Below are 56,709 nucleotides of genomic sequence, written 5' to 3' on the forward strand. Positions count from 1 at the left end.
CACCCAGAACCAGAAGATCAACCTGCATGACGGCTCGTTCTCCGACGTTGGCGGCATGGTGGGTAATATCTCCATTGCCCAGGGTGTCACGATCGAGAACGCCGTCGGCGGTTCGGGCAACGACCTGCTGATCGGCAACGATGCGGCCAACGAACTGCGTGGCGGTGCCGGCAACGATATCCTCTACGGGGCTGGCGGTGCCGACAAGCTCTGGGGTGGTTCGGGCAACGATACCTTCGTGTTCGCCGCCGTTTCCGACTCGGCGCCGAAAGCGGCCGACCGGATCATGGACTTCACCAGTGGCCAGGACAAGATCGATCTGTCCGGGATCACCCATGGTTCGGGCCTGACCTTCGTCAACGCGTTCACCGGCCATGCCGGCGATGCGGTACTGACGTATGCCTCGGGCACCAACCTGGGTACCCTGGCGGTGGACTTCTCCGGGCACGGCGTCGCCGATTTCCTGGTGACCACCGTGGGTCAGGCAGCGGTCACGGATATCGTGGCTTGAGTTGATGCGGTAGGGGCAGCGCTGCAGCGCTGCCCTCTGGCCAGGTAGTCCATGCCCATGATCAAGAGCTTTGTTCGCAGTACCTATTCGACGTGGCTGATGGCTGCGTTTCTGGCGTTTTCTGGAGAAGTCACCATGGCGAGCAGCCTGCTCATGACCAGCCCCGAGGCCCTTGTCGGCCAGTGGCGGATGTACCCTGAAGGTGAGAACCCCCAGGCCTGCAAGCTTGACCTGGCGTTGCAGTCACCGCGCCTGAGTGGCGACCTGGAGTGCATCGCCGGCTGGTTGGGCGAACGCCCGGCCAACTGGGAACCGACCCCCGATGGCCTGTGGCTGTATGGCGCCGAAGGGACTGGCATCGTCCATCTCAATCGGCAGAAGGCGGATCGTTATGAAGTGCGTTTGAAGAATGGAAGCGTTCTGGTACTGGTGCGCGATAAGCCCTGAGCATCCAGGTGCAAATCGATTAAACGGCAACTTGATGCCTTGTGCCTGTTAGTTGTTTTCTCGTTCAGTCTTTATGCGTCGCTAAAGAACGACTCCTATTGAAAGTACCTATATTCCCGAGCGGCTCGCCGGCCATCGAATAAAGGTGCGTATCCGGCTGTGCGTAAACTTCAAGGAAGAGAGATGAACCCGCCGAAAATGATGTCCGGGACACCTTTGATCCGTGTGCTCGGCGATTATAAAAGTGTGTTGCTCAGCGTCGGTTGTTTCACCGCGTTGATCAATCTGCTGATGCTGGTGCCTTCGATTTACATGCTCCAGGTCTATGACCGGGTATTGACCTCCCAGAACGAAACCACCCTGGTCATGCTGACCCTGATGGTGGTGGGGTTCTTTGCCTTTATCGGGCTGCTGGAAGTGGTCCGCAGTTTTATCGTGATCCGCATCGGCAGCGCCCTGGAGCGGCGCTTGAACCTGCGGGTCTACCAGGCGGCCTTCGAGCGCAACCTGTTGCGCGGCGAAGGGCATGCCGGCCAGTCCCTCGGCGACCTGACGCAGATTCGCCAGTTTCTCACCGGCCCGGCCCTGTTCGCCTTTTTCGACGCACCGTGGTTTCCCATCTACCTGCTGGTGATCTTCCTGTTCAATCCCTGGCTGGGGGTGTTCGCCAGTGTCGGGGCCTTGTTGCTGATCGCCCTGGCCTGCCTCAACGAGTCCATGACCAAAAAGCCCTTGAGCGAAGCCAGCGGTTATTCGCAACGCTCGACTCAGTTGGCCACCAGTCATCTGCACAACGCCGAGACGATCCAGGCCATGGGCATGCTCGGGGCCTTGCGCAGGCGCTGGTTCCAGGTGCACTCGCGATTTCTGGCACGGCAGAACCGCGCCAGCGATACCGGGGCGGTGATTACTTCCCTGAGCAAGATGTTGCGCCTGTGCCTGCAATCGCTGGTGCTGGGCCTGGGGGCGCTGCTGGTGATCAAGGGTGAGATGACCGCCGGGATGATGATCGCCGGCTCGATCCTTATGGGCCGGGTGCTCAGCCCCATCGACCAGTTGATTGCGGTGTGGAAACAGTGGAGCACGGCCAAGCTCGCCTATCAGCGCCTGGACGGCCTGTTGCGTGAGTTCCCCGAGACAGAAGGCCAGATGAGCCTGCCTGCTCCCCAGGGCCAGGTGGCCTTTGAACAGGTCAGCGCCGGACCGCCGGGCAAGCGTGTCGCGACCCTGCACCAGGTGAGTTTCAGCCTGGCTCCCGGCGAGGTGCTGGGGGTGCTCGGTGCCTCGGGCTCGGGCAAGTCTACCCTGGCCCGGGTGCTGGTGGGCGTCTGGCCGACCCTGGGCGGCACCGTGCGCCTGGACGGTGCCGACCTGCACCGCTGGGACCGCGACGACCTCGGTCCGCATATTGGTTATTTGCCCCAGGACATCGAGTTGTTCAGCGGCACCATTGCCGAAAATATCGCGCGGTTTGCCGAGGTCGACTCGGCGAAAGTGGTCGAGGCGGCACGTCAGGCCGGTGTGCACGAGCTGATCCTGCGCCTGCCCCAGGGCTACGACACACTGCTGGGAGAAGACGGCAGCGGCCTGTCCGGCGGGCAGAAGCAGCGGGTGGCGCTGGCCCGCGCGTTGTATGGCGGCCCGCGCCTGGTGGTGCTGGATGAGCCCAATTCCAACCTCGATGTGGTCGGGGAAACCGCCCTGACCCAGGCGATTGCCCTGCTCAAGGCGGGGGGCAGCACAGTGGTCCTGGTGACCCACCGTTCCACCTCCCTGACCCAGGCGGACAAGTTGCTGGTGCTCAACGAAGGCCGCCTGCAAGCCTTCGGCAGCAGTGCCGATGTGCTCAAGGCACTGTCGGCCGGCGCCCAACCCGCGCCGCAACCGGCCCGCGAGGCAGCCACCCCGGCGGGCGTCAGCCTGAGCCGACAGTATCCCGCGCCGACGCGCAGTAGCGGCGCATGAGCAAGGACAGCACAATGCAGATCAGTACCCCTGTTGAATACCGGGAACGTGATGCCCGGTTCTTTGCCCGTATGGGCTGGTTGTTGGCCCTCCTGGGTGCCGGCGGCTTCTTTCTCTGGGCGGCCCTGGCGCCGCTGGACCAGGGCATTGCCGTGCAGGGCACCGTGGTGGTATCCGGCAAGCGCAAGGCCGTGCAATCCCTCGGCGGCGGCGTGGTCAGCCGGATCCTGGTGCGCGAAGGGCAAGTGGTGCATCAGGGCCAGCCGCTGTTTCGCCTCGACCAGACGCAATTGTCGGCCGATGTGCAATCGTTGCGGGCCCAGTACCGCATGGCCTGGGCCAGCCAGGCGCGTTGGCAGAGCGAGCGCGACAACCTGCCCCGGGTGGTGTTTCCGCCCGAGTTGAGCGCGGAGGCCGACCCGCCCCTGGCGCTGGTGCTCGAAGGCCAGCGGCAACTGTTCAGCAGCCGTCGCGAAGCCTTTTCCCGGGAGCAGGCCGGTATTCGCGCCAGTATCGACGGCGCCGGCTCGCAACTGGCCGGTATGCGTCGCGCGCGCAACGACATGCTGGCCCGCGCCGACTCCCTGCGCAGCCAGTTGGACAACCTCAAGCCCCTGGCGGACAACGGCTATATCCCGCGCAACCGCCTGCTGGACTACCAGCGCCAGCTGTCCCAGGTGCAACAGGACCTGGCGCAGAACAGCGGCGAAAGCGGGCGGGTCGAGCAGGGCATTGTCGAGTCGCGTCTCAAGCTCTCCCAGCACAGCGAGGAGTACCAGAAGGAAGTGCGCGGCCAACTGGCAGAGGCCCAGCTCAAGAGCCTGACCCTGGAGCAGCAGCTGCGCTCGGCGGATTTCAATTTGCAGCACAGCGAGATCGTCGCGCCGGCGGAGGGCATCGCGGTCAACCTCAGCGTGCACACCGAAGGCGCGGTGATCCGTGCCGGGGAAACCCTGCTGGAGATCGTGCCCCAGGGCGAACGCCTGGAAGTCGAGGGGCACCTGCCGGTCAACCTGGTGGACAAGGTCGGCAGCCATCTGCCGGTGGACATCCTGTTCACCGCCTTCAACCAGAGCCGCACGCCACGGGTGCCCGGCGAAGTCAGCCTGATCTCCGCCGACCAGTTGCTCGATGAGAAGACCGGCGCGCCGTATTACGTGCTGCGCACGTCGGTGAGCGACATGGCCCTGGAAAAACTCCACGGGCTGGTGATCAAGCCGGGCATGCCCGCCGAGATGTTCGTGCGGACCGGCGAGCGCTCGCTGCTCAACTATCTGTTCAAACCCCTGCTGGACCGCGCGGGTTCCGCGCTGACCGAGCAATAGGATGTTTCACCGAATGAAGACACTGTCGATGATCGTGGCAACGCTGTCCCTGTTGGTCAGCACCGGCAGCCAGGCCATGGGGCCGTTCCAGGTGTATGAGCAGGCGCTGCGCAATGACCCGGTATTCCTCGGCGCGCTCAAGGAGCGCGATGCCGGCCAGGAAAACCGCGCCATTGGCCGGGCCGGCCTGCTGCCGAAGATTTCCTATAACTACAACCAGGGTCGTAACGATTCGCGGGCCACCTACCTCAGCGAACGGGGCAACTCCCACGAGGACCGTCACTACACCAGCTCGGGCTCGACGCTGATGCTGCAACAACCGCTGATCGACTACGAGGCCTACGCCAATTACCGCAAGGGCGTGGCCCAGGCGTTGTTCGCCGATGAAACCTTTCGCGGCAAGAGCCAGGAACTGCTGGTGCGGGTCCTGACCTATTACACCAAGGCGTTGTTTGCCCAGGACCAGATCGAGATCGCCCAGGCCCGCAAGAAAGCTTATGGGGAGCAGTTCCAGCAGAACGAGCATCTGTTCCGCCAGGGCGAGGGCACACGCACCGATATTCTCGAAGCCGAGTCGCGTTTCGAGCTGGCCACCGCCGAGGAAATCGAAGCCCGCAACGAACAGGATGCCGCCCTGCGTGAACTGGGGGCGCTGATCGGCGTAGCGTCGGTGGATGTTTCCGAACTGGCGCCACTGGCCCGGACCTTCCAGTCGTTTCCCCTGGAGCCGGCCAACTTCGACACCTGGCACGCCATGGCCCTGGAGAACAACCCGACCCTGGCGTCCCAGCGCCAGGCCCTGGAAGTGGCCCATTATGAAGTGGAGCGCAACCGCGCCGGGCACTTGCCCAAGCTCAATGCCTACGCCAGCGTGCGCAAGAGCGAGTCCGACAGCGGCAACACCTACAACCAGCGCTACGACACCAACACCATCGGTTTCGAGGTGAACGTGCCGTTGTTCGCCGGTGGCGGCGTCTCGGCGTCGGTGCGCCAGGCCAGCGCCAATCTGGAACAGGCCGAATACGAACTGGACGGCAAGACCCGCGAAACCCTGATCGAGCTGCGTCGTCAGTTCAGTGCCTGCCTGTCGGGGGTGAGCAAGTTGCGCGCCTATCAGAAGGCCTTGAGTTCGGCCGAAGCCCTGGTGGTCTCGACCAAGCAGAGCATCCTCGGTGGCGAGCGGGTCAACCTCGATGCGCTGAACGCCGAGCAGCAGCTCTACAGCACCCGGCGCGACCTGGCCCAGGCGCGCTACGACTACCTGATGGCCTGGACCAAATTGCATTACTACGCGGGCACTTTGCGCGAAACCGACCTGGCCAGGGTCGATGAGGCCTTCATACGACAATGATTCCAACCAGCAAGGAGGCAATACCATGGGTGTGTTTGACTATAAAAACCTAGGGGCCGAGGCTTCGAAAACACTGTATTCCGATGCAATGGCGATCACCTTGTACTCCTACCACAACCTCGATAACGGCTTTGCCGTGGGCTACCAGCAGAACGGCTTCGGTCTCGGCCTGCCGGCGACCCTGGTCAAGGCCCTGATCGGCGGCACGGATGCCCAGGGGGTCATCCCCGGGATCCCCTGGAACCCGGACTCGGAGAAAGCCGCGCTGGCGGCGGTGAAGGCCGCCGGCTGGACACCCATCAGTGCCGCGCAACTGGGCTACGGCGGCAAGACCGATGCCCGCGGCACCTTCTATGGCGAGAAGGCCGGCTACACCACGGCGCAGGCGGAAATCCTCGGCAAGTACGACGCCAGCGGGCACCTGACCGAGATCGGTGTGTCCTTCCGTGGCACCAGCGGGCCGCGGGAAAGCCAGATCAGCGACACCATCGGCGATGCGATCAACGACTTGCTGGCGGCCATCGGACCCAAGGATTACGCGAAGAACTACAGCGCCAATGCCTTCGAAGGCCTGCTCAAGAGCGTGGCGACCTTTGCCGCGGCCAACGGTCTTTCCGGCAAGGATGTGCTGGTCAGCGGCCACAGCCTCGGCGGGCTGGCGGTCAACAGCGTGGCCGACCTGAGCAAGGACCACTGGGGTGGTTTCTACAAGGATGCCAACTACATCGCCTTTGCTTCACCGACCCAGAGCGGCCCGGGCACCCAGGTGCTGAATATCGGTTATGAAAACGACCCGGTGTTCCGCGCCCTCGACGGCTCCAACCTGACCCTGGCAACCCTGGGTGTGCACGATGCCAACAAGGCCTCTGCGACCAATAATATCGTCAGCTTCAACGACCATTACGCGTCCGATGCCTGGAATGTGCTGCCGTTTTCCATCGGTAACGTCGCCACCTGGATTTCCCATCTGCCGACGGCCTATGGCGATGGCTTGAATCGGGTGCTGGGGTCGCAGTTCTACAACCTGACCAGCAAGGACTCGACCATCATCGTCGCCAACCTGTCGGATCCGGCGCGGGACAAGACCTGGGTGCAGGATCTCAATCGCAATGCCGAAACCCATAGTGGCAGCACCTTTATCATCGGTAGCGACGCCAACGATCTGCTCAAGGGAGGGCGTGGCAACGATTACATCGAGGGACGCGGCGGTAACGATACCTTCCGCGATGACGGTGGCTACAACATCATTCTCGGCGGCAAGGGCAACAACACCTTCGATCTGCAGAAATCCCTGGCCAGCTTCGATATCGCCAATGACGGCCACGGCACCTTGTATATCCGTGATGCCAGCGGCGGGATCACCATTGCCCAGAATATCGGCACCCTGGTCAGCAAGGAGTCGAGCCTGGTGTTCTTCAACAAGGACGTGGCCCATGTGGTGGGCAACCAGAGCTTGTCCGAGGGGAGTTACGTCAACTCGCAGGTCGGCAGCGATGGGGCCGATACCCTGACGGCGAAGTCTTCGGGGGAGTGGCTGTTGGGTAATGGCGGCGACGATCATCTGATTGGCGCGATCAAGGGGGGGAACGTGTTTATCGGTGGTGCCGGCAATGACCTGATGGATGCGAAGGGCGGGGGCAATACCTTCCTGTTCAACGGCTTCAACGGATCGTTCGGCCAGGACAAGATCACCGGCTTCCAGGCTTCCGACAAACTGGTGTTCATGGGGTATGCCGATTCCCAGGGACACACTATCCAGGACCACGCCAAGGTGGTGGGACACGACACTGTGCTGACCTTCGGGTCGGATTCGGTGACGTTGGTGGGGGTAGGGCTGGATGTGCTGAAGGGGGCGAGTGTAGTTATCGCCTGATGCTGTAATACAGGAAACGATAGCAGCCTCCAGGCCGCCAAAAGCTTCGCGGGCAAGCCCTGCTCCTACAGTGAGTCGTCGTTTGCTGATCTTGTGTACGACACCGAACTGTAGGAGCAGGGCTTGCCCGCGAAAAGGCCCTTAAGATCGCTCAAAGCCTTTCTGGCAAGCCAGGCTCCCACAGGTTCTACGGTAGCTTCAACAACACATAATCGTTCTTGTCGAACCGCTGGCTGAGTACTGGCGTCAGATCGCCGATAGCCGTGCCTTTCAGTGCGTCATACTGATCCTTGCCCATCATCACCCACGCCGGTCGCGCCACGCCCTGAAGCTGCTCAGGCGTTTCGGTGAAGATCGGCTGCAGATCGCCCTCGGCATTGACCATGAACTTGATCGCCCGTCCATCCTTGCCCACCGCGTGCATGACCAGCGGCGCAGGATCCTTTTGCATCAACTGCTGGGTCGCCTGGGTAAAGGCGCGGGTATCGTAGGCGACGCGTTCGGTCGGCTCGACAATCAGGATATAGCTGCTCCACAGCGCCAGCACCGCACAACCGGCCAGCCCGAGCGCGCGCCAGCGGGCGTTGAACAACGCCACCACGGCGATCAGTTGCAAGGCCCCGACCAGATAGGGCGCGACGCCCAGGGTTGGCAGTTCTTCAGGGAAGCGCCGGTGCAACATGAACATCCCGACAATCAGCAGGCCCGGCAGGATCAACCAGAGACCCTGGATCAGCCCACGCAGCCAGGCAAACAGACGGCCTTTCCCGACCTGGAACGGATAGGCGGCAATGATCGCCGCCATCGGTACCATCGGCAGGATATAGCGGGCTTTTTTCGCCTGGGGCACCGACAGGCCGAGCATCACGATCAAGCCGGCCGCGACCGCGTAGAGGGTCAGTTGCAAGGCCGGCCCACGATGCTGGCGACCGGTTGCCAGAATGGCAACCAGAACCAGCACGGCCAATGGATAAGCCAGGGCGTAGTTGCCAAAAGCGCTGCTGAAGTAATACAGCGTACCGCTGGAGCCCGCCGAGCCGTCCATGCGGCCGGTGAACTGCATACGGATCACTTCCTGGAGGAAGGCCGGGCCGCCATCGAGCGAAGCCAGCCACAACAGCAGGCCGATGCAGGCTGCCAGCAGGAACAGGGCCTGGAAGCCAAACACGAACAACCGGCGCCATTGACCGCTGAGCAGGTAGAAGCTGCACAGCATGCCGGTGGGGATCACCAGGCCCATGGGGCCGCGAATGGCAAAGCCGAGCACCAGCAGTGCCAGGAGCAGCACGCTGCGTTTCGGCGCGCCGTAGTATTTGGCGGCATAACCCAGGTAGAACACCGCCAGGGACACGGCGGCGAGCATCTGGTCGAGGGACACCGCGCGGGTTTCGATCAGGAAATTATTGGTCAGCAACAGCAAGGCAATGCTCAGCAGCGCCCAACGGGGCGAATGCGGGGCCACCAGCCGGTACATCAGCACCACGATCCAGGCCGAGGCCAGGGCGCTCGGCAGCCAGGCGGCGAGGGCGTTGACCGAGCCGAACGGCAGCGACAGCAACCAGATCAACAGGGTGGAAAATGCCGAATAGTCCGGATACGGCTCGCCATAGGTGGTCGGGAAGAAACTCGGACCATGGCGCAGCATTTCCTCGGCGAACAGCACGAAGCGCGAGTCGAAACCGATGGCGGCTTGCTGATAGACGCCGGCGATAAACAGCAGCAGGGCGATCAGGCCCAGGCCGAGGGATTGGCGATTCAGGGTGTTACGGGATGAGGACGTCAATGTCACGGCCGTGGACCTAAAACAACGGGCAAGCCCGTTAGGAACGAAAACGCGGTCATTTTTTCGAAATGACCGCGTCGTTTGTTTGCTCAGTAACCCTATGCAAGGGTCAGGGCATCATTCCAGACCGTGACGGGTCACCGGCAGGTCCAGCGACGCACCGCGACCGATCGCAAAGTAGGTGAAACCTTTGCGCTGCATGCGGTTGGCGTCGAACAGGTTACGGCCGTCGAAGATCACCGGCGCTTTCAGGCGCTGCTTGATCAGTTCGAAGTCCGGCGCCTTGAACTGCTGCCATTCGGTGCAGATGATCAGCGCATCGGCGCCGACCAGTGCCGATTCCGGCGTGCCCATCAGCGACAGGCCCGGCTCATCCGGATAGATGCGCTGGGTTTCCTGCATGGCTTCCGGGTCGAACGCGCGAACCTGGGCGCCGGCCGCCCACAGGGCTTCCATCAGCACGCGGCTCGGTGCGTCGCGCATATCGTCGGTGTTCGGCTTGAACGCCAGGCCCCAGAGGGCGAAGGTCTTGCCTTTCAGGTCACCCTTGTAGAACGCGTTCAGGCGGTCGAACAGCTTGTGCTTCTGACGCTCGTTGATCGCTTCGACCGCTTGCAGCAGGTCGCTCGAGCAGTTGGCCGCCTGGGCGCTGTGGATCAGGGCGCGCATGTCTTTCGGGAAGCACGAACCGCCGTAGCCGCAGCCCGGGTAGATGAAGTGGTAACCGATGCGCTGGTCGGCGCCGATGCCCATACGCACGGCTTCGATGTCCGCGCCCAGGTGTTCGGCCAGTTCGGCGATCTGGTTGATAAAGCTGATCTTGGTCGCCAGCATGCAGTTGGCGGCGTACTTGGTCAGCTCGGCGCTGCGCAGGTCCATGAACATGATGCGGTCATGGTTGCGGTTGAACGGGGCGTAGAGGTCGCGCATCACTTCGCGGACTTCTTCACGCTCGCAGCCGATGACGATCCGGTCCGGACGACGGCAGTCTTCCACCGCCGAACCTTCCTTGAGGAATTCCGGGTTGGAGACGATATCGAATTCCAGGGTCCGGCCGACTTTGTCCAGGGCGGCTTGAATGTGCGCGCGCAGGGTGTCGCCGGTGCCTACCGGAACGGTGGATTTTTCCACCAGGATCAGCGGATCGACGCGGTGACGGACCACGGCATCGCCCACCGAGAGGACGTACTTGAGGTCAGCCGAACCGTCTTCGTCCGACGGCGTGCCGACGGCGATAAACAGCACCTGGCCATGCTCGATCGCCAGCTTTTCGTCGCTGGTGAAGTGCAGGCGGCCGCTTTCCAGGTTGCTCTTGACCATGGTCTCCAGCCCTGGTTCGAAGATGGGGATGTGGCCTTTACGCAGCAAGTCGATCTTGTTCTGGTCGACGTCCATGCAGACGACATCATGACCGACTTCGGCCAGCACAGTCGCCTGCACCAGACCGACATAACCGCTACCAATTACGCTGATTTTCATACGGAGTCCCTAGGACGGGGTATACGTGGAGAGTTGATCGTTAGCACGCCGAGAATGACCAGGGCCACTCCCAGCGATTTCGAAAGACTGAAGCTTTCATTGAAAAACGGCAGGCCGGCGGCCAGCAGGTAGACCAGCGCGTAACTGACGCTGAGCAACGAGTAGGCACGGCCTAATGGCAGGTCGCGCAAGGCGGCCAGCCAGCAAAGCATGGACAGGGCGTAGGCGAGGATCGATGCCGCCACTACACCCAAGGCGAGTAACGATACGTCCTGAGTCATCAGGGCGTCCAGCCACTGTGTCGGTTCCGGCAGGCGGGTCATGCTCCAACGCATGCCCAACTGGGCACCGCTGACCAGCAGGACGCTGCCGGTGGCCAGGGTAAAACCGCGAGCCTGGCTCATACGTGACGCCCCAACAGGACCACACCGGCGATGATCAACGCCACGCCCAACCAATGGCGGGTGTCGATCGACTCCTTGAACAGGTAGTGCGCCACCAGGGTGATCAGGACAAAGTTCAGGCTGAGCATCGGATAGGCAATCCCGACCTCCAGCCGTTGCAGGACCAGCAGCCAGACCAGCAGGCCGAAACCGAGGCTGGCCAGGGCCAGCCACAGCCAGGGCGAACGCAGTTTGTGCAGGATGCCCAGGTCCGGGCCGCGCCAGCTTTCGACGGCGAACTTCTGCGCGACCTGGCCCAGGCACGTCAGCAAGCAAGCGCTGAGCAACAAGATCAGGGTCATGGGGTGGTCTTCGAAAAAATCAGGATAACCATGTTGCCTTCTTCATAGCGAACATGATCCTTGGGCAGCAGGTCGATCTCGTGCAGTTCGTCCTCATCCTTGACGCGCATCACCACACCGACCTGGCCTTCACGCCGGGCGTTGTCCATCCAGGCCTGGATCTGGCTCAGATCCTGAGCGCGACCGGCGGTCTCGGGATAACCCAGGCCGTACTGCAATTCACCCTGGGTGTTGTAGAGGGTGATATCGCTGCGTTTCATGCGCCAGGCCAGCGCCGAAGCGGCACCCAGGTCATTGCTCAGGAAGTGGCGGCTCTGGCTCAACTCTTCGGCATGGTGGGCGATGAACTGGTCGGGCATCTTGTTGTGCACGATGACGTTCGGCATCGCCGCCGGCAGCAGCAATACCAGCATGCCCATGCCCAGCGCCGGGGTGGCCCAGAAGGTCAGCGGCTTGAGCAGGGGCAGGAGATTGACCAGGATCCAGCTGCCGATGAACACGCAGAGCAGGGTCAGGTGCAACGGCTCGTTATCGTAGAACGGCTGCTTGATCTGGAAATACACCAGTGCCGCCAGTCCCGCCAGGCCCAACACCAGGTTGAGCAGGCCGTTGAGACGAGGAACCTGGCCTTGGGCAAGCTTGATGCGATCCATCAGCGAATGCCCCATCAGCAACGCCAGGGGCATCAGGCACGGCATGATGTAGGTCGGCAGCTTGCCGCGGCTGAGGCTGAAGAACGCCAGTGGCAGCAACAGCCAGAGCAGCAGGAACACGGTGATGCGCTGACCCTTGGTACGCCAGGCGTCCTTCAGGGTCACCGGGAACAGCACTGCCCATGGCAGGCTGGAAGCCACGATCATCGGCAGGTAGAACCACCAAGGCCGGGTGTGTTGCGCGTCTTCGGCGGCAAAACGACGGATATGCTCGTGCCAGAAGAAGAAACGCCAGTAGTCCGGTTCCTGGAGGTGAACCGCCAGGACCCAGGGCAGGCTGATCAGCGTGGCCACGACCACGGCCACCAGGCCATAAACCACCAGTTCGCGAAAACGCTTCTGCCAGATCATGTAGGGCAGGGCGATCAGCACCGGCAACAGCAGGGCGAGGAAACCCTTGGTCATGAAACCCATGCCGCAGGCCAGGCCCAGGCCCACCCAAGACCACAGGCGTGCCCGTGGGGTACTGCCGTCGATGGCGAACCACAGGGCGACGAAGCTCAGGTTGACCCAGAAGGTGAACTGCGGATCGAGGTTGGCATACCCGGCTTGCCCGGCGATCAGGCCGAAGCTCATGTACAACGCGGCGCAGGCAAACTGCTTGCGTTCGTCGTTCCACAGGCGTCCGGCAATCAGATAGACCAGCAGCACGCTCAGCCCGGTGCTCAGGGCCGAAGCGAAACGCACGCCGAAAAAGTTCTCACCGAAAATGGCCTGACCGATGGCGATCATCCAGTAGCCGGCGATGGGTTTTTCGAAGTAGCGCAGGTCCATGAAATGCGGCGACGCCCAGTGGCCGTGCCGGAGCATTTCCTGGCCGATCTGGGCGTAGCGGGTTTCGTCGGGAATCCACATGCCATGGGTGACCAGTGGCAGGAGGTAGAACAGCAGAAAAGCGAGAAACAGCAACGGCAAAGCCCAGCGCCTGGTCATCCCTGCTGTACCCCAAGCCAGCCTTCACGGCCGCCGAGGGTGCCACGGACCAATTGCCCTGCGGGCAGGCGGTCCAGTTGGGCCGGCAATAGATTGACCAGGGGTTGGAACTCGATATCGCGCGCCTTGGCCTGGGCCAGGAGCTGGCGAAACTCGTTTGCCATCAGAATCCCTTCTACTTCTGCGTGAATCGTGTAGACATTCAGGCGCGCCGGACTGAACCGGTCGAGAATGAACGCATTGAAATCTTTCGCGGCCAGATCCGCACCCACGACTTCGTCGAAGGTAGGCAGGTCCACGGGAATTTGCGGGGTCCCCAGGCTGCCATCCGCCAACCGTGGCAGAAACAGACCGTGCCCGCGGCAGTCGCTGTTATAGCGAAAACCGAAATGCTCCTTGGCTTGCACGACACGCTCGTCCGCCCGCCAACCGGCGGTGGCCGAACATTCGACGGCTTGCCCGGTGATATCGCTCAGGCAATCGACGCCGCGACGGATCTGTTCGATCAGTTCGGCTTCGCTCCAGCGCCCGGCGTTGGCCTGCCAGCCGTGGTGATCCCAGGCGTGCAGGCCGACCTCATGGCCGGCGGCCAGGGTCTGGCGCATCAGATGCCCCAGATCCCGACCGATCGGCTTGCCTGGCCAGGCAGTGCCGGCCAGCAAGATGTCCCAGCCATAAAGACTGGCAGCCTTGGAACGCAGCATCTTCAGGAGGAACTGGGGTTTGATGAGGCGCCACAAGTGGCGCCCCATGTTGTCCGGTCCAACGCTGAAGAAGAACGTCGCCTTGACCTGGGCCTCGTCGAGCAGTTCCAGCAACCGCGGTACCCCTTCACGGGTGCCGCGATAGGTGTCCACATCGATGCGAAGTCCAGCCTGCATCAGCGCTTGTCCGCGATTTCGAGCATGGCTTCTTTCAGGAAGAAGTCCAGGGTGTTACCGATGGTTTCGCTCATCTCGACGGTCGGCTCCCAGTTCAGCAGGCGCTTGGCGTTTTCGACGCTTGGTTTGCGGTGCGACACGTCCTGGTAGCCAGTACCGTAGAACGCCTTGCTTTCCACGTCGCGGAAACCGGCGAACGGAGGGAAGTTGCTGCGCAGCGGGTGAGCTTCGAACTGACGCAGCAGTTCTTCGCCCAGCTGACGGATGCTGGCTTCGTTGTCCGGGCTACCGATGTTGATGACCTGGCCGTTGCAGCAGTCGTTCTCGTTGTCGACGATACGGGCCAGGGCCTCGATGCCGTCGGCGATGTCGGTGAAGCAGCGCTTCTGCTCGCCGCCGTCGAACAGACGGATCGGAGTACCTTCCACCAGGTTCAGGATCAGCTGGGTGATGGCACGGGAGCTGCCGATACGCGCCGAATCCAGACGGTCCAGACGTGGACCCATCCAGTTGAACGGACGGAACAGGGTGAAGTTCAGGCCCTTGGCGCCGTAAGCCCAGATCACGCGGTCCAGCAGTTGCTTGGAGACCGAGTAGATCCAGCGCTGCTTGTTGATCGGGCCAACGATCAGGTTCGAGGTGTCTTCGTCGAAGTTCTCGTCCTGGCACATGCCGTAGACTTCGGAAGTCGACGGGAAGATCACGCGCTTGTTGTACTTGACGCAGTAGCGAACCAGCTTCAGGTTTTCTTCGAAGTCCAGTTCGAATACGCGCAGCGGGTTGCGGGTGTATTCGATCGGGGTGGCGATGGCCACCAGCGGCAGGACCACGTCGCACTTCTTGATGTGATACTCGATCCACTCGGAGTGGATGCTGATATCGCCTTCGACGAAGTGGAAGTTCGGGTGGCTGCGCAGGCGCTCGATGGCGTCGGAGCCGATGTCCAGACCGTAGACGTCGTACTTGTCGTCACGCAGCAGGCGCTCGGACAGGTGGTTACCGATGAAGCCGTTGACGCCCAGGATCAGTACGCGGGTACGACGTGGCTTGCGGCCCGACTCGGCGCCACGCAGGAAGGAACCGTCCACCAGGCCCAGTTCGTTGGCCAGTTGCGGGCCGCTGAGGAAGAGGCCGGCGTCGTTGCGCTGACCGGCCTTGATCACCAGGGAGTCTTCACCGCAAGCGATGCGCAATGGGTCGACGCTGATCACACGGCCAGGGGCCTGACCTTCGTTGCCCTTGACGACTTCGGCGCTCCAGACGATCAGCTTGTGCTCGCCCACGGCGCAGAAGGCACCCGGGTAAGGTTGGGTCACGGCGCGGACCAGGTTGAACAGCTCTTCGGCAGGCTTTTTCCAGACCAGCTTGCCGTCAGCCGGGGTACGGCGACCGAAGTAGGTGGCCTTGGACTCGTCCTGGGCGGTTTCGCTCAGTTTGCCGGCAGCCAGTTGTGGCAGGGCTTCACCCAGCAGGGCTGCAGCGCTGTCACGCAGCTTGGTGTGCAGGGTCAGGGCGGTGTCGGCACGGTCGATGGCGACGCGGTTCTGCGCCAGGATGCCACCGGCATCGGCACGCTTGACCATGCGGTGCAGGGTCACGCCGGTTTCGGTTTCGCCGTTGACCAGCACCCAGTTGGCCGGTGCGCGACCGCGGTAGCGCGGCAGCAGGGAGCCGTGCAGGTTGAACGCGCCGTTCTTGGCGGTGGCCAGCAGCTCTTCGCTCAACAGGTTGCGGTAGTAGAACGAGAAGATGTAGTCCGGGCTCAGCTTGGCAATGCGCTCGATCCACAGAGGATGGTTGGCATCTTCCGGGGCGTGCACGGTAATGCCCTTGCGAGCACAGAGTTGCGCTACGGAACCGTAGAAGGCGTTCTCCTTCGGGTCGTCGGCATGGGTGAACACTGCGGCGATGTCGTAACCTGCGGCGAGCAGGGACTCGATGCCGGTGCAACCAATATCGTGATAGGCGAAGACGACAACTTTCGGATTCATGGTGCGACCTGATTGGAGGTAGTAGTAGAAGGGGTATCACCAGCAGCGCTGGCAGGAGACGGCTGGCTACGCAGCACTTTCTCGATGAAGAAGCGCGGACGTGCGCGCACGTCACTGTACATGCGGCCCAGGTATTCACCCAGGAGCCCCATGCCGATGAACTGGCCGCCGGTAAAGACGAACAGGATAGCAAACAGCACGAACGAACCGTCACCGGCCCAGGCGGCGCCGAAGATCAGGCGCAGCACCACCAGCAGGATGGCGAACAGGGCGCCGAGACCGGCCATGGTGAAACCGATGATGCTCAACAGCCGCAGGGGCGTGGTGGTCATGCAGGTGACCAGGTCGAACATCAGGTTGATCAGGCGCATCGGGCTGTATTTCGAGTCACCGTGCTCGCGCTCGGCGTGCTGCACCAGTACTTCGGTGGTGTGCCGGGCAAAACTGTTGGCCAGGATCGGGATAAAGGTGCTGCGCTCGCGGCAGGCCAGCATCGCATCGACGATGGTCCGGCGATAGGCGCGCAACATGCAGCCGTAGTCGCTCATGGCGACGCCGGTGGAACGTTGCACGGCCATGTTGATCAGGCGCGACGGCCAGCGGCGCAGGGCCGAGTCCTGGCGATTGTTGCGCACGGTGCCGACCACGTCGAAGCCCAGGGCACACTGTTCCACCAGACGCGGAATTTCTTCCGGCGGGTTCTGCAGGTCGGCGTCCAGGGTGATGACCACATCACCGGTGGATTGCTCGAAGCCGGCCATGATCGCGGCGTGCTGACCGTAGTTGCGGTTCAGGATCACGGCGATGACCTGGCTGCCTTCACGCTCGGCGGCTTCCTGGAGAATGTCGGCGGAGCGATCACGGCTGCCGTCGTCGACCAGGATGATTTCGACATCCTGGGTCAACTGCGAACAGGCCGCCTCGGTGCGGCGCAACAGTTCTGGCAGGCTCTGTTCTTCGTTATAGACCGGGATAACGATCGACACGCGCTGAATTGGATAAGGTTTCAAAGGCTTCTTTCCAGAATGGTTTCAATGGTGCGGCGATGCTTCAAGCCAGCCGATAGCATGCCGGACTCAACGCTCGGGCACAATGAACGATACCTTTTATGCGGACAAGCATAGAGGCATGACCGTGGGATGATACAGGGGTAATAAAAGACATGCGGCGATTTAAGCCTAAAAAAATGAAATGTCAAAGCTGCATTGCAGCGTTATGTTCATGATTTTTATCAATTCCCTGGCCCGAAGCGCGGGCAGGATTCTACGGTAAACGCCCAAATGTGAAAAGCCTATGAAGAAGAGATGAACGACCTGTTGTTTTTGCTCAATAGACAGCGGCGATTCAGGTAATCTGTGTGGCCGCGCAAATAAGAGTCGCCTTCCGGTGTTTGGAGCAAGGCCCCGATGAACCAATACGCGCCGCACGACTGGCAGCCCCACGAGCGCCCCAGCCTGCCCGGATCGCCGTCGACGCCGTTGCATTCCACGCCCAGGCGCTGGGCCTATGCCATGGTCGGACTGCTGGTGGCCTTGACCGGCGGCCTCGGCAATTCGCTGGTGATCGCCAATTTGCCGTACCTGCAAGGCGCCCTGGGCTCGACCACGGCGGAGATCGCCTGGTTGCCGGCGGCCTATGTCATGACCAATGTCTCGATGAACCTGTTGCTGGTGAAATTTCGCCAGCAATTCGGCTTGCGAGCCTTCACCGAGGTGTTCCTGGTGCTCTATGCGCTGGTGACCTTCGGCCATCTGTTCGTCAATGACCTGAGTTCGGCGATTGCCGTGCGTGCGGCCCACGGCATGGTCGGCGCGGCCCTGAGTTCCCTGGGCCTGTATTACATGATCCAGGCTTTTCCGGCGAAATGGCGGCTCAAGGCCCTGGTGCTGGGGCTGGGCACCTCGCAGTTGGCGCTGCCCCTGGCCCGGCTGTTTTCCGAGGACCTGCTGCAGATCGCCGAGTGGCGTGGGCTGTATCTGTTCGAGTTGGGACTGGCCCTGGCGGCCTTGGGCTGCGTGTTCCTGCTCAAGCTGCCGCCGGGCGATCGCTTCAAGACCTTTGAAAAACTCGATTTCCTGACCTTTGCCATCCTCGCTACCGGCGTGGCGCTGCTCTGCGCGGTGCTGTCCCTGGGGCGGATCGATTGGTGGCTGGAAGCACCCTGGATCGGCATCGCCTCGGCGGCCTCGATCGTGCTGATCCTCGCCGGGCTGGCAATTGAACACAACCGCAGCAACCCGATGCTGATGACCCGCTGGCTGGGCAGCGGGGCGATGATCCGCCTGGGGCTGGCGGTGATCCTGATCCGCATGGTGCTCTCGGAGCAGTCCACCGGCGCGGTGGGCTTTCTCCAGGCCTTGAACATGGGCAGCGAACAGATGCGCAGCCTCTATGGGGTGATGCTGCTGGGCAGCATCGCCGGATTGGCGGCCAGTGCCCTGACCATTCACCCTGACCATCTGCTCAAGCCGCTGATCATTTCCCTGGCGCTGATGGCGGTCGGCTCGTCAATGGACAGCTTTTCCAACAACCTGACGCGTCCGGCCAATATGTACGCCAGTCAGTTCCTGCTGGCCTTCGGCGGGACCTTTTTCCTCGGCCCGACCATGGCCCTGGGCACCCGCAACGTGGTGACCAACCCGCGCAACCTGGTGAGCTTTTCGGTGTTGTTCGGGATCTGCAACAATCTCGGCGGCTTGATCGGCTCCGCGTTGCTGGGGACCTTCCAGGTGGCGAGGGAGAAATTCCACTCCAGCAGCATCGTCGAACACCTGACCCTGATCGATCCGCAGGTCGCCGCACGCCTGCAAAGCAGCAGCGCGGCCTATGCCGGGGTGATTTTCGACCCGTCGGCGCGCACCACCCAGGGCATGCAGGCGCTGGCCGCGTCGGCGACCCGCGAAGCGAATATCCTGGCCTATAACGATGTGTTCATGCTGATTGCGGTGATCGCGGTCCTGACCATGCTGTGGATCTTCGCCCGCAGCCTGTGGTTGCTCAGCATGAACAGGAAGATTGCCCGCAACGCCCCGTCTCCCACTCTCACCAGCGGTGCCCCTTCACGATGAGCGAACCTGCGACCACGACCAATGCCATTGCCGCCACCCCCGAAGGGGTCACCCCGGCCGGCGCTTCGTCCACCGAACCAAGGTCCCTGGGGGTGCGGATCGTCTCGTCCCTGGGCTTTGCCGCGATTGCCCTCACCGGTGTGCTGATCGTGTTGTATGCCTGGCAGCTGCCGCCGTTCGGCAGCGCTATCGAAAGCACCGAGAATGCCCTGGTGCGCGGACAGGTGACGTTGATCGGTCCGCAGCTCAGCGGCTATGTGTACGAAGTGCCGGTGCAGGACTTCCAGTTCGTCAAGGCCGGCGACCTGCTGGTGCGCCTCGACGACCGTATCTATAAGCAGCGACTGGACCAGGCCCTGGCCCAACTGGACGTGCAGAAGGCCGCCCTGGCCAACAACCTGCAGCAGCGCCGTAGCGCCGAGGCAACCATTGCCCAGCGCCAGGCGGCCCTCGACAACAGCCGGGCCCAGGTGCTCAAGAGCAGCGCCGACCTCAAGCGCAACGAAGCGCTGATCGCCGATGGCTCGGTGTCCCGGCGTGAACTCGACGTGACCCGTGCCGACCATGCCCAGACGGACGCGGCGGTGACCCAGGCGAAGGCGGCGCTGGATATTTCCCGCCAGGACCTGCAAACCGTGTTGGTCAATCGCGGTTCACTGGAGGCGGCGGTGACCAACGCCGAGGCCGCGGTGGAGCTGGCGCGGATCGATTTGTCGAATACCCGGATCACCGCTCCCCGGGACGGCCAACTGGGGCAGATCGGCGTGCGCCTGGGGGCGTATGTGAACTCCGGCGCGCAGTTGATGGCCCTGGTGCCGGATCGGCACTGGGTGATCGCCAATATGAAGGAAACCCAGATGGCGGATGTGCGGGTGGGGCAGGCGGCGAGTTTTACCGTCGATGCCCTCAACCATCGTCGTTTCTCTGGCCGGGTACAGCGTATTGCCCCGGCGACCGGCTCGGAGTTCAGCCTGCTGCAGGCCGATAACGCCACCGGCAACTTCGTCAAGATCGCCCAGCGGGTGCCGGTACGGATCATCGTCGACCCGGGGCAGGAGGAGATCGACCGGCTGCGCCCGGGGCTGTCGGTGGTGGTGAGTATCGATACCGCCAGTCAGGTCCAGCCTGTGGAGCCTGACTGACAGGCTATCAGGGGCGCTGCTTATCCATCGCCTCGACCAGGGCATCGATGCGTTGCAGATGCTCGCGGTTGTCATGGTCCCAGGGATGGAAGCCGGGCTTGAAGTAATCCAGCCAGGGCAGGGCGATACGCGGGAACACACCGTGGCGGCCGAACAGGTACTTGAGCATGGACCAGCAACCTTTGAGCGGATGACCGGCCTTGCGGTCGGCGATCAGCAGGCGCACATGAAAGTCGAACACCACCAGCCAGAACATCAGCGTGGTGCTGAGCATACTGCCGACACGGATCAGGTAGCGCCCCGGTCCCGGCTTGAGCGCGGCATTCCACACATCGAAGGCCACTGACTTGTGCTCGGTCTCCTCCAGCGCATGCCACATCCACATCTGCCGATAACCCTCGACCGAGTCGCCGAAGCGGCTCGGGTCGCGCAACATCAGATCAGCGAGCATTGCGGTGTAATGCTCCAGGGCAATGGTGATGCCCAGGTTGAAGGCGGGCGGGAAGTGCTTTTTCTGGAAGTCGAGGATTATCCGCAACCGTCGATCGAGCTTGTGCGCCGGCAGGCCGGCGGCTTGCAGCATGTCGTTGTAGCGCAAGTGCTCGCGGCTGTGCATGGCTTCCTGGCCGATGAAACCCTGGATCTGGCGCTTGAGCTCGGGGTCGTGCACCCGATCCCGGTAATGGCGCACGCTGTCCATGAAGAACAGTTCGCCGGAGGGAAACAGCAAGGACAGGGCATTGAAGAAATGCGTGACCCACGGGCCCTGGGCATGCCAGTCCTTGGCACGCTCGGCGGGCAGGTCGACACGGACATCACGGCGTACAGGCAGCATGGCTGGCACTCCTTTCAATTGAGACCGCCGGCGTCACTGGCGTCGGGCCGGGTCTTGCGTTTGCCCGAGGGCGACATGCGTCGGGTGACGAACACCACCAGGGCCTGATAGGCGCTGGGCAGCAGGCGCACCAGCAGGTCCAGGGCATGGGCGTCGCGGCCGATCAGCACCCGTCGACGGTTTCTTCGCACGCCGTGCAGGATCGTCCGGGCCGCCTGGTCGGCATCGGTGATAAAGAGTTTCTCGAAATCAGCCCGGGCCTGTTCCTCGTTGTCGATCAGCAGGCCCTTGACGTTGTCACTGATCCGGCTGGAACGGGCGATATCGGTCTTGATGCCGCCAGGGTGCACGCAGGTGGCCGAGACACCGATGTCCATCAGGTCGAGTTCCTGGCGCAAGGACTCGGTAAAGCCGCGCACGGCGAACTTGCTGGCGTTGTAGGCGCTCATCCCCGGTTGGGCGAACAAGCCGAACACGCTGGAGGTGTTGATGATATGGCCGTGGCCGGTCTGCCTGAGGTAAGGCAGGAAGGCCTGGGTGCCATGGACCACGCCCCAGAAGTTGATCCCGATGATCCAGTCGAGGTCTTCCTGGCTCATGCCTTCGATGGTACTCGACAGGGCCACCCCGGCATTATTGAACACCAGGTTGACGCCGCCATGCTCGGCCGCCGTGGCGGCCGCCCAGTCGAACAGAGCCTGGCGTTCGGCGACATCGAGGACCCGGGTGGTGATGCGCAGCGGTAGTAGCGCGGCGGCCCGGGCCAGTTCCAGGGTCTGTGCCAGGCCCTGGGGATTCTTGTCCGCCAGGGCCAGGTGGCAACCTTCGCGGGCCAGGGCAATGGCCAGGGCGCGGCCCATGCCGGCACCGGCCCCGGTAATGGCGGCGACTTTACCGTCGAAGGTCTTCATGGGTGGCCTCCGGGGGATCGGGCTTGAACGGGAGCCGGTTCCGGGCTTGGGGATATCCGGGCAGAAACCTTGTAATCGCCGAGCTGGAAATGACGCGTGACCTGACGGAAACGCCAGGTCGAGCCGGGCCAGAGGGTGGTGTTCTTGCCGGTGCGCGGGTCCAGGTACCAACTGCGACAGCCGCCGGTTGACCAGATCGCGCGTTGGAGCTGCTGCTGAAGCCGCTCGTTGTAGCGACTTTCCACTTCGGGCCTGATCTCCAGAGTCTCGATCCACTGGCTGCGCATTTGCGCAAGGGCCTGAAGGATATAGGTGACCTGGGCCTCGATCATCAGGATCATCGAGTTGTGCCCCAACCCGGTGTTCGGGCCGATGATCATGAAGAAGTTCGGGTAGCCCGGCAGGCAGCTACCCAGGTAGGCATGGGCGCCGTCGGCCCAGGCATCGAGCACATCGAGGCCGTTGCGTCCGATGATCAGGCCCCGGGGCAGGGGTTCGGTGGCCTGGAAGCCGGTACCGAAGATCAGGCAGTCGACGGGGTGGCGGACACCGTCGGCGGTGACCACGGCATCGGCCTCGACCCGCGTGACGGCCTGGCTGACCACTTTCACGTGGCTGCGCGCCAGCGCCGGATAGTAGTCGTTGGAAATCAGGATGCGCTTGCAACCGATGGTGTAGTCGGGCGTCAGGGTCTTGCGCAATGTCGGCGCGGCCACCTGGCGGTGCAGGTGGCGTACGGCAATTTTCTGTACCAGCTTCATCAGCTTCGGATAGCGGGCGAAGGCAATCACCCGGCTTTCCAGGGCCCAGTAAATGGCCGAGCGGGCCAGCCGTTGGGTAAAGGGCAGGTGTCGGAACAACCAGCGTTCGGCCGTCGACAATTCTCGATCCGGCTTGGGCAGGATCCAGGGTGGCGTGCGCTGGAACAGGCTCAGGTGCGCCACCCTCGGGGCGATCCGCGGCACGAACTGGATGGCACTGGCCCCGGTGCCGATCACCGCGACCCGTTTGCCTTCCAGTGCATAAGCATGATCCCAGTGCTGGGAATGGAAGCTTTTGCCCTGGAAGTCCGCCAGCCCCGGAATATCCGGCAGCGCGGGACGCGAGAGCCCACCCATGCCGGAAATCAGCACCCGTGCCGACAGCTGGCGTCCGTTGGCAAAGCTCAGGGCCCAGCGCTGTCGGCTTTCGTCGAACACTGCGCGGCTCAGGGCCATGTCGAAATGCAGGTGGGGAGTGACACCGAAATCCTTCGCGCAACGCTCAAGATAGGCACGGATTTCCGCCTGGGGTGCAAATTGCCGGCTCCAGTGCGGATTGGGCGCGAAAGAGAAGGAGTAGACATGCGACTGCACATCACAGGCGCAGCCCGGGTAGTGGTTGTCGCGCCAGGTGCCGCCCAGGCTGTCGGCCCGTTCGGCGACGAAGAAGTCGCTGATGCCGGCCTGTTTCAAGCGAATGGCCATGCACAATCCGGCAAAACCGGCGCCGATGATCGCAATATCAACGGCTTCGCCATCTGGCGGGGGTGACGAGTACGCATTCATGGTGTGTACCTCGATTGTGGCAACGCCTGCCGATGATTGGCGGCGCTGGATGAGTCCTCAGCATTGCATATTTAAATTAAATGTTTTAAAAAATAATTTAAATAACTTACCTGAAAATATCGCCTACGCTAGTGTTCTGCCGAACCCTGGCGACTCATCCGACCGATGGGCTTGTTTATCAGGTGTAGGCGATTCTCGAGGTGGCAGCCAATCCCGGCGCCGCGCCTTGGGCAGGGATGCAAGGGGCGAGCAATGGGATGGGGCGTTGGGGTTGCACTTTTTGCGGCGGCAAATGCCGCGCTATGGGTCATCAGCTCACGGATCAACCGGAGCATCGAAGCCGCGGTGCCCGCCGAGGGGCGTTTTATCGAGGTGGGCGGCGAATGGATTCATTATGTGGATGAGGGCAGCGGCCCGGCCCTGGTGATGATCCATGGACTGTCCGGCTGTGGACGCAACCTCACCTATACCTTGTCGCCGCGTCTGCGCGAAGAGTTCCGGGTGATTACCCTGGACCGTCCCGGCTCCGGCTATTCTTCCCGTCACCCGGGTGCCGAGGTTGATATCCCGGCGCAGGCCAGGCTGATCGCCGAATTCATCGGCAAATTGGACCTCGATCGCCCACTGGTACTCGGACATTCCCTCGGTGGCGCCCTGGCGCTGTCCCTGGCGCTGGATCATCCGCAGTCGGTTAGCGGCCTGGTGCTGGTAGCCCCCTTGACCCATCCCCAACCCCTCCTGCCTCCGGTGTTTCTGTCATTGGGGGTGAGGCCGGCATTCTTGCGCCGCTGGTTTGCGCGGGTCCTGGCCACACCCATCGGGATGCTCGGGCGCAAGGCCCTGATCAGGGCAGTGTTCGCTCCCGAGCCGCCGCCCGATGACTTTGCCGAGCGCGGCGGCGGGTTGCTGGGCATGCGCAGCGATAACTTCTATTGCGCCTCCAGTGAGATCGCCACGGTGAACAACGACCTCCCGGATATGGTCAGGCGCTATCCCTCCCTCAAGCTGCCGGTGGGCCTGATCTATGGCTCCAAGGACCGCGTACTGAATTACCGCAAGCACGGCGAATCGATGCTCGGCAAGCTGCCAGGCCTGTCCCTGGAGATTGTCGAAGGGGCCGGACATATGTTGCCGGTCACCGCCGTGGCGCCGGTGGTCGAGCTGGTCCGTAGCATCGCCCTGCGGGCAAAACCGCAAGCCGGGCTCGCCGTGGATCAGGCAACCCCGGTGCTGGGGGCTTCCTGAGCGAGCGGCTGGCAGGTTGATCCAGCGCGACGTGACGACATTCAACATTCGATAAAAAAATAGTTGACGAGCTAACGAAATCGGGCTAAATATTTAAAAAAATGTTTTGAATGTTTTTTTTAAAAGTGCAATTGAGCGATTAAAATAATGAAAATAACGCTTTCTGACGCATTTGCTTTCTTCCTGCCTGCCCATCAGTCGGATGCGCGGCCGTGTGCTGTTGTGACCCTGCGGAGGCTGCCATGAGCGCTTCCCTGGCGGCACCCGGGATCTGGACCGACGGCAAGCGGCATCTGTGGTGGCTTGGTGCTTTGCCAATGGCCACGCCACTCTTGTCCGGCCTGTTCGCCCTTGCCACCGGCATCCAGTCCTTGTGGTGGAGCGGGGTGCTGGTGATCTTCGGGCTGATCCCGATGATCGACGGCCTGTTTGGCGAAGACCGCAACAATCCACCGGAAACCATGGTTCCGGATCTTGAGAAACAGACCTACTACCGCTGGATCATCTACACCTGCGTGGCCCTGGTCACCCTGTCGATGATCAGCACCGCCTGGCTGGCGGCGGGCGGCATCGATTGGTTGATCGGCGGTGGTCTGCTGCGGCTCGGCGAGGCGTGGTCGTTGCACGGTGGTCTGGCGAGCCTGATGGGCTATATCACCGAGCGTGCCCAGGTGCACGGCAGCGTCAGTGCCTTCACCTACCTGGGTATGGCAATGTCCACCGGGGCCGCCACCGGGATCGCCATCAACATTGCCCATGAGCTGGGACACAAGACCCGGCCACTGGAGCAGTTCCTGGCGAAGTTGTCCCTGGCGCCGACCTTCTATGGCCACTTCTTCGTCGAGCACAACCGTGGTCATCACGTGCGGGTTGCCACCCCGGAAGACCCGGCCAGCTCCCGACTGGGAGAAAGTTTCTGGCGCTTCCTGCCGCGCTCGGTCTACCACAGCCTGCGTTCGGCCTGGCACCTGGAGCGTGATCGGCTGGGCAAGCTCGGGCTGCCGGCCCTGCACTGGAAAAACACCGTGCTCGGCGCCTGGATGTTCAGCGTGGTGATGTGGGGCGGCTTGATCCTCTGGCTGGGCAGCGCGGTAATTCCCTTCCTGCTGATCCAGGGGATCTACGGATTCTCGTTGCTGGAAGTGGTGAACTATGTCGAACACTACGGCCTGTTGCGCCAGAAGTTACCCAATGGCCGTTATGAGCGCTGTTCGCCACGGCACTCCTGGAACAGTAATCGGATTGTCACCAACATCTTTCTCTTTCAACTTCAGCGGCATTCCGATCACCATGCTTACCCGACACGCAGTTATCAGGCCTTGCGTCACTTCGATGAGTCGCCGCAACTGCCATACGGTTACGCAAGTATGATTGTCTGGGCCTATGTACCGTTTCTCTGGCGGCGGCTGATGGATCACCGGGTGTTGGCGCACTATCAGGGCAATGTGCGGCTGGCCAACTTGCAACCCTCCCGACGCTTGGAGTTATTAAAGCGCTACGGCACTCGTCACACGGATTGAATAGAACCATTGAATAACATGCCCATTTTTCAAAGTGCGCATGGCGGGAAGACTCACGCCAAGATTGGCGAAGGGGCCCCGGATGGAAGATGAAGTTGCTCCATAAAACAACAATAAAGACCAGGAAGGACGTCAGCCATGCACTCAATTCTATTAGCTTTTCGGGTACTTGCGGTACTGCTGGGTTTTTCGGCCGTGGCCCCGGCGTTTGCCGCCGCGCGGATGGAACCGGCCAATAGCGAGTTCAGCGCCAAGGGCCCGATCAGTTTTGCCAAGAGCATCATCAATGCCGACTGCACCATTGAAGTCAGCGGCCGGATCAGCGCCGACGGCAGTTATGCCAGTGTCGAGAAGGTCGGTTTCGACGGTGGCCTGAAGTGCGGCCAGGTCGAGGCCACGCACTTGCCCTGGAAGCTGGTGGCCAGGGACGAGGGCAGCGGCTCGATGTCCGGTATCCAGGTCACGGTGCACGCCCCCTTTGTCGGTGGTGATTGCGGGCCGACCACGGCAACCGGCACCTGGAACAACAGCAGCGGAAAACTCCAGGCGGCGGATGTGGCATTGGACGGCGGCTGCACCATCAAGACGGTATCGATCCAGATGCCGCCGAACTTTCGGGTTGTGCCCTGAATGGAATAACCCGTTATTGGACGGCTGTTAAAAAGTTATACAGCGGATTTTGAAAGTTTGGCTGGAAAAGGAAGCTCGGTCGCTGTTGCTGTCGTGGTACTCCGTGTTGTCCGTAAAGGCCATTACCCCCGGCGAAATGAATCGCCATACCATGTGAGGAATAACAACAATGAAAGGCATCAAGACGCTCGTCTCGTTCACGGCAATGGCTGTCTGCTTAGGCGCGGCATCCATGGTTAACGCGGCAACCATCACCAGCCCTGCTGCTGGAAGTTCATTTAGTGCGCCAGGTACCATTACAGTGAGTTCGCCGGCCTCGGGAAATATTCCGGTTCAATGTAACATCACTTTCAGCGGTACGGTCGCATCTGACAGTAAAACCGCCTCGATCACCAATGCCTCCGTCAGTGGCAGCAACTTTCTGTGTGGTATTCCGGTGATGCAAAACCTGCCCTGGACTCTGACACCGACCTCCACCACCACGGCAACAGTCTCGGGGGTCAGCTTCAAGATTCTTTCCAATTGCGGCACCGCCAACATTCTTACCAACTACGGTGGCGGCGCGCTGACTCTTTCGAGCAGCCCACAATCCGTCGGCACCTGCAAAATCACTCAGCTCAGCGTCTCACCGAGTCCGACCTTCGTCATTACCAACCCTTGAGGTTGGGTTGAGAACAACGTGCTGATCACTCGTTGATAAGACCGGCGCCTCTTCGGAGGCGTCTGTCGAGTGCTGGTGAGCCGGAATGATTTGTTGCGGTTGATAATAATAAGGAGCGGGGAATGAATAATAAGAAACAACAATTGCACGTCGCTGTCGCACTGGCAGTTTTGGGGGGGCTGGTCACAGCTGGGTCTGTCCAGGCCGGTGGGTTTTCGACACCGACCTACGGTGCACCTGGCTGGGGGCGTGCCTTCGGTGGTGGTTCACTGTTCAAGAATGATCCCAGCGCTGCCTACAACAACCCGGCGGCCATGGCCTTCATTGATCAGAATGTCGCGCAACTCACGGTCGACTATGCCCGTATCAAATTGAAGTACACGGGTACCGCTACCGATTATCAAGGCAATCCCGCGTCGACAACGCCAGTCAATCCCGATGGTTCTCTTGGCGATCCGATCCCGCTGACCGGCAATGGTGGCCAAGGCGGTTTTACGGCCTGGGTTCCAACCGGGTTCCTGGTCATACCGATCAATGATCGTTTTGCTTTTGGCCTCAGCCAGGTGGTTCCCCAGGGGATGCGCAGTACCTGGGATGAAGACTGGAAAGGCCGTGACTTTGCCGTGGATACCAAGATCGAGACCATAGGACTTACGGGCTCGCTGTCGTTCAAGGTCAACGATGCCTTTTCGGTGGGCGGCGGTGTCATCGTGCAACACACCAATGGGTTCGTCAGCCAGAACCTCAACCTGACTGGCGCGGCAGCCTTGTCCCCGGGGCTGGGAGGCATTCCCTTCCCATCGGGCGTCGGCTCGAACCTGATGCGCGTGAAGGTGGACAACACCTCGGTCGGCTGGTTTACCGGGGTGGTTTGGAAACCGACCGATAGGGACACCCTCGGGCTGAACTATCACGCCAAGATCAAGAACAAGCTGGAGGGCAAATACAATATTTACGCTGATTCGATCGGCAGGGAGTACACCACCCAACCGGTAGGGCCCAACGGAGAGACCCTGGTAGGGCTGGCCTATCCCGGACTCAGCCTCAATCCGGACGGTGCCAACGCCAGTACCCAGCTGGATATCCCCGCCACGGCCGGCCTGGACTGGGTGCATGTGTTCAATGATCGTTTCACCCTGGGTGTCAGTGCAACCTGGACCCAATGGTCGTCTTTCCAGGATCTGACGCTGAAGTCCAATGGCAATCTTATCGTCTCGATTCCCTATAACTACAAGGACACCATGATGTACTCGGTGGGCGGTGACTATCGGTTCACTGATCGCCTGACCCTGCGCGCCGGTGTGGCCTTCGACGAGACTCCGACCCGCAATTCGACCCGCGATCCGCGGATCCCGGACAACAACCGCTGGTTCACTTCCCTGGGCTTTGGCTATGAGGTCAAGGAAATACCAGGGTTGAGCGTCGATGGGGCCTATTCACACCAGTTTGTGAAAGATGCTCCGATCAATACCCAGAACGTAGATCGCCTGGGTGGCTCGACCCTGAATGGCAAGGTGGAAGCTTCCGGCGATGTGGTCAGTCTGTCGACGACCTACAAGTTCTGATAAGAGGTTGCGGCGGCCGTGACCGATCAAATGGGTTGAAAACACCGCGTAACTGCAGGAGCGAGGCTTGCCCGCGAAGCTTTTGGCGTCCTCAAAGACGCCATCGCCGGCAAGCTGGCTCCTGTTCGATTGCGACGAATAACGCGCATTCAAACTTAACTCATGCATCGAACTGGCAGACTCATGCGTTAAACTGATCAATCAGTTTCCGACGAGTAAGCCCGGTGGCCATCAACTTCGATTTGAACGACTTGCAGGCCTTCCGCGCCGTGGTCGAACAGGGCAGTTTTCGCAAGGCGGCCCAGGCCATCAATATTTCCCAGCCGGCGTTGAGCCGACGTGTCGACAAACTCGAGGAAGCCCTCGGTGTCCGGCTGTTCGAACGCACCACCCGGCGGGTCAGCCTGACCCAGGTAGGCCGGGCATTCGCGCCGACCGTGGAGCGTTTGCTGGACGATCTCGACCTCGCACTGCTGGGCATCACCGACGTGGCCTCGACCCGGCTCGGGCATGTCACGGTGGCGTGTGTGCCGTCGGCGGCCTATTACTTCATGCCCAAGGTGGTGGCTCACTATCACCGGCAATATCCGAAGATCAAGGTCAAGGTGCTCGACTCCAGCGCCAATGACGTGCATGCCGCCGTACTCAGTGGCGAAGCGGATTTCGGCTTGAGTTTCACCGGCAACCTGCAGGCGGAAATCGAATTCGAGTTATTGGTCGAGGAGCGTTATGTCGTGGCCTGTCGCCGCGATCATCCGCTGGCCGGGCGGGCCAGCGTGACCTGGACCGAGTTGTACCAGCAGGACTACATCAGCCTCGACAAGACCTCGGGCAATCGCTTCCTGCTCGACCAGGCGCTGGTGGGGATCGAGGCGCAGAAACCTGGGGTCTGTGAAACCCGGCACGTCACCACCATGATCGGTTTGGTGGAGGCCGGATTGGGCATCGCGGCGGTGCCGACCATGGCGATGCCAGTGGGCGACGAGCATCCGATTCTCACCAGTGTGCCGTTGGTCGAGCCGGAGGTGATGCGCAAGGTCGGGTTGCTCAAGCGCCGGGGACGGGTGCTGACCCCGGCGGCGCGGGAGCTGGAGCGGCTGATTGTCGAGATGAAACTGCCGCATACCAGCGGATCCTGAGCAAACCGGCGTGTGATCAATGAAGAACGGAATCCAGCCCGGTGGCCTTCACGGTGGCTTGGGCGGCCGGAGCGGCGAGGTATTCAAGCAGGGCCTTGGCCTGTGCCGGATGCTCGGCCCCCACCGGGATCCCGGCGGCAAAACGTGTCACCGACTGCACTGATTCCGGGATCTTGCCGACATAGGTCACCCCTGGCACCGGCAGCAGTTCGCTGACCTGCTGGAAGCCCAGTTGAAAGTCACCGGTTGCCACCACCGAGGCCACCGGGATCTTCGGCACCATGGTTGCCTTGGGCTTGAGCTGCGTTTCGATGCCCAGGCGCTTGAACAACTGATCCTGGATATACACGCCGCTGGCACTGTCGGAGTAGGCCACGGACTTGGCCTTGAGCAGCGTGTCTTTCAGTTCGGCTTCGGTGCCGATGGCCGGTTTGGCACTGCCTGCGCGTACCACCAGGCCGATCCGCGAATCAGCCAGCTCGACCCGCGAGCCGGGCAGGACCTTGCCTTGCTTGATCAACTCGTCGAGGGCGTAGCCGACCATGATCACTACATCGGCCTTTTCACCGCGTTCCAGCCGGTTGGGAATGGCTTCCGGGGCCTTGCCCATGGACGGGCCGAGAACGGTATCGAGGGTGTTGCCGCTGTCGGCGGCGAATTTCGGGCCGAGGAGCTTGTAGGCGGCGGTGAAGCCGCCGGAGGTCATCACACGGATTTCCTCGGCCTGGGCCGTCAGGCTGGCCAGGGCCAGGCTGCCGAGCAGGGCGAGCTTGAGAAACACTGCTTTCATCGGGATTCTCTTATTGGTATCGAATGGGCGAGGTTGGGTTCAGGACCCATGGGGTTGTGGTGCCTGTTCTGCCGCCTTCGCGGGCAAGCCCTGCTCCTACAGGTTCTCGGTCGACCAAAAGACTCTGGTTCGACACGGACATTGTAGGAGCAGGGCTTGCCCGCGAAGAGGCCCTTGAGGTCACCCCAAAAACACCAGGCTTACACCGCCGGCTGGAACTGCACCCTGGCCTTGCGATAGAGAAACAGCGTTGCGCACAGGGCACAGAGCGCGGCAAAGCTCATCCAGTAGCCCGGCGAGGCCTTGTCCCCGGTGTACTGGATCAGCGCGGTGGAGATCGCCGGAGTGAAACCGCCGAACACCGCGGTTGCCAGGCTGTAGGCCAGGGAGAAACCGGCCACCCGGACTTCCACCGGCATGATCTCGGTCAGGGCCGCAACCATCGCGCCGTTGTACATCCCGTAGAGGAACGAGAACCACAGCAGTACCAGCAACATGCTGGTGAACGTCGGCGCCTGGACCAGCAGCGACAGCGCCGGATAGGCCGTGGCCAGGGTCAGGCCGGACATGGTCAGCAGTACCGGACGACGGCCGATACGGTCGGAGAGGGCGCCGCCCAGGGGCAGCCAGCAGAAGTTTGAAACACCCACCAGCAAGGTCACCAACAGGCTGTCGGCGGTGCTCAGGTGCAGCACGGTCTTGCCGAAGGTCGGCGCATACACGGTGATCAGGTAGAAGGCGGTGGTGGTCAGCGCGACCATCAGCATCCCGGCAACCACGATGACCCAGTTCTGCGCCAGGGTGTTGAACACCTCGCGCATGCCCGGGCGGTGCTTGCGCTTGGCGAATTCCTCGGTTTCCGCCAGGTTGCGACGCAGCAGGAAGATAAACGGCACGATCATGCAACCGACCAGGAACGGGATGCGCCAGCCCCAATCGGCGACCACGCTGGCCGACATCCACTGGTTCAGCCCGTAGCCCAGGGCAGCGGCGATCACCACGGCGACCTGCTGGCTGCAGGACTGCCAGGCGGTGAAGAAACCCTTGCGCCCCGGTGTGGCGATTTCCGACAGATAGACCGAGACACCGCCCAGTTCGGCACCGGCGGAGAAGCCCTGGAGCAGGCGACCGATCAGGACCAGGGCCGGGGCCAGCAGGCCGATGCTTTCGTAGCCGGGCACCAGCACGATCAGGATGGTGCCGCTGGCCATGATCGACAGGGTGACGATCAGGCCTTTGCGCCGACCGACGTCATCGATATAGGCACCGAGGATCACCGCGCCGAGCGGGCGCATCAGGAAGCCGGCGCCGAATACGGCGAAGGTCATCATCAGCGAGGCGAACTCACTGCTGGCGGGGAAGAAGGCGGCGGCGATATAGGTGGCGTAGAAGCCGAACAGGAAGAAGTCGAACTGTTCGAGGAAGTTGCCCGAGGTAACGCGAAATACCGCGCCCGCCTTGGCACGGGCGGAACTGGCGGTCGGTGTTGTGGCGTGCATCGTGAAAGGTCTCCAGCATTTTTATGGCCTGCATCGCAGTGCAGATTTTTATTGGCCGGGATACTGGAGCAGCGCTATAGATTTGATAAGTGCATTTTTAGAATGGATTGATGCGTCCGGCGAATTAATACTAGATGTTTCCATGTGCCGCATGGCCAACAATGTGGCGAGCGGGCTCGGCTTGAGGTCTTCTTTGTGAGGTCGTCCTAGGCAAACCGCCTGACCATGAACTCGATAAAACTGCTCAACTTCGGCGTCATCTGCTTGTCCGGCAGATAGACCAGATGCAGCGGTCGATCCAGGGTCTCATGATCCGGCAACAGGTGTACCAGGCGCCCGTCCTTCAGGGCGTCTTCCACCAGCGTATGGGGTAGCAGGACAATGCCGATGCCTTCCATCGCGGCGTTCATCAACGCCGTGCCGTTGTTGGCCGAGAACTGTCCCTGCACCCGGACGCTTTCGCTGCTCACACCGTGGAACAACCAGTCACGTTGCGGTGTGGCCCGCAGGAATACCAGGCAGTTATGCTGCGCCAGATCCGCCGGCACCCGCGGTGTACCGTGGGCCTTCAAATACGCCGGCGAGGCGCAGGCAATGCGCCGGTTCTTGCTCAGCAGACGTCCCACCAGGCCGCTGCTGGGCAGTTCGCCGTAACGGAACACCAGGTCGAAACCGTCCTCCACCAGGTCCACCACCCGATCGTTGAACTTCAACTCGATATCCACTTCCGGGTAGGCCTTGAGGTAGGCGGCAATGGCCGGGATCAACCGGTCCGAGGCCAGGGTCGGCGACGCACTGACGCGCAATCGGCCGCGGGGATGGGCGCGTTGTTCCCGGGCAATCAATTCGGCCTGTTCGATCTGCCCAAGGATGGCCAGGCACTGGGTGTAATAACCCTGGCCGATCTCGGTCAGGCTCTGGCGGCGGGTGGTGCGATGCAGCAGGCGCGTGCCCAGGTGTTTCTCCAGGCCCTGGACATGGTTGCCGACCATGGTCGAGGAAATCCCGATGGATTGCGCCGCGGCGCTGAAGCTGCCGTGATCGACCACCTTGACGAAGACCTTCATGCTTGCCAGAACGTCCATTGCCAACCTTTTATTGGGAGTGATCCAAGAAAGTCCTAGTTTATCAAGTGAGGGTAGGGGATCACCATGGGCGCAGACGCCGCCTGAACCCGCGCTCGATATCGTACAGCCGTGGTTCAGCAAAACGTCGTCATCGGTATTTGGCAAAAAGCTATGATCCGCTCTGTACAGCGGGTTTCGGGGGTGTGCGATCAGCGGGTTATCGGGAATTTTCAGGCCGCGTTTATCGCGTCAGGTCAGTGGCATGTTTGCGATCCTGATCTCCATCGCCCTGGCCTCGCTGGACACCGCTATCGCCAATACGGCGCTGCCGGCCATCGCCACCAGCCTGCACACCACACCGGCTGCATCGGTGTGGATCATCAACGCCTACCAGCTGTCGGCGGTGGCGACCATCCTGGCCTTCGCCTCGTTCGGCGGCGTGATCGGCCATCGCAAGATCTACCTGTTCGGCCTGGTGTTGTTCACGGTGTCGTCGGCACTCTGTGCGATGTCGAGCACCTTGACCGAGTTGACCCTGGCCCGGGTCCTCCAGGGCGTGGGGGCGAGTGCGATCATGAGCGTCAACGCGGCGCTGATCTTCAGCCTGTTCCCGCCGGAAAAACTCGGCAAGGGCATGGGCCTCAATGCCCTGGTGGTGGGCATGTCGTTCGCCGCCGGGCCGACCGTGGCTTCGTTGATCCTGTCCGTGGCCACCTGGCCCTGGCTGTTCGGGGTGAATATTCCGATTGGCCTGATCGCCCTGGCCATGGCCATTCCGTCGCTGCCCCATACACCGCCCAACGGCCAGCGCTTTGCCTGGGGCACGGCCGGCCTGAGTGTCGTGACCTTCGGTTCGCTGATTTATGCGCTGGGGGAGGGCGCGCAGTTTGCTGGCGCGCTGCCGATCTGCCTGGCGCTGCTGGTCTGTGTCTGTGCCGGTGGCCTGATGCTGCGCCGCGAGGCCGGGCATCCGGCGCCGATGTTTCCGATCGATCTGCTCAAGCGCCCGATGTTTGCGCTGTCGGCCTTGACCGCCGTTTGCTCCTTCGCCACCCAGGGCCTGGCCTTTGTCTCGCTGCCGTTTTTCTTCGAGACGGTGTTGGGCCGTGATCCGGTGCAGACCGGCTACCTGATGACACCCTGGTCGGTGGTGGTGGCCTTGATCGCGCCGTTTGCCGGACGCCTGTCGGATCGTTACCCGCCGGGCTTGCTCGGCGGTATCGGCCTGGGGGTGCTGTCGCTGGGCATGTTGTCCCTGGCGATGTTGCCGGCGGATCCGAGCGCCCTGGAGATCGGCGTGCGCATGGTGATCTGCGGCCTGGGCTTCGGCTTCTTCCAGTCGCCGAACCAGAAGGCCCTGATGACCAGCGCACCCCGTGAGCGCAGCAGTGGTGCCAGCGGAATGATCGCCACTGCGCGCCTGCTCGGCCAGTCCACGGGCGCTGCGCTGGTGGCCCTGAGTTTTGGTTTGTCGAGCCACTCGGGGCCGATCCTGGCGCTGTATATCGGTGCCGGCTTTGCCGCCGTGGCTTGCCTGGCGAGCTTCTCCCGACTGGCGGCGCGCAACCCGGCTTGAGGCAGCTGCATTCGCCCGGCCCAGGCTGGGCGTTGCGGCTTGTCGAGCGGCCATGACCCCCTGCACCTTGTCCGTCTTCGAACAGCCTTGCGGCCAGTGCCATGATCGCCGCGAGTGTTGTACTGTGCGCGCGACAATGTGTGAGGGACTGTGGATGGCCGGCCGATTGATCTATCTCATCGGGCCTTCGGGCTCGGGCAAGGACAGTTTGCTCGATGCCGCCCGCGAACCCCTGGCCGCGCGTGGCTGCCGGATTGCCCGGCGGGTCATCACCCGTTCGGCCGAGGCGCTGGGGGAGGCGGCGCAGTCGGTCAGCGCCGAGCAATTCGCGACGATGCAGGCCCAGGGGGCCTTTGCCATGAGCTGGCAGGCCAACGGCCTGTGTTACGGCATCCCGCGCCTGGTCGACGACTGGCTGGCCGCCGGCCTGGATGTGCTGGTCAACGGTTCGCGGGGCTATCTGCCCCAGGCCCGCGGGCGTTATCCGGACTTACAGGTGATCCTGCTTACCGTGGACCAGGCGGTCCTGCGTGAACGGCTGCTGGCGCGGGGGCGGGAGAGCTTGCCGCAGATCGAGGCGCGCCTGGCGCGCAATGCCGAATTCACCGCCTCGCTGCTGGCGGCGGACGATCCTTCGCTGAACTTGCTGGATAACTCCGGCCCTCTTCGCCAAAGCCTGGAGACCTTGTTCAGACTGCTCGGGAAATAGTTGGTTTTTGCAAAGGTGCGCAGGATATATAGGACCTTTCTTATTGTCTTTTCCGTTTTTAAATAAACGGAAAATTCAGGTAATACATTGGCCTTTTTTTACCTCGTTGAATGGTATTCGGGACTGATATGTTGATTAAAAAAACCGGATCTTTAAACACGAGAGGTAGGCCGATATGGGTGTGGAGCAGGATAATTTTGCCGCGAGCTTGAAAGAACTTTCCCAATACAGTTTCAAGGTGGATAGCCTGATCATGGACACTGCCCTCGCATTGTCCGGATTGGTCCCCCATGGTGCGGGGGCCACCGTGGCGCCGCTGGTGGGGTCCTACAAGATGGGGCAAGCGTCTTCGGCCCTGGTGGATAATCCCTATTTCACGGTGAACGGTGTCTCGCGGCCTTCGCCCAAGACCAAGCACCTGTTACACCATCGTAAAGTGCGTAATTACGTGCAGTCTTTTACCGGGACGGCGGCATCACTCGGAAGCACGGTCTTGCCGGTCAACCCTTATGCGCTGATTCGCGATGGTAGTTCCGCCGGGGCTTCAATCGTGCACTTGTATCGTTTTGCTGAAATGGCCAGGAACTGTCGACAAAGTAGAACCCTGAGCCAGTGGTTTGAACTGTTGAAACTCATGAAAAGCCACAAGTTGTTCAATCGCGGCGTCGGGTTCAGCCTGGCGGCCATTCCCGGCGGGGTATCCCTGGCCGTCAGCATCCCGATCAAACTCGGTCTGCTGGTTAAAAACACCGGCGTGCTGGCCCAGGAGTCGGCGCTGTGCAAGGTCATTGCGATGGAGTTGCACTGGCGCGCCTATCAGGAACAGAGCCTGTTGAAAGGCAGTGGCAGCGGGCCGGCAACCGCCATCGTCCGTGAACTCATGACCCGGCGTGGCGTGATGGGCGGCTTTTCGCACAACTACCAGGCATTGATCCAGGAACCGGCCGGCTGGAATGCCTTCGCCGCCAAGATCATGGACATCTAGTCCGCCGCCGGCAGGTCGGCCTGGATCGCGTCCCGCACCAGCACTTCCCTGAAAGTCGCCACCAGCGGTCGCAGGTTGATCCGATGCCAGGCCGCCCACAAGGGCGTGGTGTAGATCATCCAGGGTAATTCCCGCAGCACCACGCCCTGGGGGGCGTTGTGTCGCAGGCTCTGCTGGATCATGGTCAAGCCCAGTCCCGCCGCCACCAGTCCCAGCGCCGTCAGCGGTTCATTGGCTTGCAACCGGACATTGGGATTGAATCCGGCCTTGATACAGGCCTGGACGAAATCGTCCTGTTTGCCGGTGCGCAGGGGATGCTGCACGGCAATCCATTCCTGCTCCAGAAAGTCCGCCGGACTCAACTCGCTCAGTTGTGCCAGCGGATGCCGTTCGGGCAGGGCCAGGAGCATGGGGTCGTTGAGCACGCGGGCGCTGTTCAGGTCCGGGTCATCTGCCGCCGGCGGCTCGCTGACCAGGGCGATATCGAGGCTGCGCTGGCGCAAGCCTTCCAGTTGCTGCGCCGAATTCAGGCTGTAGAGCGCGATATGCACATCCGGCCGCTCGACACGCAAGCTGCGCAGGGCCTGGGGCAGCACGCCCGAATGCATGGCGTTCTCGATGTAGCCGATGCACAGGCCGCCTTCTTCACCACGACCCAGTCGCCGCCCGAGGGACTCCAGCCGGTTGGCATGGGTCAGGAAGGCCCGGGTCTCGGCGAGAAAGGTCTGGCCGTCGGCGGTCAGGCGGATGCGTTGCAGGCTGCGTTCGAACAGGGTCAGGCCCAGGCGCTCCTCCAACTGGGCGATCTGCCGGCTCAGGGGCGATTGGGAAATATGCAGGCGCTCGGCGGCACGCCCGACGTGCTCTTCTTCGGCGACCGCCACGAAATAGCGCAGCTGGCGTAGATCAATCATGTCAGACCTTCCGGGACTCAAGTTGCGCAAATTATGTCTTGGACGGTCAAAAGTCTGCAACCTAGTATTGATCCCGACAGCGAGATCCGCGTCACCCCAGTGGGTGAGGCGGACTCATCATTTCCATTCAAGGGATCATTACGATGAGCATCAGAGACAAACTGCAGGGCACCATGGGTTTCGGCACCGCCCCGCTGGGCAACATGTTCCGCGCCATTCCCGAGGAAGAGGCCATGGCCACCGTCGATGCGGTCTGGGACCAGGGCGTACGCTACTTCGATACGGCGCCGTTCTATGGCTCGGGGCTTTCGGAAATCCGCCTGGGCGTGGCCCTGGCCAAGCACCCACGGGATCAATACGTGCTCAGCACCAAGGTCGGCCGGCTGGTGCTGGATGAAGTGGAAGACGTCACCGCCCGTGACCTGGGCGAAAAGGCCGGGGTCTTCGAGCATGGCCGTCCGAACAAGATGGTCAACGACTACTCGGCCGACGCTACGCTGCGCTCCATCGAGGGCAGCCTCGAACGCCTGAAGACTGACCGTCTGGACATCGTCTGGGTGCACGATATTGCCCAGGACTTCTACGGCGACGAATGGCTGGAGTATTTCAACCAGGCGCGCAAAGGCGCGTTCCGGGTGCTCAGCCGCCTGCGCGATGAGGGTGTGATCAAGGCTTGGGGCCTGGGGGTGAACAAGGTCGAACCGTGCGAGCTGACCCTGCAACTGGACGAAGCGCAGCCCGACGGCTTCCTGCTGGCCGGGCGTTACACCCTGCTGGATCACGAGCGGGCCCTGCAACGCTTGATGCCCGAGGCGCTGGCCCAGCAAGTCGATATCGTTGTCGGTGGTCCTTACAGTTCAGGAGTGCTGGCCGGCGGCACGCATTTCGAATATCAACCGGCATCGTCACAAATCATGGCTAAAGTTGAACGGATAAAGACCATCGCGCAACGCTTCGGGGTGAGCCTCAAGGCGGCGGCCTTGCAGTTCTCCCTGGCCAACCCGGCCGTGGCGGCGGTGATTCCCGGCGCCAGCCGGCCAGGGCGGATCGCCGAAGATGTGGCGGCCTTGCGCGAGCAGATTCCGCAGGCGTTCTGGCAGGCGTTGCGTGATGAAGGGCTGGTGGCGGGCAATGCGCCGTTGCCGCTGGTCTGAAACAAAAAAACGGTCCGGTAACGTCGCTGGCGTCAGAGCCTCCAGCGTCGGGATCGGACCGGCTACCCACTTATCCCTGGAGATTATTCATGGCCGCAACATCCGTCACCCTCGAAATCGGTGCGCCACCGGAGCAGGTCTGGCAACTGATGGGTGGGTTCGACTCCCTGCCTGACTGGCTGCCGTTCATTCGTCAAAGCCGCCTCAGCGAAGGCGGGCGTGTGCGCAGCTTGCACACGGCGGACGGCGTGCGGATCGTCGAACGCCTGGAAGCGTTCGACAATCGCGCCCGGCGCTACAGTTATTCCTTTATCGAGCAGCCCTTCCCGGTGGCCGACTACCTGGCCACGATGCAGGTCCGCGAAGGCAATGATCCGCACACCTCGATCGTCGAGTGGGCGGGAATCTTCACCCCGACGGGCGTCAGCGAAGAGGAAGCGGTGGAGCTGTTCCACGGGATCTATGCCGACGGCCTCGCGGCCTTGAAGGCCAATTTCCCGGACTGAACCCAAGGCTTGGCCCTTGGCTTCAGTCCACGGTGATCAGGCTGTCCCGGCAATTGAGGATCAAGCGCGCGCCGGCCTGTTCGCTGCTGTCGATGTCGAGGGTGAAGCCGTGCAGGTTGACGATGGCGGCGACAATCGACAGGCCGAGGCCGAAGCCGCCGTGCTGGGCGCCTTCGTCGCAGCGATAGAACCGCTGGAACACCGCTTCGCGCTCGGCCACCGGGATACCGGGGCCGGAGTCGAGGACTTCGATGCGGGTACTGCCCGCATCAAAGCTCGCCTTCAATACCACTTCACCGCCCGGTGGAGTGAACTTGATCGAATTACTCAGCAGGTTGGCCAGGGCTTCGAACAACAAGGCCCGGTCGCCGGTGATCGCTGGCAGTGTCTCGGGCACTTCGAGGCGCAGGTGGATCTCCGCTTCCTCGGCCAGCGGCAGGTAGAAATCATGCAGCTCGTGCAGCAACGGCAAGGGATCCAGCACCAGGAAACCGGAGCGCCGTTGATGGTCTTCCAGCTCGGAAATGCGCAACAAACCGCGAAAACGCGCCATCAAGGTATCGGTCTCGGCAATCACCCCATCCAGTTGCAAGGACTCGGGCGAACCGTCGACGGTCTGTTGCTGGATCCGGTACAACTGGGCGCGCAAACGGGTCAACGGGGTGCGCAGGTCATGGGCGATGTTGTCGCAGACGCCCTTGACCTCGTGCATCAGCCTCTCGATCCGGTCGAGCATGGCGTTGACGATCGCCGCCAGCATATCCAGCTCGTCGCGGCGGTTCGACAGCGGCAGGCGATGGCCCAGGTCGCCGGCGATGATCGACTCGGCGCTGGCCTGGATCGCCCGTATCCGTCGGATCGGTCGGCGACGCAACAGGTGCCAGCCGGCAACGCCGGGCAGGATGGTCAGTGATACCGCCCAGAACAGGGCGTGGAGAATAATCCGGGTTACGCCGAACAACGAGCCGTTGTCGCGTACCAGCACCAGCCAGCGTCCGTCGTGGGTCTGGGTGGCCACCGCGTCGCAACTGTCCTGGGGCAGGTTGGGGTCGTCGGAGTCGATGCAGTCCGCCAGCTCATGGATCCTGCCGTCCAGGGGCAACTCGGCGGGGATTTCCTGGATCGGTCCGCTCAGGTGCAGTTTCTGCTCGTTGAACAGGCCGTAGGCGTCGACCCCGCGCATGTCGAAGGTCATGCTGGTGGTCAGCGCTTCCATCAGCGGTTGGCCCTGGAAGCGCGAAAACAGGTGCTGGCGTTGCATCAACGAGTGGCGGGCGAGGGTACTCAGGTAACCGGAAACTTCGTAGTACAGCACCCCCATCAGGCTGCAGCTCCACGCCACGAACAGGAAGCTGTAGAGCGCCAGCAGCCTGCTGGTGGAGGAGCGCCAACCTCTAGAGGGGTTCGGCAATGACATAACCCGAGCCTCGCACGGTACGGATCAGCGGTGCCAGGCCCTGACTGTCGATTTTCTTGCGCAGGCGACCGATATGGACGTCGATCAGGTTGGTGCCAGGGTCGAAGTGATAACCCCAGACTTCCTCGAAAATCATCATTCGCGAGAGGATCTGCCCGGTGTTGCGCATCAGGAATTCCAGCAGCTTGTATTCGGTGGGCAGCAAGCTTAACAGTTGATCGGCCCGGGAGGCTTCGCGGGTCATCAGATTGAGCTCGAGATCGGCCACCCGCAACGAGGTTTCGAATTCCCGTGCCGGGCTCTTGCGTCGCAGCAGCACTTCGACCCGAGCGGCCATTTCGTCGGAGGCGAAGGGCTTGGTCAGGTAATCGTCGCCGCCGGCGCGCAGGCCGCGTACGCGTTCGTCGACATCGGAGAGGGCGCTGATCATCAGGATCGGCGTGGCCACCCCGATGGTTCGCAGTGTGGTGACGATGGCCAGGCCATCGAGCTCCGGCAGCATGCGATCCAGGGTAATCAGGTCATAGTCACCGCTGACGGCGCGAACCAGGCCTTCACGGCCATTGTCGACCCAGTCGACTTCAAGCCCGTGGCTGCTCAGTTCTGCCACTATTTCCTTGGCGGTTACAGCATCATCTTCGATGGTCAGGATGCGGGTCATGGGTTGCCTCGACGGACCTTCAAAACAAGTGGGCAAGTGTGCCAAGAAGCGCATGAAAACATTCTGAACAAATCTTCATGCGCCTCGGGCAGCCATTAACAAGGTGCCTCGGGTCTACCAGAGAGGCTGGAAACATATAGCCACACCTTGGCTGAATAAAGGCTGTCAGTAAGTTTTCTGTAGGATGTTGCGAACCGTCACCGGGATTTGCTATCTGTTACCTGTAGCCGCATTCGTTCGCAGTCTTGAACGAGCGCTTCTTTTGATCCGGCGCCCAAGGGTTCCGGATGTCCGGCAGCTCCTGTACAGGTCTTTTTATGCACCGCCGCAATCTTCTGAAAGCTTCCATGGCCCTGGCGGCCTATACCGGCCTGTCGGCCAGCGGTCTGTTCGCGGCCCGGGCGCTTGCCGCCACCGCGGATGGCGAGATAGAACACTTCGACTTCGAGACACTGCAGGTCCACGCGAAAAAACTCGCCGCGAAGAACTATGTCAGCACCCGCCAGGTGTTGCCGCAGTCCCTGGCGGACATGACCCCGCAGCAGTTCAACGCCATTCAGTACGATGCCCGGCACTCGCTGTGGAACGAGCTCAAGGGCCAGTTGGACATGCAATTCTTCCATGTCGGCATGGGGTTCAAGCAGCCGGTGCGCATGTACAGCGTCGACCCGCAGACGCGCCAGGCCCGCGAGGTGCATTTCCGCCCGGCGTTGTTCAACTATGCCCGCAGCGGCATCGACCCGTCGCGCCTCAAGGGCGACCTGGGATTCTCCGGCTTCAAGCTGTTCAAGGCCCCGGAAATCGACCAGCACGACATCGTCTCGTTCCTCGGCGCCAGCTACTTCCGGGCTGTGGACAAGACCGGGCAATACGGCTTGTCGGCGCGGGGGCTGGCGATCGATACCTATGGGAAGAAGCGCGAGGAGTTTCCCGACTTCACCCATTTCTGGTTCGAAACCCCGGACAAGGACAGCACCCGCTTTGTGGTCTATGCCTTGCTCGATTCGCCGAGTGCCACCGGTGCCTATCGCTTCGATATCGATTGCCAGGCCGAGCAGGTGGTGATGGCGGTCGATGCCCATATCAATGCGCGTACCGCCATTGAGCAGTTGGGCATCGCGCCGATGACCAGCATGTTCAGTTGCGGCACCCATGAGCGGCGGATGTGCGACACCCTTCACCCGCAGATCCATGACTCTGACCGCCTGGCCATGTGGCGCGGTAATGGCGAATGGATCTGCCGGCCGCTGAACAACCCGGCGACCTTGCAGTTCAATGCCTTCGTCGACAAGGACCCGAAGGGCTTCGGCCTGGTGCAGACCGACCATGAGTTCGCCAGCTACCAGGACACCGTGGACTGGTACAGCCGGCGTCCGAGCCTGTGGGTCGAGCCGACCACGGCCTGGGGCGAGGGCTCCGTCGACTTGCTGGAAATCCCCACCACGGGTGAGACCCTGGACAATATCGTGGCGTTCTGGACACCCAAGGAACCGGTGGCGGCGGGGGCTTCGCTGAATTACGGCTACAAGCTGTATTGGAGTGCGATGCCGCCGGTGGGCACGCCGTTGGCACGGGTGCACGCGACCCGTTCGGGCATGGGCGGCTTTGTCGAAGGCTGGGCGCCGGGTGAGCACAATCCCGAGGTCTGGGCCCGGCGCTTTGCCGTGGACTTTACCGGCGGAGGGTTGGAGCGTCTGTCCCTGGGGGCCGAGATCGAGCCGGTGGTGACGACGTCCTGCGGTCAGGTGAAGGATATCGATGTCCTCAAACTGGACGAAATCAACGGTTATCGGGTGACGTTCGACTGGTACCCGAGTGACGATCGGGTCGACCCGGTGGAACTGCGGCTGTTTATTCGCACCCGTGACCGCACCTTGAGCGAAACCTGGCTGTACCAGTATTTCCCGCCGGCTGCGGACAAGCGGCGCTATACCTGATAAGAAGGTCTGAAACCGAACACGGTCCCTGTAGGAGCTGGCTTGCCAGCGATGAGGCCCTTGAGCCTTGCAGCGCCCATCCGGACGCCATTGCCGGCAAGCCGACTCCTACAGGTGCCGTGGCGTTTTCAATATCTCATTACGGGCATTGGGATTGCCGCAGCCATCAGTTGACGTTCGGCACCAACACCGGATCAGCCCGATACAGCTGCGGTTCCATACGCTTGAGGTTTTCCACCTTCGGCAGATCGTTGACGGCGATATACGGCGCGTTTGGGTGCAGTGTCAGGTAGTTCTGGTGATAACCCTCGGCCGGATAGAAGACCTTGCCGTCCTCGATCCGGGTGACGATTGCCGCCGGAAATGCCTTGGCGGCATCCAACTGGGCGATATAGGCCTTGGCGATGGTTTCCTGTTCGGCATTCATCGGGAAAATCGCCGAGCGATACTGCGTACCGCTGTCCGGCCCCTGACGGTTGAGCTCCGTCGGGTTATGGGCCACCGAGAAAAACACCTGCAGCAGTTGCCCATAAGTGACCTTGCTCGGGTCATAGGTCACCTGCACCGACTCGGCGTGTCCGGTCGAACCTTCTCCCACCGATTCGTACTGGGCGGTATTCGCCGCGCCGCCGGTATAACCCGACACCGCATTCTCGACCCCCCGCACATGCTGGAACACCCCCTGGACGCCCCAGAAACAGCCGCCGGCAAACACCGCCGTGGCCTTGCCGCTGGCGCCGGCCGCTTGATCCAGCGCCGGCGGGGCGATCTGCACCGCATCCTCCGCCGACCAGGCCAGGCGCTGGAATATCAGCACCGACAGGGACAGGGTAGCGATCCCGGCGAGTATCAGCAGCGGAGACCTGGTTTTTTGTTGCAGGATTGGCTTGCTCATGGTGTTTATCCTTGTGGCGATCAACCGAAGGTAAAGGCGTAGGCTTGTACGCCGGGATCGAGAAATTCGATGGAGAAGGTGTGTTCGCTGACGTCCCCGGCCTGGCGGACCAGTTGGTACAGACGCTGCTCGGTCACCTTGCCTTCGCCGTTGGCGTCGGTATCGGTGCCGTGGTTGGCGCCGGGCATGGCGCCGTCGATACGCACCTTGAAGCGCACCGGCTTGCCATCCGACGCCGGGCCCAGCACCAGGTGCAGGTCACGGGCGTGGAAGCGATAGACCACCTGGCCCGGGGCCTGGTTGAGCGTCACTTGTTCGGCATGGGCGGTCCATTGACCGTCCAGGCCCCACTGGTTCAAGGTCGGTTGCTTCGGTGCGACGTAGTTTTTCTGATGGTCGGCCACCTGGTCGCCCGGCGAGGCGAAGTTCTCGGCGCGGTCATAACCCAGGTAGGTTTCCGGCGATTTCACTTCGGCTTCGTCGGCGGCCTGCATCACGCCCTGGGCCTGGGCACTGACCATGCCGCCGGAGACGTTCTGGTGGCCGGCTTCTTTCAGCAACTGCTGGATCACCTGTTCGGAGCCTTCGTAGTCGCCTTCGCCGAAGTGGTGATAACGCACACGACCCTGGGCATCGACGAAGTAGTGGGCTGGCCAGTACTGGTTGTTGAAACCGCGCCAGATGGCATAGTTGTTGTCGATGGCCACCGGGTACTGGATGCCCAGCTTGCCGACGGCCTGGCGGACGTTGTCGATATCGCGTTCGAAGGCGAACTCCGGTGCATGCACGCCGATCACCACCAGGCCCTGGTCGTGGTACTTCTGCGCCCAGGCGTTGACGTAGGGCAGGCTGCGCAGGCAGTTGATGCAGGAGTAGGTCCAGAAGTCGATCAGTACCACCTTGCCCTTGAGTTCGGCGGCGCTCAGCGGTGCGGAGTTGAGCCACTGCACTGCGCCCGACAGGTCCGGCAGGGTACCCTCCACCGGCAGCGCACGTTCCGCGCCACCGGTCTTGGCCGCCATCGCCATCATGCTGCCGCTCGGCTGGCCGGCGTCACTGTTGACCGCCGCCATCATGGCGCCACCCTGTTCCGGGGCTTTCTTCGGCGTCAGGTTGTCGAGCAGCTTCTGTTCGAGGCCCGAGGTGGCGACCGTGGACACCCGGGTCAGGATGCCGGTGTCCAGGCCCAGGGCAATGGCGACCACGCCGATCAGCATGGCCGCACCCAGGCCGCGACGCAGCCATTGGCCGGTGCCGAGGTTGCGCTTCATCGCGCTGAACAGCTTGCCACCGATCAGCAGCGCGCCGGCCAGGGAGGTCGCGGCACCGGCGGCGTAGGCCAGCAGCAACAGGGTGGTGCCGATGTTCGCGCCCTGCAGGGCGGCACCGGTGAGGATCAGCCCGAGAATTGGCCCGGCGCAGGGCGCCCACAGCAGGCCGGTGGCGATGCCGAGTACAAAGGACGAGCGCGCGCTGGGCGAGCCGTCATGGCTTTGCGCCGAGCGTGACAGCCGATCACCGGCCGCCACCAAGGGTTGGGTCAGGCGTTCGGCCAGGTGCGGGAACAGCAGGGTAATAGCAAAAAACGCCATCAGCGCCATGGCCAGCCAACGGCCGTACTGGTTGGCCTGCACCACCCAGCCACCGCCGACCGCCGCCAGGGTCGCGACCAGGGCGAAGGTCAGGGCCATGCCACAGAGCAAGGGCAGGCCGCTGCGCCGGAACGGCTCGCCGGAGCGGGCGAAGACGAACGGCAGCACCGGCAGGATGCAGGGGCTGAGGATGGTCAGAAGACCGCCGAGGTAGGCCAGGATAAGCAGGAACATGATGGAATCCTTGTCGAAACGTGGGAATCAGGCCGCGCCGGGGGCGAAGGTCATGGCGACACCGTTCATGCAGTAACGCAGACCGGTGGGCTGCGGTCCGTCGGGGAAGACATGGCCCAGGTGGCCGCCGCAACGGTGGCAATGCACTTCGGTCCGGGAGACGCCGAAGGAGGTGTCGCGGCGGGTGGCCACGGCGCTTTCCAGCGGTGCGGTGAAACTTGGCCAGCCGGTGCGGCTGTCATATTTGGCGGCCGACGAAAACAGCGCCAGGCTGCAGCCGGCACAGGCGAACACGCCGGCGCGGTGCTCCTCATTGAGGGCGCTGCTGTACGGCCGCTCGGTGCCTTCATGGCGCAGCACTTCGTATTGCTCATCGCTGAGCATCGATTTCCACTCGGCGTCGGTATGGCTGACTTCGAAGGTCTCGCCGGTGTCGGCCGAACGACTGCCGCTGCCGAAGGTGGCGCCGACGGCGCGCCAGTCGAACAAACCGGCGGCGAGGAGGGTGGCGGCACTGGAAACAAGAAAGCGTCTTCTGGAGGACATGGCGTCGCGTCCACGGTGATTGATCAGGCTTTCATTGTTGAGCGGCGGGGGTCGCCAAATCCTCCCGTAAACTTAACTTATTTGTGAACATTGCCTCTTGGCGATCCGGCACAATGATTCAGGCGTCGTTTTCGCCGATTACCAGCACAAAGGTTGCCCATGGATTCACCCAAACGCATTCTGATCGTCGAAGATGACCTGCACCTGGCGGATTTGCTGAGCCTGCACCTGCGGGACGAGGGGTATGAGGTCACCCACTGCGCCGACGGCAACCTGGGCCTGGCGCAATTGAGCAAGGGCTCCTGGGATGCGCTGATCCTCGACCTGATGCTGCCGGGCGTCGATGGCCTGGAAATCTGCCGGCAGGCGCGGGCCATGGCGCGCTACACCCCGATCATTATCACCAGTGCCCGTTCCAGCGAGATGCACCGGGTGCTCGGGCTGGAACTGGGCGCCGACGATTACCTGGCCAAGCCGTTCTCGATGCTGGAACTGGCGGCGCGGGTCAAGGCCTTGCTACGGCGGGTCGATGCCCTGGCCAAGAGCCTGAAAATCGAGGCCGGGACCCTGGAGCAGGGCGGCCTCAGCCTTGATCCGCTGAGCCGTGAAGCCTGGGTCGACGGCAAGTCCCTGGACCTGACCCCACGGGAATTCGACCTGCTGCATTTCTTTATGAAAAACCCCGGCACCGTGTATTCGCGCATGGACCTGTTGAATCAGGTCTGGGGTTACCAGCACGACGGCTATGAACACACGGTCAACACCCATATCAATCGCCTGCGGGCCAAGATCGAAGTCGACCCGGCGCAACCCGAGCGGATTCTCACGGTCTGGGGTCGCGGCTATCGTTTCTCGCCGGTGAGTCGCCCGTCATGAACCTGACCCTTTCCCAGCGCCTGTCCCTGGCTTTTTCCATCCTGCTGCTGGCCTGTTGCGGGGCCTCGGTGTGGTTGCAGGTGCGGGCCAGCGACATGCATGAAAAGGAAGTGGTCCAGGGTCTGTCCCGGGACCTGGCCCAGAGCATTGCCCTGGACAATCGGCTGGTGGGCACCGAAGGCCTGACCATGGAGGGCGTGCGTGCGCTGTTCGGCCAGTTGATGAACGTCAACCCGAGCGTGGAAGTCTATCTGCTCTCACCCAGCGGCAAGATCACCGGCGATGCCGCGCCCCAAGGCCACCTGCGCCGCGATCACGTCGACCTGGCGCCGATCCGCCGCCTGCTCGACGGCCAGCCGCTGCCGATCCTCGGTGACGACCCGCGCAGCGATGACGGGCGCAAGGTGTTCAGCGCGGCGGCCTTGCGCGGTGGCGGCAAGGAACTGGGCTATCTGTACGTAGTCCTCCAGGGCGAAGAGCATGATCGCCTGGCGGCCCAGGTGTCGGCCAGTTCGGTGCTGCGCACCACCTTGTGGGCCATGAGCCTGGTGGCTCTGTTGGGGCTGATCGCCGGCCTGATCGCCTTCCGCCTGATCACCCGTCCGCTGCGCCGCCTGACCGAGACCATGCGTGACTTTGATACCGATGCCGCGCCGGCGCAGTTGCCGGTGTTGTCCCGGTCCGGAGCCGGGCGTCGCGATGAAATCGAGGTGCTGGAAGCCAGCTTTGCCCAGATGGCCACGCGCATCGGCGAACAGTGGCGCAGCCTGACCCAGCTCGACCAGGATCGTCGCGAGCTGGTGGCGAATATTTCCCATGACTTGCGCACGCCCCTGGCGTCCTTGCACGGCTACCTGGAAACCCTGTCCCTCAAGGACGCGGTGCTGGCACCGGATGAGCGTCGACGTTACCTGGGGATCGCCCTGGCCCAGAGCAGCAAGGTCGGGCAACTGGCCCAGGCGCTGTTTGAACTGGCGCGCCTGGAGCATGGCGCGGTGCGGCTGCAGGTCGAGGATTTTTCCCTCAGCGACCTGATCCAGGACGTGTTCCAGAAGTTCGAACTGATGGCCGAGACCCGCCAGTCGAAGCTGCTGGCGGTCTTGCCCCGTGGGGCGTCGATGGTCAGCGCGGACCTGGGGATGATCGAGCGGGTCCTGACCAACCTGATCGATAACGCCCTGCGCCATACCCCCGAAGGCGGCACCATCGAGGTGGCGCTGACCCATGGCCGCGGCAAGCTTCAGGTCACGGTCAGCGACACCGGGCCGGGGATTGCCCCGAGCTTGCTGGAAAACCTGTTCCGCCGGCCGTTCAACCAGGACGGCGACCGGCGTTCCGGCGGCCTGGGGTTGCTGATTGTGCGGCGCATCCTGCAATTGCACGACAGTCAGATTCGCTTGTTGTCGATTCCGGGCAAGGGCGCGGTGTTCTGTTTCGAACTGACGGCGGTGGGCTGATTTTCAGCTCGCTTCGGCCAGCAGGAAATCCCTGGCTGCTGTCAGGAACTCGTCCGATAGTGCCTGGCCCCGGGTCGAACGGGCCAGGGTCAGGGCGCCGACCAGCAGCGCCTGCTGCACCAGGGCTTTTTGCCGGACCTGCGGGTCGTCGGTACCCAGCAGTGAGGCGTAGGTGTCGAGCAGTGTCTCCAGGCCCTTGACGTAGTTGCGATGCAGCGCGGTCCCGGGGTCTTCATGGGCCAGGTCGCCGCAGAAGGCCGCCACCGGACAGCCTTCGCCCGGCGTGTCGCGATGTTTCGTACTGAGGTAGTGCTCGACAATGGACTGGCGCGCCGCTTCGCCGTGGCCCAGGGTCTCGGCCTTCTGCCGCCAGCGCTCGGTCGACTGCTGGAAGCTGCGGCTGCAGGCCTCGGCGGCAAGGGCTTCCTTGGACTCGAAATGCCCATAGAAACCGCCATGGGTCAGGCCGGCGGCGCCCATCACCTCTACCAGGCTCAGACTTTTCAGACCGCGCTCACGAAACAGCCGCGCGGCGGCGTCGGTGATGCTTTCGCGATTGAGTTCGGCCTGTTTGCGCGAGACGCGGGGCATGGGGGGGCTCCTGAAGGGATGCGGTGATTGGCTTAGCATCCTTCAGATTATAGATTGTTGTAAACATCTATCTGTTCTTTTCCATACCTTGGACGACTTCCTTGTCATGAGTGGCAGGTGGCATGAACAAGGCTTATCGAGTGTTGAACACCTGCTCCAGATGTCGCTTGTAGCGCAGCTGGTCGTTCTCATGTCCGGGGTTTTTCACGACGTCGAAGCAGGCGAAGGTCGGCAGCGCTTGCAGCCCGATCAACTGATGAGCCTTGTGGAACGGGAAGTAGACGGCATCGATATCCTTGCCTTCAAAAAAATCATCTTCGGCTTCAAAAGCGTGCCTGGGGGCGTTCCAGGTTGCCGAGATCATGTATTTGCGACCCTGCAGCAGCCCTCCTGAGCCATAACCAAGGGAGGGGGTTTCAGCGCTGCGCCCATCGCTGGCATAGAGCTGGCCATGGCCCACGGTGAAGACTTCGTCGATGTATTTCTTCAGTGTCCAGGGCGCGCCCATCCACCAGGCCGGCATCTGATAGATGATTGCATCGGCCCAGAGGAACTTGGCGACTTCTTCCTCCTCCCGGTAACCCTCTGTCAGGTGGGTGGAACGGACCTCGTACCCGGAGTGGGTCAGCAGTCTGACCGCGGTGTCATGCAGGCTGCGGTTCAAGTCGCCTTTGGCAAAGGCATAAGGGGTGCCGGCGTTGATCACGAATATCTTGTCCATCACGGTGCTCCAGTTGAGTAGGAGTAGACGATAGCGATGAACATCGACTGGAAAAATGGTTTGTAGATCCGTTTAGAATGGACTCTGGAGTCATTAATGGGGTGGGTATGGACAGTCTGAGTGCAATCGGTGTGTTTGTGCAGGCCGCCGAGGCCCGCAGTTTCGTGGCGGCCGGACGCTTTCTGGGGATTTCGGCATCGGCGGTCAGCAAGAGCATGGCGCGGCTGGAGGAAAAGCTCGGCGTGCGCCTGTTTCATCGCAGCACCCGGAGCATCGCGCTAACGGGCGAAGGGATGCTGTATCTGGAGCGCTGCAAGCGGGTACTTGGGGAGTTGGACGCCGCTAACGCCGAGCTGTCGCAGCTATCGTCGATGCCCCAGGGGCGGCTGCGTATCAGCCTGCCGATGATCGGCAAGCCCTTTCTGCCAGTCTTTACCCAATTCCAGCGACGCTATCCGGATATCCAGCTCGACCTGGAGTTTACCGACCGGGTGGTGGAAGTGATCGAGGAGGGGTTCGATGCGGTGATCCGGACCGGGGAACCCAAGGATTCCGGGCTCAGTGCCAGACCGCTGGGGGGCTTTCGGATGCTGGTCGCCGGTTCACCGGCCTATTTCTCCCGGCGCGGGGTTCCACTCACGCCTGCGGATCTGTGGGCCCATGCCTGCATTCATTTTCGTTACCCCCTGACCGGCAAGCTGCAGAGCTGGATGCTGTCGGGGGCTGGAGAGGACGCCGAAGCGGGGTTGCCCTGTTCGATGGTCTGCAATGCCCAGGATGGTCGAACGGCTTTCGCGGTTGAGGGCCTGGGGCTGATTTACGTGGCGGATTTCCTGATTGCGCGGGAGCTGGAAAATGGTGAACTGATTACCGTGCTGGACAGCTTCACCCAGGAAACCGGTCAATTCAATGTACTGTGGCCCTCAGGTCGGCACGTGGTGCCCAAGCTGCGGGCGTTTATTGACTTTCTGCAAGAGCACCTGCCGTTTCCGAAGTCAGCGACCGGGGCATGATGATATTCAACTCTTCTCCGAGGAAGCTTTGCAGCGCCTGGACCGCGGCGACCTGGACCGCCGGTACCCGGCGGACATAGAGGGCGAAATCGACGATGGGCGGCGCCGGCAGGCCATCGGCCGGGCCCAGTACACGCATGCTTTCGCTGCGGATATTGCCTTCCAGCAACACCGTGATGCCCAGGCCGGCCTCGACCGCCGACTGTACCGCCGGCAGGCTGGTGCTGCTGCAGACCACGCGCCAGGGGATGTTCGCCCGCTTGAGGATTTTCACCACCTGGCCATGCCACAGGCAGCCACCGCCAAAGGTCACCAGGGGCAGGCTCTGGGTGCTCAGGTCGGCGGGTAGGGCCAGGCCGCGAGCCCCGACCCAGAACAACGACTGGGTCCAGCAGGCCTGGGGCTGGGCAGTGATCGCCGAGGCGTCACCGATGATCACATCCAGGGTACCGTCCGCCAGCTTGGCGGACATGGCCACGCTGCTGTCGATCACGATTTCCAGGGAAATGTGTGGATAGGCTGAGGAGAAGCGCCGTAGCGCCCGGGGCAGGCTGCCCACCGCAATGTCTTCGAGCAGACCCAGGCGCACGGTGCCGGCGATCTGGCTGGCGGACAAGGCCCGTCGGGCATCGGTCCCGGCGCCAAGAATGCTGTGGGCGTAAGGCAATAGCAGGTGGCCGGCCTCGGTCAGGCGCAGGCCCCGTGGCGAGCGGTCGAACAGGCGGCGTTCGAGGTCTTCCTCCAGCCGCCGCAACTGCATGCTGACCGCGGCCTGGGTGCGTGCCAGGCGCCGGGCGGCCGTGCCCACCGCACCGGTTTCGGCGACGGTGACGAAGGTTCGCAACAGACTGCTGTCGAGATCGCGCATTATCAATATTCGTGAAGTCTGGATAAGAAATATCAGCTTATTTGAAGTCTCTGCGACTGGCTAGGATGGCTCGACATTCACAGGAGACTTCAGCATGCAGGAAAATGCCACCGGACTACCGCTCTCCGATACCGGCAGGACACACCACCGCACGCTGTTATGGGCGGCCATGCTCTGCGTGCTGTCGATGCTCTTTGTCCAGTTCGGCGCGGCGCTGTCGTCGCCGACCATGGAGACTTATGGCACCTTCAGTACCACCTGGCTGCGCCTGTGCTGGGCGGCGGCGGTTCTTGCGCTGCTGGTGCGGCCGCGCCTGCATCGGTTTTCGCTATCACGCTGGCTGGCCGCCGGGAGTCTTGGCCTGGCGATGGCGGTGATGACCACCTGTTTCTTCGCGGCGATCCAGCGCATTCCACTGGGGCTGGCGATCGCCATCGAGTTTCTCGGTCCATTGCTGGTGGCCAGCCTCGGGGTACGTAGCTGGCGAGCGTTGATCTGGCCTTTGCTGGCGGTAACCGGGGTGTTGCTGCTGGCACGTAATGAGGAGGGCTGGATCGGCGAGCCACTGGGTGTGTTGCTGGCGTTCGGTTCGGCGGCGGGTTGGGCGGCTTATATCCTGATGATGAAAAAGGTCGGTCGGCTGTTCCAGGGCTTTGAAGGGTTGTCGGTATCGCTGCTGGCCGCTGCCCTGATTGCCACGCCCCTGGGGCTTTGGCAAAGCGGCGGCCATCCGCCGCTGTTGCAGATCGCCAGCTGCGCGGGCTTGGCCTTGTTCGTACCGCTGCTGCCTTATGGCCTGGAGATGGTTGCGTTGCGGCGGATGCCGGCGTCTTCGTTCGGCATCCTGATGAGCGCCGAACCGGCAGTGGGCGCCCTGGCCGGTTATGTGGTGCTGGCCCAGCCGATGATCCCGATGCAGTTTGTCGGCACCGCCCTGGTGATCAGTGCCAGCCTGGGCGTGCTGGCGCTGCCCTGACTGTTGCGGCTTTACGAGAGCACGAGGAGCTCCGCTGTTTTCGAGGCCACGGGCAGTAGCGGGTACTCCCGGTCGGTCGCTTGCGCCACGGCATAGCCATGTCGGGCGATCCGCTCGAACACCTCGGGCTTGAGGCGATTCAGGGTGGTGGGGAAACCCGCGGCAAAGGCCGCATCGCTGCCTTTGAAGGAGTCGATCAGGGAGCTGGCGATACTCAGGTAACCGCCGCGTCCCGGGGCTTTCTTCAGGTATTCGACAAAGGTCCGGCTGCGCAACGCCCGGGTCTGGTCGGACATGATGTCGGCCAGGCGCTTGAGTCGCCAGGGGCTCAGCACCCCGGCGTCAAACCCCGGCTTCAGCGGTGCGCCCGCGTCCGAGAGAATGATCGGGTATTCGTAGCGCTTGGTCTGTCCGGTAGCTGCGTCGAAAAAAGGTTCCAGGCCGAGGTTGTCATAGACGCCGCCGTCGTAGAGCCGCAGCTTCTTGAACGGCAAGCGCATCTCGACGGCGCTGTTGAGTGGGGCTTCCCATTCGCGCTGCATCCATTTGAAACCGCGGGTCTTGAGCGACAGCGGGCCGATGCCACCGGGGAACGCCGCCGACACCGCCAGGGCCTGGGCCAGGGGGAAGCCGGCGGTGCTGGCGTAACCGATGGAGTAGTCACCCATATTGCTGCGCTTGAAGCGAAAGCGCTTGCCGTTTTCCGCCGTGGTGCCGTTGATCGACCAGTCGGGTTTGGCGGCGATCTCCGGCAGCAGGGCGGTCACTCCCCATTCCTTTTGCAGGGCCAGGGCCAGCAGGTTGGCCCGGGACAGCAGGAAGCGCCAATTCAGCGGGTTGCACAATTGGCGCAAGGCGCTCCAGAGCAGGCTGCGTGAGCACAGCCTGGCTTGCAGGGCGGGGTAGATATGTTGCAGGAAGGTCGCGGAGTCGGGCCACTGGCCGTGGTTTTCGTGAAGCATCAGGCCCACCAGCAGACTACCGCCGGACACCGTGGAAATCTGCGTGACCTGTTCCAGGGCCTGTTGTTCGGCGAGGTATTTGAGCACGCCAAGGTGAAACGTCATGGCCCGAACGCCGCCGCCGGAGAGCGCAAGGGCAAAATCTGAACGTGGGCCAATCGAGATTGCAGGAGACTCCATGTTTCCTCTCTGGTGGGGGTTGTCGTGGGCAATGGCTTTTCGATGGTAGTGCTTTCTCCAGGTACGGCATAGGGCTGCGCTTCAATGTCTGTTTCGAGGTAGGACTTACGGCAACTGTGTGTAGGCGCTGCCTTGTAATGATCAGGGTTCCAGAGCCAATCCGTGGTTTTGCGTTGTCTATTTCTGTGCTTGGTCGAATGAGCGACGGCGCCATCGATCGCCGATTTCCTCGATCGCTGCAAACGGATCCATGGCGATCAGGAAAAAAATTAACCGTGTGTCGATTCCGTGCTCGCTCATTCGATTAGTCGACGGGGCCACTTATTGGCTTGTCTAAACTTGTCTAGCACTGTCATCAGGAGATACGACCATGCGATTTATGGTGATCGTCAAAGCCAGCCCGGAATCGGAAGCCGGTGAAATGCCCAGTAACGAATTGCTGGCGGCCATGGGCGCCTATAACGAAGAACTGGCCAAGGCCGGTGTAATCCTTGCCGGGGAGGGGCTGCACCCCAGCGCCAAGGGTGTGCGCGTGCAGTTCAGCGGCAAACAGAGGCGTGTGGTCGACGGGCCCTTTATGGAGACCAAGGAACTGATTGCCGGTTTCTGGATCTTCAATGTGCAGTCACTGCAAGAAGCCATCGACTGGGTCAAGCGTTGCCCGAACCCGATGGCCAGCGACTCTGAAATCGAAATCCGCCAGATCTTCGAGGCCGAAGACTTTGGCGAGAGCCTGACCCCCGAGTTGCGCGAACAGGAAGAACACCTGCGCGCGAAGATGTCCGGTCAATCCTGAAAACCTGCCAGAACAGGAGATCCATCATGAGCCTGAAAATCATTCCTTACCTGACCTTCAACGGCAACTGCAAGGAGGCCTTTGCCCTGTACAAAAAGGTGCTCGGTGGCGAGCTGTTTTCCCTGTCGTTCGCCGATGCGCCGGAAGAGGCCTGCATCCCCAAGGATGCACCGAACCAGGACAAGATCCTGCATACCCGCCTGACGGTGGGGGATTTCAGCCTGATGGCCTCCGATTGTCCGCCGCATCAGCCGTACAGCAAAATGCAGGGCATTTCGGTGTCGCTCAATGTCGACAGCGTTGACGAGGCCAAGCGACTGTTCGCTGGCCTGAGCGACGGCGGCAACATCCATATGGCGCCGGCCAAGACCTTCTGGGCCGAGTACTTCGCAATGTTCGAAGACCGTTTTGGCGTGAGCTGGATGATCAATTGCGAGACGGGCCACTAAGCCTCTGAGATAAACCCGCTCCCGCAGCCAGGCGGTCAGTTGCGGGAGCGAGCGGGCTCGTGAGGGAAGGGCATTGGCGACACCTGTCGTTCAGGCAATTGTCGTGCAGGAGTGAGACACTGTGCCCGTTCGGTTCATGAGCGTGAAACAGCAATGACGATTTCAAACAGTGCCGCGCCGCAAGCCGTAACCTGCGTGGCCTTCGATTTTGACGGCACCATTACCACCACCGACAGCCTGCGGGATTTCGTCCGTTACCAGGTGGGTAACCGGCGTTTTCTGATCGCCGGACTGCTGGTCTTGCCCTGGCTGGCGGGTATGTATACGGGGCTGTGCAAGCGGGCCGAGGCCAAGGCCCGGTTTCTGGCGTTCACCCTGCGTGGCAGGAGCCAGGTCGAACTGGAAGAGGCCGCGGCGCGTTATGTCGCCGAGCGCCTGCCGACGCTGATCCGTCCGGAAATGCTCGAACGGATCGAGGCGCACAAGCGCCTGGGGCACCGTCTGGTGCTGGTCAGTGCATCGCCCACGCTCTATCTCGAGCACTGGGCCCCGGCCGCCGGTTTTGATGCGGTACTGGCCACGCAACTGGAGTTTCGCAACGGACGTTTTACCGGACGCCTGGCGTCGCCCAACTGCTGGGGGCCGGAAAAGGTCCGGCAGTTGCAGCACTGGTTGGGCGATGCGCGCGGGCGGGTATTGTTTGCCTATGGCGACAGTCGCGGCGACCAGGAGATGCTGGCGTTTGCCGAACACGGCTGGTTGCGCGGACTGGGCGCCTTGCCTTCACTCGACGCCCGGCCGGATGGGCTGCACCACGGCTGAAGGCCTGTCGCTCTCGATCAGGCGGCGCTCTTGCAATACATTGATCAGGGCAACGCGGGCGGACGGGTCCAACTGATGTTCCCGTTCCTTGAGTTCCAGCAGGATGGGGCTGGACCAACTGCGATAGGCACGTTCTGCAAGACGAACTGCAGTCATTTCTCTCTCCTTGTTCAAAAGCCCGCTGAATAGTCGGGCGACTCCATGAGCAGAAAATCCTAGCCGAGAAATCGATGCTGCGCGAATGCTCCCGCCGTAC

General features: G+C 62.1%; 52 protein-coding genes (1 of these 52 running past the window's edge). 27 read left to right on the forward strand and 25 right to left on the reverse strand.

The genetic code is table 11. The annotated features are described in order from the left end of the window. From M5C71_RS01295 to M5C71_RS01320, 6 genes are all read left to right on the forward strand, one after another. A protein-coding gene (locus M5C71_RS01295) for a serralysin family metalloprotease (RefSeq protein ID WP_103499140.1) crosses the window boundary here: on the forward strand, positions 1–511 show its 3' end. The gene continues 938 nt to the left of window position 1, outside the view; the window shows 511 of its 1,449 coding nt (coding positions 939–1,449); its start codon lies off the left edge, out of view; the stop codon is at positions 509–511. A 51-nt stretch (positions 512–562) separates the two neighbouring features. Further along, a complete protein-coding gene (locus M5C71_RS01300; protein WP_248767051.1) occupies positions 563–958 on the forward strand; it encodes a protease inhibitor Inh/omp19 family protein in 396 nt (131 codons plus the stop codon). 183 nt (positions 959–1,141) lie between these two features. Continuing rightward, positions 1,142–2,923, forward strand: coding sequence for a type I secretion system permease/ATPase (locus M5C71_RS01305; RefSeq protein ID WP_103499139.1), 1,782 nt, complete (start codon positions 1,142–1,144; stop codon positions 2,921–2,923). Beyond that, the gene (locus M5C71_RS01310) at positions 2,920–4,248 is read left to right on the forward strand and encodes an HlyD family type I secretion periplasmic adaptor subunit (protein WP_103499138.1); all 1,329 of its coding nucleotides are present in this window, start codon (positions 2,920–2,922) and stop codon (positions 4,246–4,248) included. Before M5C71_RS01305 ends, M5C71_RS01310 begins: the two co-directional genes overlap by 4 nt. 13 nt (positions 4,249–4,261) lie before the next feature. Next, positions 4,262–5,599, forward strand: coding sequence for a TolC family outer membrane protein (locus M5C71_RS01315; protein WP_177099079.1), 1,338 nt, complete (start codon positions 4,262–4,264; stop codon positions 5,597–5,599). Between the two features lie 25 nt (positions 5,600–5,624). Further along, the gene (locus M5C71_RS01320) at positions 5,625–7,472 is read left to right on the forward strand and encodes a polyurethanase (protein WP_247263126.1); all 1,848 of its coding nucleotides are present in this window, start codon (positions 5,625–5,627) and stop codon (positions 7,470–7,472) included. Positions 7,473–7,659: 187 nt separating this feature from the next. Here the strand turns inward: M5C71_RS01320 and M5C71_RS01325 are convergent, their stop codons facing one another. The 8 genes from M5C71_RS01325 to arnC all read right to left on the reverse strand — a co-directional run bounded on the left by M5C71_RS01325 (position 7,660) and on the right by arnC (position 17,007). Continuing rightward, on the reverse strand, positions 7,660–9,255 hold the full coding sequence (locus tag M5C71_RS01325) for a glycosyltransferase family 39 protein (RefSeq protein ID WP_103495129.1): 1,596 nt from the start codon (positions 9,253–9,255) through the stop codon (positions 7,660–7,662). Between the two features lie 117 nt (positions 9,256–9,372). Then, positions 9,373–10,734 carry a UDP-glucose/GDP-mannose dehydrogenase family protein gene (locus M5C71_RS01330; protein ID WP_103495130.1) on the reverse strand — a complete coding sequence of 454 codons (1,362 nt, stop codon included), beginning with the start codon at positions 10,732–10,734 and terminating at the stop codon, positions 9,373–9,375. Beyond that, positions 10,731–11,138: a 4-amino-4-deoxy-L-arabinose-phosphoundecaprenol flippase subunit ArnF gene (arnF, locus tag M5C71_RS01335; RefSeq protein ID WP_103495131.1), complete on the reverse strand. Its 408-nt coding sequence runs from the start codon at positions 11,136–11,138 to the stop codon at positions 10,731–10,733. The genes M5C71_RS01330 and arnF overlap by 4 nt, the downstream gene beginning before the upstream one ends. Next, complete coding sequence (gene arnE / locus M5C71_RS01340) at positions 11,135–11,479, reverse strand: 4-amino-4-deoxy-L-arabinose-phosphoundecaprenol flippase subunit ArnE (RefSeq protein ID WP_103495132.1); 345 nt, start codon at positions 11,477–11,479, stop codon at positions 11,135–11,137. The genes arnF and arnE overlap by 4 nt, the downstream gene beginning before the upstream one ends. Further along, complete coding sequence (arnT, locus tag M5C71_RS01345) at positions 11,476–13,125, reverse strand: lipid IV(A) 4-amino-4-deoxy-L-arabinosyltransferase (protein ID WP_248767052.1); 1,650 nt, start codon at positions 13,123–13,125, stop codon at positions 11,476–11,478. The genes arnE and arnT overlap by 4 nt, the downstream gene beginning before the upstream one ends. Further along, complete coding sequence (gene arnD, locus M5C71_RS01350) at positions 13,122–14,006, reverse strand: 4-deoxy-4-formamido-L-arabinose-phosphoundecaprenol deformylase (RefSeq protein ID WP_100943353.1); 885 nt, start codon at positions 14,004–14,006, stop codon at positions 13,122–13,124. The genes arnT and arnD overlap by 4 nt, the downstream gene beginning before the upstream one ends. Next, the gene (gene arnA, locus M5C71_RS01355) at positions 14,006–15,997 is read right to left on the reverse strand and encodes a bifunctional UDP-4-amino-4-deoxy-L-arabinose formyltransferase/UDP-glucuronic acid oxidase ArnA (protein ID WP_103495134.1); all 1,992 of its coding nucleotides are present in this window, start codon (positions 15,995–15,997) and stop codon (positions 14,006–14,008) included. Before arnA ends, arnD begins: the two co-directional genes overlap by 1 nt. Next, on the reverse strand, positions 15,994–17,007 hold the full coding sequence (arnC, locus tag M5C71_RS01360) for an undecaprenyl-phosphate 4-deoxy-4-formamido-L-arabinose transferase (RefSeq protein WP_103495135.1): 1,014 nt from the start codon (positions 17,005–17,007) through the stop codon (positions 15,994–15,996). Before arnC ends, arnA begins: the two co-directional genes overlap by 4 nt. A gap of 396 nt (positions 17,008–17,403) precedes the next feature. Between arnC and M5C71_RS01365 the strand changes: the two genes are divergently transcribed. Further along, positions 17,404–19,065, forward strand: a complete 1,662-nt coding sequence (locus M5C71_RS01365) for an MFS transporter (protein ID WP_103495136.1) — start codon at positions 17,404–17,406, stop codon at positions 19,063–19,065. Beyond that, complete coding sequence (locus M5C71_RS01370; protein ID WP_248767053.1) at positions 19,062–20,207, forward strand: HlyD family secretion protein; 1,146 nt, start codon at positions 19,062–19,064, stop codon at positions 20,205–20,207. Before M5C71_RS01365 ends, M5C71_RS01370 begins: the two co-directional genes overlap by 4 nt. Positions 20,208–20,214: 7 nt before the next feature. Here M5C71_RS01370 and M5C71_RS01375 read toward each other — a convergent pair whose 3' ends face one another. From M5C71_RS01375 to M5C71_RS01385, 3 genes are read right to left on the reverse strand one after another with little or no spacing between them, the layout of a single operon-like run. Beyond that, the gene (locus M5C71_RS01375; protein WP_152739719.1) at positions 20,215–21,042 is read right to left on the reverse strand and encodes a metal-dependent hydrolase; all 828 of its coding nucleotides are present in this window, start codon (positions 21,040–21,042) and stop codon (positions 20,215–20,217) included. 14 nt (positions 21,043–21,056) lie between these two features. Continuing rightward, positions 21,057–21,953, reverse strand: coding sequence for an SDR family NAD(P)-dependent oxidoreductase (locus M5C71_RS01380; RefSeq protein WP_152739720.1), 897 nt, complete (start codon positions 21,951–21,953; stop codon positions 21,057–21,059). Next, entirely contained in the window at positions 21,950–23,500 is a 1,551-nt protein-coding gene (locus M5C71_RS01385; RefSeq protein ID WP_248767054.1) for an NAD(P)/FAD-dependent oxidoreductase, read from the reverse strand. Before M5C71_RS01385 ends, M5C71_RS01380 begins: the two co-directional genes overlap by 4 nt. A gap of 252 nt (positions 23,501–23,752) precedes the next feature. Between M5C71_RS01385 and M5C71_RS01390 the strand changes: the two genes are divergently transcribed. The 6 genes from M5C71_RS01390 (at position 23,753) to M5C71_RS01415 (ending at position 30,260) form a co-directional block, all read left to right on the forward strand. Next, positions 23,753–24,745 (forward strand): alpha/beta hydrolase, encoded by a 993-nt coding sequence (locus M5C71_RS01390; protein WP_248767055.1) that lies wholly within the window; start codon positions 23,753–23,755, stop codon positions 24,743–24,745. A 242-nt stretch (positions 24,746–24,987) separates the two neighbouring features. After that, positions 24,988–26,265: an alkane 1-monooxygenase gene (locus M5C71_RS01395; RefSeq protein WP_248767056.1), complete on the forward strand. Its 1,278-nt coding sequence runs from the start codon at positions 24,988–24,990 to the stop codon at positions 26,263–26,265. A 138-nt stretch (positions 26,266–26,403) separates the two neighbouring features. Continuing rightward, positions 26,404–26,895: an alkane oxidation protein activator PraA gene (praA, locus tag M5C71_RS01400; protein WP_103495143.1), complete on the forward strand. Its 492-nt coding sequence runs from the start codon at positions 26,404–26,406 to the stop codon at positions 26,893–26,895. A gap of 169 nt (positions 26,896–27,064) precedes the next feature. Further along, a complete protein-coding gene (gene praB / locus M5C71_RS01405) occupies positions 27,065–27,556 on the forward strand; it encodes an alkane oxidation protein activator PraB (RefSeq protein WP_103495144.1) in 492 nt (163 codons plus the stop codon). 122 nt (positions 27,557–27,678) lie between these two features. Beyond that, positions 27,679–29,121: an outer membrane protein transport protein gene (locus M5C71_RS01410; protein ID WP_103495145.1), complete on the forward strand. Its 1,443-nt coding sequence runs from the start codon at positions 27,679–27,681 to the stop codon at positions 29,119–29,121. 224 nt (positions 29,122–29,345) lie between these two features. Then, on the forward strand, positions 29,346–30,260 hold the full coding sequence (locus tag M5C71_RS01415; protein WP_103495146.1) for a LysR family transcriptional regulator: 915 nt from the start codon (positions 29,346–29,348) through the stop codon (positions 30,258–30,260). A gap of 16 nt (positions 30,261–30,276) precedes the next feature. Here M5C71_RS01415 and M5C71_RS01420 read toward each other — a convergent pair whose 3' ends face one another. The 3 genes from M5C71_RS01420 to M5C71_RS01430 form a co-directional block, all read right to left on the reverse strand. Then, positions 30,277–31,050, reverse strand: coding sequence for a substrate-binding domain-containing protein (locus tag M5C71_RS01420; protein ID WP_152739726.1), 774 nt, complete (start codon positions 31,048–31,050; stop codon positions 30,277–30,279). 200 nt (positions 31,051–31,250) lie between these two features. Next, positions 31,251–32,549, reverse strand: coding sequence for an MFS transporter (locus M5C71_RS01425; RefSeq protein ID WP_103495148.1), 1,299 nt, complete (start codon positions 32,547–32,549; stop codon positions 31,251–31,253). 206 nt (positions 32,550–32,755) lie between these two features. Continuing rightward, complete coding sequence (locus M5C71_RS01430) at positions 32,756–33,634, reverse strand: LysR family transcriptional regulator (RefSeq protein ID WP_248745931.1); 879 nt, start codon at positions 33,632–33,634, stop codon at positions 32,756–32,758. 244 nt (positions 33,635–33,878) lie between these two features. Between M5C71_RS01430 and M5C71_RS01435 the strand changes: the two genes are divergently transcribed. The 3 genes from M5C71_RS01435 to M5C71_RS01445 all read left to right on the forward strand — a co-directional run bounded on the left by M5C71_RS01435 (position 33,879) and on the right by M5C71_RS01445 (position 36,886). After that, positions 33,879–35,192 (forward strand): MFS transporter, encoded by a 1,314-nt coding sequence (locus M5C71_RS01435; RefSeq protein WP_248767057.1) that lies wholly within the window; start codon positions 33,879–33,881, stop codon positions 35,190–35,192. 154 nt (positions 35,193–35,346) lie between these two features. Then, the gene (gene phnN, locus M5C71_RS01440; protein WP_103495151.1) at positions 35,347–35,901 is read left to right on the forward strand and encodes a phosphonate metabolism protein/1,5-bisphosphokinase (PRPP-forming) PhnN; all 555 of its coding nucleotides are present in this window, start codon (positions 35,347–35,349) and stop codon (positions 35,899–35,901) included. A 253-nt stretch (positions 35,902–36,154) separates the two neighbouring features. Beyond that, positions 36,155–36,886, forward strand: a complete 732-nt coding sequence (locus M5C71_RS01445; RefSeq protein WP_247263125.1) for a hypothetical protein — start codon at positions 36,155–36,157, stop codon at positions 36,884–36,886. On the opposite strand, the gene M5C71_RS01450 is transcribed toward M5C71_RS01445, so the two are convergent. Beyond that, on the reverse strand, positions 36,883–37,800 hold the full coding sequence (locus tag M5C71_RS01450) for a LysR substrate-binding domain-containing protein (RefSeq protein WP_248767058.1): 918 nt from the start codon (positions 37,798–37,800) through the stop codon (positions 36,883–36,885). The two genes, M5C71_RS01445 and M5C71_RS01450, sit on opposite strands and share 4 nt — an antisense overlap. A gap of 143 nt (positions 37,801–37,943) precedes the next feature. Between M5C71_RS01450 and M5C71_RS01455 the strand changes: the two genes are divergently transcribed. Together M5C71_RS01455 and M5C71_RS01460 are read left to right on the forward strand one after the other, a co-directional pair. Further along, positions 37,944–38,954 (forward strand): aldo/keto reductase, encoded by a 1,011-nt coding sequence (locus M5C71_RS01455; RefSeq protein ID WP_248767059.1) that lies wholly within the window; start codon positions 37,944–37,946, stop codon positions 38,952–38,954. A gap of 89 nt (positions 38,955–39,043) precedes the next feature. Beyond that, on the forward strand, positions 39,044–39,460 hold the full coding sequence (locus M5C71_RS01460) for an SRPBCC family protein (protein WP_103495155.1): 417 nt from the start codon (positions 39,044–39,046) through the stop codon (positions 39,458–39,460). A 22-nt stretch (positions 39,461–39,482) separates the two neighbouring features. On the opposite strand, the gene M5C71_RS01465 is transcribed toward M5C71_RS01460, so the two are convergent. Together M5C71_RS01465 and M5C71_RS01470 are read right to left on the reverse strand one after the other, a co-directional pair. Continuing rightward, entirely contained in the window at positions 39,483–40,877 is a 1,395-nt protein-coding gene (locus tag M5C71_RS01465) for a HAMP domain-containing sensor histidine kinase (protein ID WP_248767060.1), read from the reverse strand. Continuing rightward, complete coding sequence (locus M5C71_RS01470; RefSeq protein WP_100943330.1) at positions 40,855–41,538, reverse strand: response regulator transcription factor; 684 nt, start codon at positions 41,536–41,538, stop codon at positions 40,855–40,857. The genes M5C71_RS01465 and M5C71_RS01470 overlap by 23 nt, the downstream gene beginning before the upstream one ends. A gap of 317 nt (positions 41,539–41,855) precedes the next feature. Here M5C71_RS01470 and M5C71_RS01475 point away from each other — a divergent pair, with 317 nt between their 5' ends. Further along, the gene (locus M5C71_RS01475; RefSeq protein WP_248767061.1) at positions 41,856–43,475 is read left to right on the forward strand and encodes a glucan biosynthesis protein D; all 1,620 of its coding nucleotides are present in this window, start codon (positions 41,856–41,858) and stop codon (positions 43,473–43,475) included. Positions 43,476–43,641: 166 nt separating this feature from the next. Here M5C71_RS01475 and msrA read toward each other — a convergent pair whose 3' ends face one another. The 3 genes from msrA to msrB are packed head-to-tail and all read right to left on the reverse strand — an operon-like array spanning position 43,642 to position 46,742. Then, positions 43,642–44,370 carry a peptide-methionine (S)-S-oxide reductase MsrA gene (msrA, locus tag M5C71_RS01480; RefSeq protein WP_103495160.1) on the reverse strand — a complete coding sequence of 243 codons (729 nt, stop codon included), beginning with the start codon at positions 44,368–44,370 and terminating at the stop codon, positions 43,642–43,644. Between the two features lie 20 nt (positions 44,371–44,390). After that, positions 44,391–46,196 carry a cytochrome c biogenesis protein DipZ gene (locus M5C71_RS01485; RefSeq protein ID WP_248767062.1) on the reverse strand — a complete coding sequence of 602 codons (1,806 nt, stop codon included), beginning with the start codon at positions 46,194–46,196 and terminating at the stop codon, positions 44,391–44,393. Between the two features lie 27 nt (positions 46,197–46,223). Next, a complete protein-coding gene (gene msrB, locus M5C71_RS01490) occupies positions 46,224–46,742 on the reverse strand; it encodes a peptide-methionine (R)-S-oxide reductase MsrB (RefSeq protein WP_103495162.1) in 519 nt (172 codons plus the stop codon). A 159-nt stretch (positions 46,743–46,901) separates the two neighbouring features. On the opposite strand from msrB, the gene M5C71_RS01495 reads away from it, so the two are divergent. Then, positions 46,902–47,618 carry a response regulator transcription factor gene (locus M5C71_RS01495; protein WP_103495163.1) on the forward strand — a complete coding sequence of 239 codons (717 nt, stop codon included), beginning with the start codon at positions 46,902–46,904 and terminating at the stop codon, positions 47,616–47,618. Further along, on the forward strand, positions 47,615–49,075 hold the full coding sequence (locus tag M5C71_RS01500; RefSeq protein WP_103495164.1) for a HAMP domain-containing sensor histidine kinase: 1,461 nt from the start codon (positions 47,615–47,617) through the stop codon (positions 49,073–49,075). Before M5C71_RS01495 ends, M5C71_RS01500 begins: the two co-directional genes overlap by 4 nt. Before the next feature lie 3 nt (positions 49,076–49,078). Here the strand turns inward: M5C71_RS01500 and M5C71_RS01505 are convergent, their stop codons facing one another. Beyond that, complete coding sequence (locus M5C71_RS01505; protein WP_103495165.1) at positions 49,079–49,666, reverse strand: TetR family transcriptional regulator; 588 nt, start codon at positions 49,664–49,666, stop codon at positions 49,079–49,081. A 133-nt stretch (positions 49,667–49,799) separates the two neighbouring features. Beyond that, complete coding sequence (locus tag M5C71_RS01510) at positions 49,800–50,387, reverse strand: NAD(P)H-dependent oxidoreductase (RefSeq protein ID WP_248767063.1); 588 nt, start codon at positions 50,385–50,387, stop codon at positions 49,800–49,802. A gap of 107 nt (positions 50,388–50,494) precedes the next feature. Here M5C71_RS01510 and M5C71_RS01515 point away from each other — a divergent pair, with 107 nt between their 5' ends. Further along, complete coding sequence (locus tag M5C71_RS01515; RefSeq protein ID WP_103495167.1) at positions 50,495–51,400, forward strand: LysR family transcriptional regulator; 906 nt, start codon at positions 50,495–50,497, stop codon at positions 51,398–51,400. On the opposite strand, the gene M5C71_RS01520 is transcribed toward M5C71_RS01515, so the two are convergent. After that, positions 51,345–52,268 (reverse strand): LysR substrate-binding domain-containing protein, encoded by a 924-nt coding sequence (locus M5C71_RS01520; RefSeq protein WP_103495168.1) that lies wholly within the window; start codon positions 52,266–52,268, stop codon positions 51,345–51,347. The two genes, M5C71_RS01515 and M5C71_RS01520, sit on opposite strands and share 56 nt — an antisense overlap. Before the next feature lie 94 nt (positions 52,269–52,362). Between M5C71_RS01520 and M5C71_RS01525 the strand changes: the two genes are divergently transcribed. After that, positions 52,363–53,244, forward strand: coding sequence for an EamA family transporter (locus M5C71_RS01525; protein ID WP_103495169.1), 882 nt, complete (start codon positions 52,363–52,365; stop codon positions 53,242–53,244). An 11-nt stretch (positions 53,245–53,255) separates the two neighbouring features. On the opposite strand, the gene M5C71_RS01530 is transcribed toward M5C71_RS01525, so the two are convergent. Further along, entirely contained in the window at positions 53,256–54,386 is a 1,131-nt protein-coding gene (locus tag M5C71_RS01530; RefSeq protein WP_103495170.1) for a patatin-like phospholipase family protein, read from the reverse strand. 370 nt (positions 54,387–54,756) lie between these two features. Between M5C71_RS01530 and M5C71_RS01535 the strand changes: the two genes are divergently transcribed. From M5C71_RS01535 to M5C71_RS01545, 3 genes are all read left to right on the forward strand, one after another. Beyond that, positions 54,757–55,182, forward strand: a complete 426-nt coding sequence (locus M5C71_RS01535) for a YciI family protein (protein ID WP_103495171.1) — start codon at positions 54,757–54,759, stop codon at positions 55,180–55,182. Positions 55,183–55,214: 32 nt separating this feature from the next. Beyond that, positions 55,215–55,631, forward strand: coding sequence for a VOC family protein (locus tag M5C71_RS01540; protein ID WP_103495177.1), 417 nt, complete (start codon positions 55,215–55,217; stop codon positions 55,629–55,631). A gap of 153 nt (positions 55,632–55,784) precedes the next feature. Further along, positions 55,785–56,453 (forward strand): HAD family hydrolase, encoded by a 669-nt coding sequence (locus M5C71_RS01545; RefSeq protein WP_103495172.1) that lies wholly within the window; start codon positions 55,785–55,787, stop codon positions 56,451–56,453. Here the strand turns inward: M5C71_RS01545 and M5C71_RS01550 are convergent. After that, positions 56,415–56,609 (reverse strand): hypothetical protein, encoded by a 195-nt coding sequence (locus M5C71_RS01550; RefSeq protein WP_103495173.1) that lies wholly within the window; start codon positions 56,607–56,609, stop codon positions 56,415–56,417. The genes M5C71_RS01545 and M5C71_RS01550 overlap by 39 nt on opposite strands. Between the last annotated feature and the right edge of the window lie 100 nt (positions 56,610–56,709).

Source organism: Pseudomonas sp. MWU12-2345 (genome assembly GCF_023242385.1).
Taxonomy (GTDB): domain Bacteria; phylum Pseudomonadota; class Gammaproteobacteria; order Pseudomonadales; family Pseudomonadaceae; genus Aquipseudomonas; species Aquipseudomonas gingeri_D.

Coding starts and splice junctions, on each gene's coding strand:
- M5C71_RS01520 (WP_103495168.1), bottom strand. CDS start 52,268: ATGCGCGATCTCGACAGCAGTCTGTTGCGAACCTTCGTCACCGTCGCC.
- M5C71_RS01375 (WP_152739719.1), bottom strand. CDS start 21,042: ATGCTGCCTGTACGCCGTGATGTCCGTGTCGACCTGCCCGCCGAGCGT.
- M5C71_RS01515 (WP_103495167.1), top strand. CDS start 50,495: ATGGACAGTCTGAGTGCAATCGGTGTGTTTGTGCAGGCCGCCGAGGCC.
- M5C71_RS01380 (WP_152739720.1), bottom strand. CDS start 21,953: ATGAAGACCTTCGACGGTAAAGTCGCCGCCATTACCGGGGCCGGTGCC.
- phnN (WP_103495151.1), top strand. CDS start 35,347: ATGGCCGGCCGATTGATCTATCTCATCGGGCCTTCGGGCTCGGGCAAG.
- arnT (WP_248767052.1), bottom strand. CDS start 13,125: ATGACCAGGCGCTGGGCTTTGCCGTTGCTGTTTCTCGCTTTTCTGCTG.
- M5C71_RS01430 (WP_248745931.1), bottom strand. CDS start 33,634: ATGGACGTTCTGGCAAGCATGAAGGTCTTCGTCAAGGTGGTCGATCAC.
- msrB (WP_103495162.1), bottom strand. CDS start 46,742: ATGTCCTCCAGAAGACGCTTTCTTGTTTCCAGTGCCGCCACCCTCCTC.
- arnE (WP_103495132.1), bottom strand. CDS start 11,479: ATGACCCTGATCTTGTTGCTCAGCGCTTGCTTGCTGACGTGCCTGGGC.
- praA (WP_103495143.1), top strand. CDS start 26,404: ATGCACTCAATTCTATTAGCTTTTCGGGTACTTGCGGTACTGCTGGGT.
- M5C71_RS01500 (WP_103495164.1), top strand. CDS start 47,615: ATGAACCTGACCCTTTCCCAGCGCCTGTCCCTGGCTTTTTCCATCCTG.
- M5C71_RS01455 (WP_248767059.1), top strand. CDS start 37,944: ATGAGCATCAGAGACAAACTGCAGGGCACCATGGGTTTCGGCACCGCC.
- M5C71_RS01300 (WP_248767051.1), top strand. CDS start 563: ATGCCCATGATCAAGAGCTTTGTTCGCAGTACCTATTCGACGTGGCTG.
- M5C71_RS01535 (WP_103495171.1), top strand. CDS start 54,757: ATGCGATTTATGGTGATCGTCAAAGCCAGCCCGGAATCGGAAGCCGGT.
- M5C71_RS01305 (WP_103499139.1), top strand. CDS start 1,142: ATGAACCCGCCGAAAATGATGTCCGGGACACCTTTGATCCGTGTGCTC.
- M5C71_RS01390 (WP_248767055.1), top strand. CDS start 23,753: ATGGGATGGGGCGTTGGGGTTGCACTTTTTGCGGCGGCAAATGCCGCG.
- M5C71_RS01420 (WP_152739726.1), bottom strand. CDS start 31,050: ATGAAAGCAGTGTTTCTCAAGCTCGCCCTGCTCGGCAGCCTGGCCCTG.
- M5C71_RS01530 (WP_103495170.1), bottom strand. CDS start 54,386: ATGGAGTCTCCTGCAATCTCGATTGGCCCACGTTCAGATTTTGCCCTT.
- M5C71_RS01330 (WP_103495130.1), bottom strand. CDS start 10,734: ATGAAAATCAGCGTAATTGGTAGCGGTTATGTCGGTCTGGTGCAGGCG.
- M5C71_RS01475 (WP_248767061.1), top strand. CDS start 41,856: ATGCACCGCCGCAATCTTCTGAAAGCTTCCATGGCCCTGGCGGCCTAT.
- praB (WP_103495144.1), top strand. CDS start 27,065: ATGAAAGGCATCAAGACGCTCGTCTCGTTCACGGCAATGGCTGTCTGC.
- M5C71_RS01505 (WP_103495165.1), bottom strand. CDS start 49,666: ATGCCCCGCGTCTCGCGCAAACAGGCCGAACTCAATCGCGAAAGCATC.
- M5C71_RS01510 (WP_248767063.1), bottom strand. CDS start 50,387: ATGGACAAGATATTCGTGATCAACGCCGGCACCCCTTATGCCTTTGCC.
- M5C71_RS01395 (WP_248767056.1), top strand. CDS start 24,988: ATGAGCGCTTCCCTGGCGGCACCCGGGATCTGGACCGACGGCAAGCGG.
- M5C71_RS01465 (WP_248767060.1), bottom strand. CDS start 40,877: ATGTCATTGCCGAACCCCTCTAGAGGTTGGCGCTCCTCCACCAGCAGG.
- M5C71_RS01470 (WP_100943330.1), bottom strand. CDS start 41,538: ATGACCCGCATCCTGACCATCGAAGATGATGCTGTAACCGCCAAGGAA.
- arnA (WP_103495134.1), bottom strand. CDS start 15,997: ATGAATCCGAAAGTTGTCGTCTTCGCCTATCACGATATTGGTTGCACC.
- M5C71_RS01425 (WP_103495148.1), bottom strand. CDS start 32,549: ATGCACGCCACAACACCGACCGCCAGTTCCGCCCGTGCCAAGGCGGGC.
- M5C71_RS01435 (WP_248767057.1), top strand. CDS start 33,879: ATGTTTGCGATCCTGATCTCCATCGCCCTGGCCTCGCTGGACACCGCT.
- M5C71_RS01545 (WP_103495172.1), top strand. CDS start 55,785: ATGACGATTTCAAACAGTGCCGCGCCGCAAGCCGTAACCTGCGTGGCC.
- M5C71_RS01525 (WP_103495169.1), top strand. CDS start 52,363: ATGCAGGAAAATGCCACCGGACTACCGCTCTCCGATACCGGCAGGACA.
- M5C71_RS01315 (WP_177099079.1), top strand. CDS start 4,262: ATGAAGACACTGTCGATGATCGTGGCAACGCTGTCCCTGTTGGTCAGC.
- msrA (WP_103495160.1), bottom strand. CDS start 44,370: ATGAGCAAGCCAATCCTGCAACAAAAAACCAGGTCTCCGCTGCTGATA.
- M5C71_RS01485 (WP_248767062.1), bottom strand. CDS start 46,196: ATGTTCCTGCTTATCCTGGCCTACCTCGGCGGTCTTCTGACCATCCTC.
- M5C71_RS01385 (WP_248767054.1), bottom strand. CDS start 23,500: ATGAATGCGTACTCGTCACCCCCGCCAGATGGCGAAGCCGTTGATATT.
- arnF (WP_103495131.1), bottom strand. CDS start 11,138: ATGAGCCAGGCTCGCGGTTTTACCCTGGCCACCGGCAGCGTCCTGCTG.
- arnD (WP_100943353.1), bottom strand. CDS start 14,006: ATGCAGGCTGGACTTCGCATCGATGTGGACACCTATCGCGGCACCCGT.
- M5C71_RS01310 (WP_103499138.1), top strand. CDS start 2,920: ATGAGCAAGGACAGCACAATGCAGATCAGTACCCCTGTTGAATACCGG.
- M5C71_RS01445 (WP_247263125.1), top strand. CDS start 36,155: ATGGACACTGCCCTCGCATTGTCCGGATTGGTCCCCCATGGTGCGGGG.
- M5C71_RS01495 (WP_103495163.1), top strand. CDS start 46,902: ATGGATTCACCCAAACGCATTCTGATCGTCGAAGATGACCTGCACCTG.
- M5C71_RS01550 (WP_103495173.1), bottom strand. CDS start 56,609: ATGACTGCAGTTCGTCTTGCAGAACGTGCCTATCGCAGTTGGTCCAGC.
- M5C71_RS01365 (WP_103495136.1), top strand. CDS start 17,404: ATGAACCAATACGCGCCGCACGACTGGCAGCCCCACGAGCGCCCCAGC.
- M5C71_RS01450 (WP_248767058.1), bottom strand. CDS start 37,800: ATGATTGATCTACGCCAGCTGCGCTATTTCGTGGCGGTCGCCGAAGAA.
- M5C71_RS01370 (WP_248767053.1), top strand. CDS start 19,062: ATGAGCGAACCTGCGACCACGACCAATGCCATTGCCGCCACCCCCGAA.
- M5C71_RS01410 (WP_103495145.1), top strand. CDS start 27,679: ATGAATAATAAGAAACAACAATTGCACGTCGCTGTCGCACTGGCAGTT.
- M5C71_RS01460 (WP_103495155.1), top strand. CDS start 39,044: ATGGCCGCAACATCCGTCACCCTCGAAATCGGTGCGCCACCGGAGCAG.
- M5C71_RS01320 (WP_247263126.1), top strand. CDS start 5,625: ATGGGTGTGTTTGACTATAAAAACCTAGGGGCCGAGGCTTCGAAAACA.